Raw genomic sequence first — 54,888 nt, 5'->3', positions numbered from 1 at the left:
AGGCCAGCGAAGCGCAGGTGGACGCCGCCGTACGCGCCGCCGACCATGCCTTCGACAGCTGGTCGCAGACCGCGCCGAAAGACCGCGCCATGCTCCTGCTGCGCCTGGCCGACCGCATCGAGGAGCACGCCGAGGAGCTGGCCCGGCTGGAATCGGACAACTGCGGCAAGCCCTACGCCGCCGCGCTGAACGACGAGATCCCGGCCATTGCCGACGTGTTCCGTTTCTTCGCCGGCGCCTGCCGTGTGCTGCCCGGCTCCGCCGCTGGCGAGTACCTGCCCGGTTTCACCTCGATGATCCGCCGCGATCCGGTGGGCGTGGTCGCCTCCATCGCCCCCTGGAACTACCCGCTGATGATGGCCGCGTGGAAACTCGGCCCAGCCCTGGCCGCCGGCAACTGCGTGGTGCTCAAGCCCTCGGAGCAGACGCCGCTGACCGCGCTGCGGGTCGCCGAATTCATCGCCGAGCTGTTCCCCGCCGGGGTGGTCAACCTGGTCTTCGGCCGTGGCCCGACCGTCGGCTCGCCGCTGGTGAGCCACGATCTGGTACGCATGGTGTCCCTCACCGGCTCGGTGGGCACCGGCAAGGCGATCATCCGCAGCGCCGCCGACAGCGTGAAGCGCCTGCACATGGAACTGGGCGGCAAGGCCCCGGTGATTGTGTTCGACGACGCGGACCTTGCGGACGTGGTGGCCGGCATCCGCACCTTCGGCTTCTACAACGCCGGCCAGGACTGCACCGCCGCCTGCCGCATCTATGCCGGCAAGAAGATCTACGACAACTTCGTCGCCGACCTGGCCAGCGCCGTCGGCAGCCTGAAGACGGGGATGCAGAACGACCCGAACACCGAACTCGGCCCACTGATCACCGCGGCGCAGCGCGAGCGCGTCTCCGGCTTCGTCGAACGGGCCAAGGCCAGCCCGCACATCCGCATCGCCACCGGCGGCAACATCGTCAGCGGCAAGGGCTTCTTCTACGAACCGACGGTGGTGGCCAATGCCGAGCAGGACGACGAGATCGTCCGCCGCGAGGTGTTCGGCCCGGTGGTCTCGGTGACGCCTTTCAGCGATGCGGACGAGGCGGTGCGCTGGGCCAACGACTCCGACTACGGCCTCGCCTCCTCGGTCTGGACCCGCGATGTCGGCCGCGCCTCACGGGTGGCCGCGCGCCTGCAGTACGGCTGCACCTGGGTGAACACCCACTTCATGCTGTGCAGCGAAATGCCCCACGGCGGCTTCAAGCAGTCCGGCTACGGCAAGGACCTGTCCATGTACGGCCTCGAGGACTACACCGTGGCGCGGCACATCATGATCAAGCATTGAGGAAGGCCGGCAGTTCCCTGTAGGAGCGCCCCATGGGCGCGATCGCGGGCATGGCCCGCTCCTACAAGAACAGGTTTGCTGCGGGAGCCCCGCGCTCAGCTTGCTCTTGAAGATTTCCAGAGAAATCTCCGAGCACTCCGAGCGCCTCTTCAGGAGGCCGAGTGGAATCGGAGTTTCAGGGGTTGAGCGGCATGGATGCCGCGAGAGCCGCGATGGGCCAAGGATGGCCCTTCGCGGCGTGCCCCTGAAACTTCGATGGAGCGAGGGGAGTCTCGCGAAGCGAGACCCGGATGATGGGGCAAGACCTTTTGGTTCCTTTTGTGTCGTTTGACAAAAGGGACTCGCCCGAGGGGCGAAACAAAATACATCCGAACATGCCGAAGCGGCGCAGAAACACCCAAGCCCAAAGAGCATCGCGGAGAAGCTCCGCTCCTACGAAGAGCACCACGCCCACCGTAGGAGCGGACTCCGTCCGCGATGCCGCGACGCGGCAGAAACTCAGACCAGCCCCGCCAACTTCAGCCAATGGCTGTAGAACCCTTCCGCCACCCGGTTCATCGCTGCCACTTTCTGCGGCAACTCGGCCAGCATCACTTCCGCGCTCTCCTGGCTCGGCTGGCTGGGGTCGAGGTATTCCGGCCAGCCGTTGATCCAGCCGCTCACCAGTTCCTCGGTCATCTCCGGGTGTCCCTGCAGGCCAAGGATGTAATCGCCGAAGCTGAACGCCTGGTTCTCGCACCAGGGGCTGGAAAGCAGGTGCGTCGCACCTTCGGGCAGGTCGAAGGTATCGCCGTGCCACTGGTAGATCGGGAATTCGTCCGGCAGGTGCGCCAGCCATGGGCTCTGCGATTCCAGGCGACGCATCGGCTGCCAGCCCATTTCGGTGTAGGGCAGACGACGGATGTCCGCGCCCAGCGCCTTGGCCAGCAATTGCCCGCCCAGGCAGTGGCCGATCATCGGTACGTCGCGCTCGATGAAACGGCGGATCGCCGCGATTTCCGTGCGCAGCCATGGCGTGTCGTCATTGACGCTCATCGGCCCGCCCATGATCGCGACCGCCCTAGGCCGCTCCAGGTCATAGCCCTGCAGCTCATCGAGGTCGGCGCGGCGCACCTCGAACGATAGGCCGCAACGGTCCAGCACCGTGGCCAGGTGGCCCGGCGGGCAGAAATCGACGTGGGTCAGAATCAGAATATCGGTCATGGTCACCTCCGCACGGCAGTCTGCCGTATCGAGAAGTCGCCATAAACCCCGGCGTACCCGCACGTAAACCGCGCCGTCACGGTGAGTGACGGCGCGTATGCGGTTGCGGGTAGACAATCACAGCCGTCGGTCGACGGCTCGGAACGCGTTGCTGCTAGGGACGCAGGGAACTCACTTCCTGGGTCACGCCCCAGCCGTCCAGAACACCTCCCAGCGGCGCCACGACTTCCTCCAGGTCGTGTTCGAAGGCGCCGATGCCCGCGTGGGTCGCGAACATCACCTTGCTGATCTGCAGGCTCCACCCACCATCGTCGCGGGCTTCGACCTGCGCTCTCAGCGACTCGCCGCGGAATTGCCGGGCGGCCTTACGGGCATTCTGTTCATCGGGAAAGATGGCGAAAAAATCGATGGGATGAATGCGAGCGAAATCGAAGCCACCCTCCTTCATCCGGCGCAACACGTTGACGCTGATATCCTCCGAGAGGGGCTTTTCCATGGTACGCACCTCCTTTCGAGACGTTCAGAGTTTATTTCCCGCCAACGAACGCCCCTTGCCGGCGGCAAGGATGCGTTCCGGGCACCTCTATGTGCCACAGGAAACGCCAAGTCAAACAACGTCCCCCCATTGGAAGCCAAATCCGCCGAACACGCTGAAAGGCACTATCCCTTGGCGGATTGTGAAGGCTACCTCACCAGCGTAGCGCCTCTGCCGGCGAGTTGCCGCTACTTCACCGTTTCAGCCCGGGCAGCGGCGACAGGCGGCAATTCGGCACGACCGGTACCCGGCACCAGCACGCCCAGCACAAGGTCGCAGCGCCGCGCAGGTTTCAGCCGAAGACCAACACCCACGGCTGAAACAGCCTGAAACACTATCCGCCCAGGGCCAGGCAGATGCCGGTCATCAGCACCCCGAGGGCGGTGAAGCCCAGCGAGGACTTCCACGGCGAGCCGCCGGCCCAGCGCGCCAAGCGCCACCCCAGGATGAACAGCATGGCCAGCCCGATCGACTGGGCGGCGCGCAAGGCCAACAGGTCGTCAGGGATCAGCAGCAACGGCAGGATGATCGGGAAGGTGGCGGCGAAGGTATGCGAGCCCAGCACCAGCCAGGCCAGCCAGTGCTCGCGCCCCAACCGTGGCGCAGCCCCCGTCCCGATCCGGGAGGCGAGCAGGTTGTGGCGCATGCGCTGCACTTCCTCGGGCAGCATGCCATCGACCACCACATCCGGAAGAAAGTCACGCAGCCCTTCGCGGAAACCCTGCTCCTGCTGCGCACCCCGCAAGGCATGCAGGCGCTCGTGGGCGTGATCCAGGCGCACACGGATGCCCACCAGGGTCATCATCGCGTCCACCACTCCCCAGGCCAGGTTGCAGCCCAGCGCGGCGATAATCAGGTCATGGCGGCCAGCGCCTTCGGCTGCGGCCGGGATGACCGAGATGATGGTCAGGGCCATGACCACGCCAAAAGCCCCTTCGCTGAGGCGATCGAAAGGGCTGGTGACATCGTTCCAGGCCTGTTGCCAGGCCGCTTTCCAGGAAAGGCGGGGGCGCTGCATGGAGCAGATTCCTTGAAGACCGTACGAACCGGCGCCGCATCCACGGCGCCGGCGTGGGAGTCTACGAGGCTCCGGCCGCCACGGGCAGCCCCGCGATGAAAATCGCGCAAAGCCCTGAGACAGAGCGTGCGCGTTTTCTCGCGGCGAATCTCAGGCGCGGCTGAGCCAGGCCATCACCCAGCGATTGAGCGCCGGCGGCGACAGTTGACCGGACCAGTACATCGCCCGGAACAGCGCGCCGATGGGCCGGTGCACCGCCCGGCTCTGCGCCTGGCGCCAGGCCGCTGCGGCGATGTCCTCGGCGCTCAGGGTTACGCCCAGGCGGCGCAGCACCGGTGGCTCGACCGCTTGGCTGGCGACCATCGGCGTGCGCACGAAGGGCGGCATCAGGTCGGCGACGCGAATGCCGTGCTCGCGCCACTCCAGCTCCAGCGCCTCGGTCAATCCGCGAATGGCGAACTTCGAGGCGGAATAGCTGGCCATCTGCGGCACGCCGTAAAGCCCCGAGGCCGAGCCCATGTTCAGCACCTGCGCGCCCGGCGTGCGCTTGAGGAACGGCAGCGCGGCATGGCAGCAATTGAACACGCCCTGCACATTGATCGCGATGATCAGGTTGTGCTCCGCCAGGCTGATGTCCTCGAAGCGGCCGAAACGCAGGATGCCCGCACAATTGAACAGCAGGCGCAGACCACCGTCGCAGGCCTCGGCGTATTCACGCACGGCTGCCGTCAACGCCTCGGCATCGGTGACATCCAGCGCCCGCTGCCAGGCATCGCCCAGTTCGGCGGCGAGCGCTGCCAGCGGCTCGGAATTCCGGTCGAGCAGGCCGACGCGCCAACCCCGTTGGTGAAACAGTCTTGCGGTGGCGGCACCGATCCCCGACGCGGCGCCACTGATGAGGATGTTGTTCATCCACGCACTCCCCGCAGATGTTGGGCGACAAACTTGGCCACGTCCTGCAACGCACGGTCAGCCACATTCAGTACCCCCGCGTGGGCCTGGAACACGTGCCAGCAGTTCGGGAAGCGCTGCAGCTTCACCACGGCGCCATGGCGTCGCGCGGCATCGGCGAAACGCAGGCTGTCGTTGCGCAGCACTTCATCTTCGCCAACCTGGATCAGCAGCGGCGGCAGGCCGGTGAGATCGGCGTACAGCGGCGACAGCTGCGCATCGCTCCGACTCACGCCCGGCGGGCAGAACATCGCCATGGCGCTGTCGATCCAGGCGCGGGTAATCAGGGGATCGCCCGCCGCCGGTGCGTGCAGGTGCTCGGAAGTCAGGTCGGTCACCGGCGAGAAGGTCACCAGCGCACCGGGCGCCGGCAGTCCGAGCGCCTTCGCTTGCAGCGCCAGTTGCAGGGTCAGGTGGCCGCCGGCGGAATCCCCGGCAATGGCGATGGCCGAAGACGGGATGCCCTTGTCCAGCAGCGCACGGTAGGCCGCCACCGCATCATCACGCTGGGCCGGGAACGGGTGCTCCGGCGCCAGGCGGTAATCCAGCGCCCAGACCTCCGCCTGGCAGAGCCGCGCCAGGTTGGCGGTGATGGCCCGGTGGGTGGCCGGCGAGCCGACCAGATAGGCGCCGCCGTGCAGGTAGAGGATCACCGTCCCCGCCCTACCCTCGCGGGGCCGCCAGACTTCGCAGGGCAGCCCGCCCAGAGTCGTCTGCTCGCGCTGCACGCCACGGGGCGTCAGGGTCGCGGCGGTCAGCCCGCGCAGCAGCGCGCGCTGCGCCTGCACCGGCAACTGCGGCCCCATCAGGCCGCGGAACAGCAGGTTGAGCAGGCCGCGCAAGGCGGCGGTGAGGATCTTCTGGCCAAGGGAGAGCGGCACCTGCGGTTCAACGGATGCAGTCATAGTCGGCGAACTCCGGCTGGCGGGTCTGTTGACGATAGCGGAAGGTGAAGCCCGGCCAGTTCACGGTATTGCGCCCGCTGGCGGTCTTGTACCAGCTGTTGCAGCCGCGTTCCCAGATGGTATGGCGCAACTCGTGCTGCAGGTGCTGGTTGAAACGCTGCTGCACCTGGGGTTTCACGTCCAGGTACTTCAGGCCCTCGCGGCGGATCCGCTGCAGGCAGCCGAGCACGTAGGGGAACTGGCTCTCCAGCATGTAGATGATCGAGTTGTGCCCCAGGTTGGTGTTCGGCCCGTAGAGGATGAACAGGTTGGGGAAGCCGCTGACGCTGATGCCCTTGTAGGCCTCGGCGCCCTCTTTCCACGCCTGGTTCAACTCGCGCCCACCCAACCCCTGGACGCGCATCGGCGCGAGGAACTCGGTGGCGGCGAAACCGGTGCCGTAGATGATGGTATCCACAGGATGGCGCTGGCCGTCGCGGGTGACGATGGCGTCCTCGGTGACTTCACGGATGCCGGTATCCACCAGCTTCACATTGCTGCGCGCCAGTGCCGGGTAGTAGTCGTTGCTGATCAGGATGCGCTTGCAGCCCAGCGGGTAATCCGGCTCCAGCCGCGCGCGCAGGCCGGCATCGGGAATGCCCCGCTGCAGGTGACGGTGGAAGCTCAGGCGCATCATCTTCATCAGCGGCGGGAACACGGTGAAGGCCAGTGCACGCGCCTCGTGCTGGATGTACTTGAGCCCCCGATCGAGCCGTTGCAGCCACGGCAGGCGCGCCTTCAGGTTGCGCTCCCAGGCGGCATAGGGACGGTCCGGCTTGGGAATCACATAGGCCGCACTGCGCTGGAACAGCAGCAGCTCGGCGGCCTTCGGCGCGATCTGCGGGACGAACTGGATGGCGCTGGCGCCTGTGCCGATCACCGCCACGCGGCCGCCTTCCAGCTTCGCCTGGTCATCCCACTGCGCGGAGTGGAAGGCCTTGCCCTGGAAACGCTCGATGCCAGGCAGATGCGGAATCAGTGGCCGGCTCAACTGGCCGAGGGCACAGACCAGCGACTGGGCGCGCAGCACCTCGCCATTGGCGCAGGTCACCCGCCACTCCCCGGCCGCCTCGTCGAAGCTCGCCGCGCTGACTTCGCAGTGGAAGCGGATGCGTTCGCGCAGGCCGTACTTGTCCGCGCAGTGCCGGGCGTAGTCGAGGATTTCCGCCTGCGGGGCGAACTTGCGCGACCAGTCGGCCTTGGGCTCGAAGGAAAAGGAATACAGGTGCGAAGGCACGTCGCAGGCGGCGCCCGGATAGCGGTTCTCGCGCCAGCAGCCGCCGACGTCGCCGGCCTTTTCGAGGATCAGGAAATCCTCGATGCCCGCCTGCTTCAGACGGATCGCCAGGCCCAGGCCGGCGAAGCCGGCGCCGATGATCAGCACGCGCACGGCAGCCGATCCGGGGGAAGTGTTTGTCATTGTTATGCTCCCGGTGATGTTCCCGCCCGATGGCGGATGGGAACATCCTAGGGCTTCATTCGTCCTCGGATTATGGCATAGTCGGACATAAAATTGTGACTTTCGGTCAGATTGTCCGACGAGGATTCCGATGCCTGCCACTCCCCACTGGTCGCCGCGCCGCAGCGCCGTCAGCGTGCAACTGCTGACGCAGTTCGGCCTGGACCATGGCTTGAACCTGGAACAATGCCTGGGTGATACCGGCCTGGACATCGGCGTGCTCGCCGATCCCGGCGCGGAAGTTGACGCCGAGCAGGAGCTACGCCTGGTACGCAATCTGACCCGGCACCTGGGGCATATCCCCGGGATCGGCCTCGAGGCCGGGCTGCGCTACCACCTCAACACCTATGGCATCTGGGGCTTCGCCCTGCTCAGCAGCGCCACCTTCCTCAGCGCCGCGCGCCTGGGGCTGCGCTACCTCGACCTGACCTACGCCTTCCACCGCATGCGCCTGGAGGAGCACGACGGCGAGGCGCACCTGGTGCTGGACGACGAGGCCATCCCGGAGGACCTGCGCGACTTCCTGATCGAGCGCGACGGCGGCGGCGTGCTGCGCATCCAGCGCGACCTGACCAACCAGCCGGCACCGGTGCGTCACGTCAGCTTCCGCCGCGAAGCGCCCGGCGACGTGCAGCCCTACATCGACGAACTGGGGGTACGGCCGCTGTTCGGCCAGGCGGAGAACCGCATCATCTTCGACAGCCGCATCCTCGAACTGCCGCTGCCCGGCGCCAACCCGGAAGTGGCGTTGCGCTGCGAGGAACAGTGCCGCGCCCTGCTCGCCCGGCGCCAGGTGCGCACCGGGCTGTCCGGGCAGATCCGCGACCGCCTGCTGGCCACGCCCGGACGGCTGCCGGACATGGAGCAGATGGCCGAGGCGATGCACATGACCTCGCGCACCCTGCGCCGCCGCCTGGACGCCGAAGGCAGCAGCTTCCGCGCGCTGGTGGACGAGGTGCGCCAGGCCCTGGCCGAGGAGTTGCTGGCCACGGGCGTGATTCGTCTGGAGGAGATCGCCGAGCGGCTCGGCTATGGGGAGGTGTCGAACTTCATTCACGCCTTCCGCCGCTGGAAAGGCGTGACGCCGGGGCGTTTCCGCCGGGGCTAGCAAACCTGTTGACGAGCTTGCGAGCTAGAGCCGTAGTAGGCGGAGAGCGCCCGAAGAGCGGAGTTTACGCCCTGTAAATGAGCACCTGAGGGCGCTGTCCAACGCCCTACGGCCGACGCGGATCGTAGAGAGGTTTCAGAAGACCAGCTTGTAGCCGATCGACGCCAGCATCACCGCCAGGCAGGGACGCAGCACGCCGTCCGGAACGCGGCCGGCCAGGTGGCTGCCGATGTAGATGCCCGGCAGCGAGCCGATCAGCAGGTAGCCGAGCAGGCCCCAGTCCATGTTGCCCATGCTGGCGTGGCCGAGGCCGGCGACCAGGGTGAGCGGTACGGCGTGGGCGATCTCGGTGCCTACCAGACGGCGGGTGGCAAGGAAGGGATAGAGCACGAACAGCGCCACGGTGCCCAGCGCGCCGGCGCCGATGGAGGTCAGCGCGACCATGGCACCGAGGACGGCGCCGGTGACGACGGTCAGGCTGTTCAACTTGGGGCCGCTGAAGTGGAAGCTGTCGCCGGCGTGGCGCTGTGCGAAGGCCAGCGCCTGCTTCTTGAACAGCACGGCCAGAGCGGTGAGCAGCAGGACGACGCCCAGGGCATGCTTGATGATGCTGTTCATCGCCGCCGTATCGGCGTTCAGGTTGTGCAGGAACAGCAGGGTCAGCGCCGCTGCCGGCACGCTGCCCAGGGCGAGCCAGCCGGTGATGCGCCAGTCGATGTTGTCGTTCTTGCGATGAACCAGGACACCGCCGGACTTGGTGATGGCGGCATACAGCAGGTCGGTGCCTACCGCGGCGGCAGGGTTGATACCGAACCAGAGGAGGATGGGGGTCATCAGCGAACCGCCGCCGACACCGGTCATACCAACGATAAAGCCAACGACAAGACCCGCGATCACGAAACCGATATTGCCAACTTCCATCTACGCGTCCTGACTGGCGAAACTGATCACCTCGTGGTGTGGGCGGCAGGATAGCGACTTTTCTTATAATGCATTAGACCGATGTGGTCTTACTTTATAACTTGTTTTCACCTGAAGCCCGGTTGTGCTTTTCCGCGCCGAGCCCTCTGGATGCCGCTCGGAACTTGACTGCAGGAGCGGACTCCGTCCGCGATGGCCCCACGCGGAAGCTGATCGCGGACGAAGTCCGCTCCTACGGGGGAATCGGAGCGCTTTCCGCACTCGCACCCGGCCCCAAAGAAAAAGGGGCCCGAAGGCCCCTTTTGCGCTTACCTGGCGATCACTTCGCGTCAGGCTTGCCGCCCACCACACCGGCGGTGTTGTCCAGCAGGCTCTTGGTCGCGGTCTGGATGAAGGACTCCAGACGCACGCGCAGGTCTTCCTGGTCCGGCGCGTTTTCCACACGGGTCACGCCGAAGTCCTTGCCGACCTTGTAGTCGTAGACGCGGATGTCGCCTTCCTTGGGTTTGATCAGGATGCGGTTGCCGTTGATGATCGCCACCACCTGCTCGCTGCCGGAGGGCTTGATCACGCCGATGCCCTTGTCGCCTTCGGGCAGGTTCAGCAGGTCGCGGCCCCAGCACTGGTGGCGGGTCTCGCCGCCCAGGCGGCCCATGATGGTCGGCACGATGTCGATCTGGGTGCCGACGGTGTCGCGGGTGGCGCCGAACTTCTCCTGGATGCCCGGAGCGATCATCAGGAAGGGCACGTTGAAGCGGAACAGGTCCATTTCAGTCAGCTGCTCGGGCGCGCCGAAGCCGTGGTCACCCACCACGATGAACAGGGTGTCCTTGTAGTACGGCGACTTCTTGGCCTTCTCGAAGAACTGGCCCAGCGCCCAGTCGGAATAGCGCATGGCGGTCAGGTGCTCGTCGAGGCTGCCGTGGCCGGTCACGCGCTCCACCGGCAGGTCCTTCGGCAGTGCGTAGGGCACGTGGTTCGACAGACTCTGCAGCAGGGCATAGAACGGCTTGCCGGTGGCATCGAGCTTGTCCAGTTCCTCGTTGCCGCGGGCGAACATGTCTTGGTCGGACACGCCCCAGGTCGGGTCGGAGAACACCGGGTTCACGTAGTCGTTGCGGCCGATGAAGGAGGTCATGCCCTGGTTGGCGAAGAAGCCGGACTGGTTGTCCCAGGCGAAGTCACCGTTGTAGACGTAGACGTCCTCGAACTTGCGCGCCGACAGCAGTTGCGGCAGGCCGGAGAACTTGTGGCCACCCTCGGGCGTCTGCATCAGGTATTCGAAGCCCGGCAGGTTCGGGAAGCACGCCATGGTGGCGAACATGCCCTGGTGGGTGTGGGTGCCGTTGGAGAAGAACTGGGTGAACAGCAGGCCTTCCTTCGACAGCTTGTCGAAGTACGGCGTGATGTTGCCCTCCCCGCCCAGCGCGCCGACGAAGTGGCCGGCGAAGCTTTCCAGCAGGATCACCACCACGTTCTTGATCGGCAGGGTGCCGTCGGCCGGCGGGGTGTAGTCGCGGCGGACCGCCGCTTCGTCGGCATCGACCAGCTTGTCGGACGGCATTACCAGCATCTTGCGCACGGTCTCGCGGGCCTGCTCATCGGGCAGCGTGGCCTTCCAGATATTGTCGCGGTCCTCGGAGAAGCGGCTTTCGGCGGCCTTGATCAGGGTCAGGGTACCGTTCAGGCCCAGCTGGTTGGCGAACATCGAGTCGGTGGTGAAGGCATCGCCCCAGCGCAGCGGCGGGCCCTGGCGCAGGGTGCCACGGGCGGCGACGACGCAGACCGCCACGACCGCCAGCATGACCACGGCGCGAACGTACCAGGCGGCAATCGCCGGGCCGGAGGCGCTCGGACGGGTCGCGCGGTCGATGCCACGGAACAGCATGTACAGCAGCCAGGTGGCGAAGGCCCAGGCCAGCAGGTAACGGACCACCGGATAGCCGTACCAGATCATGCTCATGACCGTCTTGGGATCTTCGGCCATGTACTGGAACACCAGGCTGTTCAGGCGCTGGTGGAATTCGCGGTAGAAGTCCATCTCCAGCACGCCGAGAAACAGCGTCAGGCTCGCGGTTGCGGTCAGCCAGGCCTTCCACAGCCAGCGCCAGCCCATGGCACGGGCGCTGGCGGTAGCGAAGACCACAGGCGCGATGATGTAGACCACCACGCGGATGTCGAAACGCATGCCGGTGATGAAGGCCTCGACGAAGGTGGAGGCCGGCGTGCTGCCCACCAGCTCGCGGTTGTAGATGAACAGCGCAAGGCGCAGCAGGGAGAACATCGCCATCAGCGCAAGGACGCTGAGCGCAGTGAACGCCAGATGGCTGGAGACGGTGGGCCGCGTGAGGCTCGCACCGTTCTGGCGATTGGTCAGGACTTCTGGTTGGCCCATTTCTAGGTTCCGTTGTGAACGTGTGGGTTCGAAGGAGCGCCGCCCGTGCGGGGCCCTGCGTGAGCGCGAAAACTGCGGCATTACAGCGTAAAAGCAGTGGCCGCGCATTCTATTCGGCACCGCTGCAGCCGACATTAAGCCGATGCGGACAATCGTTTCGGAATGATACGAGCACCAGGCGACAGGGCTACGACCGCCAGACGGCGGACACAGTGCCGCACGGCGGGTGAAGAAACTGTCATGACTGACCGTTGGTCACCGGATCGGCGCCGCTCCCCGAATCGGGAAGCGGCGCCGGGTCGCACGCGGGCGATGGCGAAGCGGGTGTCAGTCGTTGGCCGGCTTGCCGATGGCCTGCAGCACGTACTGCGGCAGGGCGAAGGCGCCCTGATGGATGGCCGGGTTGTAGTAGCGGGTCTGGATGCCGCTGGCGGCGAAGCGCTGGGCCAGGGTGGCCGCGTCGACCTTGCGCAGCGCCGGGTTGGTCGAGCCCCAGGCGAAGGTCATCGAGCCGCCGATGTAGGTCGGCACGGCCGCCTGGTAGAAGTGCCAGTCGGCAAACAGGCCGTTCATGCGGCCGGCGGTATTGCGCACCGTATCCAGTTGCATGAAGGGCGTGCCGTTCTGGGTCACCAGCACGCCGCCTTCGTTCAGGCAGCGGTGGCAGGCCTGGTAGAAGTTTTCCGAGAACAGCACCTCGCCCGGACCGATGGGGTCGGTGGAGTCGGAGATGATCACGTCGAACTTCTCCGTGGTGGTGGCGACGAAGCGCATGCCGTCGTCGATCACCAGGTTCAGGCGCGGATCGTCGAAGGCACCCTGGGAGTGGTTCGGCAGGAATTCCTTGCACATGTCGACCACGGTGCCGTCGATCTCGACCATGGTGATGTGCTCGACGCTGGCGTGCTTGGACACCTCGCGCAGCATGCCGCCGTCGCCGCCGCCGATGATCAGCACGCGCTTGGCCGCGCCGTGGGCGAGGATCGGCACATGGGTGAGCATCTCGTGGTAGATGAACTCGTCGGCTTCGGTGGTCTGGATCACGCCGTCCAGCGCCATCACCCGGCCCATGCGGGCATTCTCGAAGATCACCAGGTGCTGGTGTTCGGTGCGCACCTCGTGGAGCATCCTGTCGACGCTGAAACGCTGGCCATAGCCGTCGTAGAGGGTTTCCTGGTAATCGTGCATGGGCTGGGCTCCCGTCGGGACAAGACAATAGGAGGGGACGGCCGGGCCGCCCCGAAAGAGGCGCGCATTCTACGTGGCTGACGATGACAGGTCGAACCCCGTTGTCGTCCGTGGTCATTGCCGGGCAATTTGAAAGTCAGCGCCGGGACGACAGCCGCCCCCGCATACAGGTAAGGTCGCTCCATGAAAACCGCATCCCCGACACCCCGGATCATCCGCCTGCCCTACCGCGCGCCGTGGGACTGGCAGCAGTTCCACGGCCACTTCGCCTTGCGCAGCCTGGCTGGCGTGGAATGCCTGTCGCCCCAGCGCTACGCCCGCAGCGTGCGCATTGGCGGCGAGGCCGGCTGGTTCAGCGTGCGTCCGCTGACGGATCGCGCCGAACTGGAACTGGAAATCCATCTCGCCCCGCAGCATGCCAACGCGCTGGCGGCGCAGGTGCGCAAGATGTTCGACCTGGACAGCGACCCTGGCCACATCGCCGAACATCTGGGCAGCGACCCGCTGCTCGGCCCGCTCATCCTGCAGGCGCCAGGGCTGCGGCTGCCCACCGCGTTCGATCCGTTCGAACAGGCAGTGCGTGCCATCGTCGGCCAACAGGTCACGGTGAAAGCCGCGGTGACCATCGTCGGGCGGCTGGTGCAACGCCTAGGCGAAACGCTGGACGGTGACATGGAAGGCCAACCGACCCGCCTGTTCCCCACGCCCGAAGCGCTGGCCGAGGCCGACCTCGCGGGTATCGGCATGCCCGGCAAGCGGGTGGAAACCCTGCAGCGCTTCGCCGCCGCCTGTGCCAGCGGCGCCCTGGCACTGCACGTGGAGGATGGTGCCGAGGACCTGGTGAAACGCCTCTGCGCCCTCCCCGGCATCGGCCCCTGGACCGCCGAGTACGTCGCCCTGCGCGCCTTCGGCGATCCGGACGCCTTCCCCACCGCCGACCTGGGCCTGCTCAAGTCGCCGGTCTGGGGCGCCGAGGGCATCACCGCGCGCGACCTGCAGCGCCGCGCCGAAGCCTGGCGGCCGTGGCGCGCCTACGCCGCCGTCTATCTGTGGCACGCCTACTCCCAGGGCGGCCGCACCGGAGGATGATCATGCACTACCGCTACCACGACAGCCCCACCGGCCGCCTGCTGCTGGCCGGCGACGAAAGCGGCCTGAGAATGCTCTACATGGACCTGGAAACCCGCCACTACCCGGAGCCGGACTGGCAACAGGGCAGCCCGCTGCTGGACGAGGTGGCCCGACAGCTTGACCAGTACTTCGCCGGCAAGCGCCAGCGCTTCGAGGTTCGCCTGAACACCGGCGGCACCGCGTTCCAGCGCCAGGTCTGGCAGGCGCTGCTGGAGATTCCCTACGGCTATACCACCGTCTATGCGGAACTGGCGCGACGCATCGGCCGGCCCAAGGCGATCCGCGCGGTGGGCGCGGCCAACGGCGCCAATCCCATCAGCATCATCGTGCCCTGCCACCGGGTGATCGGCAGCAACGGCAGCCTCACCGGCTACGCCGGCGGCCTGCCGCGCAAGGAATTGCTGCTGCGCCTGGAGGGCGCCATCGAGAAAGGCTAGAAATCGAAGGCGGCCTGTGCCGCCTGCGGGTCCTCGAAGCCTTCCAGCGCGAGCATGCGCATCTTCGAGGTGCTACCGCCCGGCGCGGAAAAACCACCGGTCTTGCCGCCGCTGGCGAGCACGCGGTGGCACGGGATGATCAACGGAATCGGATTGCTGCCCATCGCCTGCCCTACCGCGCGGGCCAAGCCGACGTCGCCCAGGCGGCGGGCGATCTCGCCGTAGGTCGTGGTCTCACCGCGACCGAGTTGAAGAATGTCGTCATAGACGCGGCGGTGGAAATCACTCACCGCCGACAGGTCCAGCGGCAGGTTTTCGAAGGACACCGCTTCGCCCCGCGCGTAGCCCAGGATCAACTGGCGCGCTTCGTCGATGAACGCCGGCCAGTGGGCGGTTTCGGTACCGAGCTTGTCGAAGCGTTCGCGCAGGGAGTGCACGGAGTCACCCGGCAGATAGGTGCGCACGATCCCTTGCGGGCTCCAGGCGAGCCCGAACCAGCCGAGTTCTGTTTCGATCAGGCAGTAATGCATCGGTCGAGTCTCCGCCGCCACGCCCTATCCCGCAAGCCTTTCGCCGGCCAGCATGACCTCGCACCAACGGCGCAACTCGGCGCCAATGGCGCTGGCGGGGTCGCCCTTGCGCTCGAAGGCCCACCACAACTGCGCGCCCTGCCACTGGCTGGCCATCAGCCGGCCGAGTATCGGCTGCCTCTGCGGGTCATCGCTCAGTCGCCGCCCCAGCGCGTCGGCCAGCGCCGCGCCCCACTGCGCGCCGCGCTCGCGCAGCAGCGGATCGTGCATGTCCTCGCGCAGGATCAGCAGGCCTTCCGCGTAATCGGTCTCGCCCTCGCCCACCGGGAACATCGCCACCAGCATCTGCACCGCGCCTTCCGGGCTCAGCTCGGCAGTCTCGTCGAGCTGAGCGGTCTGCGCATCGAGCTGGTCCCACGCCCGCAGCAACACCGCACGCAGGAACTCGGCCTTGGTGGCGTGGCGCTGCACCAGAGTCGCGGCGGACAGCCCGACTTCGCGTCCCACGGCAGCGAATGTCACCGCCTCCGGGCCTTCGCGCACCATCAGCGCCATGGCGGCGTCGAGTATCGCTTCGTCGCTGACTGTCTTGGTTCGTGCCATGCAAGCCCCTTTTATAAATGAACATTCATTTATATATTTGGGCGAATCTTATCGGAGGAGATTCATCATGGCCAGGATTCTCGGCTACATCGCCAGCAGTCTCGACGGCTACATTGCCACCCCGGAGCACGGGCTGGACTGGTTGTTCAAGCACGACAAGCTGGAACTGGGCGAGCACCACTACGACCTGTTCATCCAACGCATCCGCACTCTGGTCATGGGGCGCGGCACCTATGACTTTCTCGAAGCCGACCCCAGCCCCTGGGCTTATGGGGAACAGCGGGTGCTGGTAGTGACCTCACGCCCCATCGAGAACCCGAAAGGCCCCCTGGAAACCCGCAGCGATATCGACGCGCTGGTGGCGGAACTGCGGGCGCTGGACGATGGCGACGTGTGGATGCTCGGCGGCGGCCAGTTGCAGATGGCCTTCATGGAGCGCGGGGCGCTGGATGAGCTGGAAATCTACGTGATGCCGGAGATTATCGGCGGCGGTGTGCCGCTCTTCCCTGCCACGGGGTTGCGGGTGTCGCCGACGCTGGTCTCGGCGAAGACCATCGAGCCCGGGTGCGTGCGGTTGCATTATCGGTTTGGTTGAGGGGGTAGCCGGTTGTTACGGAGTGGGTGGAGGGATTTCGCGGACAAGGGCTAGGCGCCCCCGTCTCTCCTACGGGGAATGCCGTGCCGTGCGGTTCGCGAGCAAGCTCGCTCCTACGAAGAGCCCATATCTCCGGCTTTGGGTTTTGCTCTGAAGACTTCCAGTGAAACATCCGCGCACTCCGAGCGCCCCTTCAGGAGGCCGAGTGGAATCGGAGTTTCAGGGGTTGAGCGGCATGGATGCCGCGAGAGCCGCGATGGGCCAGGGATGGCCCTTCGACGGGGGGACGCCTAGTTCGGGCCCCTGAAACTTCGATGGAGCGAGGGCATTTTTCGCCTAAGCGAAAAACCGGATGACAGGGGCAAGACCTTTGCCCACTTTGGGTGGGGCGGCCATCCGTCGTTTGCCAAAGTGGGTCGCCCGAGGGGGCGAAACAAAAACCTTCAGCACACGCCGAAGCGGCGCAGAAACACCCAACCCCCAAACGACGGATAAAGTCTTAGGCGTTATTCACCCTACGAAGAGCCAGAGCATCGCGGGCATGGCCCGCTCCTACGGGGAGCGCGGCATTTGCATGTCCGCGCGCCCGAACAAACAAGTGAAACTCAGCTCCGTGCCTGGCTCCGCGGCCCGGCGAACGCCCAGACGATCAACCCCAGCACCGGCAGCACGGCGACCACCAGAATCCAGATGATCTTCTTCGGAATCTCAGCATTGCTTCGCGCCACATTGAGAATGGCCCAGATGTCCACGACGAAGATGACCAGGGCGATCAGGTCGCGCAGGAAGCCCATATTCAAGATCCCTCTATGAGAAAGTTGGTCCGAATATGATAGCGTCCCGCGCCCCCGCAGCGCGAGAGCCGGTTCAGGCTCGCGCAGGGTCGATCAGCGCGAAACTCGCCACTGTTTCATGGCCTTCCAGCACACCACCCTCGCGGGCCAGGCCGGTGGTCTGCATGCCCGCCTGCTGCGCGGCATCCAGCTCCTGCACCACGTCGGAGAGGAAGAGGATTTCCTCGCCCGGCAGGCCGATGGCGGCGGCGATGCGGCGGTAGGACTCGGCCTCGCGCTTGGGCCCGCTGGTGGTGTCGAAGTAGCCGGAGAACAGCGGCGTCAGGTCGCCCGCTTCGGAGCAGCCGAAGATCAGCTTCTGCGCCTGGATCGAGCCGGAGGAATAGACGTACAGCTGGTAGCCCTCGGCGTGCCAGCGGCGCAGCGCGTCCACGGCGTCCGGGTAGACGTGGCCCTTGAGCTGGCCGGCGCGGTAGCCCTGCTCCCAGACCATGCCCTGCAACGCCTTGAGCGGCGTGGCCTTGCGGTCTTCGGCGATCCAGCCCAGGAGGATTTCGATGCAGCGCTCGGTGTCGGCGCTCGCCTCGCCGCTGTCGACGCGTACGGCGGCCAGTTGCTCGGCCACGGAGGGCTCGCTGGCGTGCTCGCGGACGAAGTCCGGCAGATGCGCGGCGGCATAGGGGAAGAGCACGTCGAAGACGAAGCTGACCGCGCTGGTGGTGCCTTCGATGTCGGTGAGGATGGCTTTGATCATGGAAACTCCAAAGACCCGCCGCTGCTACAAGCGGACGGTGTGATCCTGTAGGAGCGAGCTTGCTCGCGAAGGGACCCCGCTGCGGAATCTGTTCGCGAGCAAGCTCGCTCCTACGAAGAGCAAGGGACGCCCTGCAATGCAGTGACTAACGCGTTTAGTCTTCCAGCAACGGAAACCGCTTGGCGATCTCGTCGCCGGTGAACTTCGCGACCCAGCCCTCGGCATTGTTGAACAGGCGGATGGCCACGAAGTGCGGCCGCTCACCCATGTCGAACCAGTGGCGGGTACCGGCGGGCACCGAGATCAGGTCGTTCTTCTCGCACAGCACGGCGTAGACATGGTCCTCGATGTGCAGGGTGAACAGGCCGCGCCCGGCGACGAAGAAGCGAACTTCGTCCTCGCCATGGCGGTGTTCGTCGAGGAACTTGGCGCGCAGTTCGTCCTTCTGCGGGTGATCGGCATTCAGGCTGACCACGTCCACGGTGACGTAGCCCTCCTCGTCCTGCAGCCGACGAATCTCGTGCTGGTAGGCGGCGATCACCTCTTCCTGGCTGGCGCCGGGGGCGATGGGCGCGTTGGCCGCCCAGCGCTGGAAGCGCACGCCAACGTCGATCAGGGTCGAGGCGATATCCTCGGCATGGGTCAGCAGCTTCAGTGGCTGCTCGGGATTGGATTCGTGGTAGACGGTCAGGCTGCTCATGGTCGCTTCCTCAGGTCGTCGGATTCGCTCAGCGCGTGCCGCCGCGAAGGCTCAGTACTTTCAGTTCGCATTCGAAGAGGAATTCGAAGGCTTCGATCTGGCGCAGGGCATCGGCCATGCGTGGCCCCCAAGTGTACAGGCCGTGGCCGCGGATCAGGTAACCGGGGCAGTCCGGATGGGCATCCAGCCAGGGCTGCACCTTGGCGGCCAGGCGGGCGATGTCCTGGTCGTTGTCGAAGATCGGCACCGTCACACGGCCTTCGTGGGTGGTGACGCCGGCGAAGGCTTTCTGCAGCTCATAGTCTTCCAGCTCCAGGCGGTCGCCGACGGTCAGGCGCGACAGCACGGTGGCGTTGACCGAATGGGTGTGCAGCACCGCGCCGATCTCCGCGCGCCAGGCGTAGAGCTGGGTGTGCAGCAGGGTTTCTGCCGAAGGCTTCTTGCCCGGCTCCAGGCTGTTGCCGGCCAGATCGGTTTCCAGCACGTCATCGACGCCCAACTGGCCCTTGTGCTTGCCGGAAACGGTGAGCAGCGCGCGGTCGGCAGCCAGGCGCGCCGAGTAGTTGCTGCTGGTGGCCGGCGACCAGCCGCGGCCATAGAGGAAGCGCCCGGCTTCGATGATCTGCAGGGTCAATTGTTCGCGGGTGTCGTTCATGCGGGTCCTCGTTCAAAGCCTGTTAACGATCTGCTGCGCGTCGGCAGAGCTGCGTTAAAAACAAGCTCAAAATGCTCATTTACCAACTGTAAACTGCGCTTTCTCGCCTGTTTTTGCCTTGCTCTGCTCTAGCTCGCGAGATCCTGAACAGGCTTTCAGACGGGTCCAGATGATGAAGGCGGCGGCCAGCGCGGCCACGCTCGCAATGGCGAAAGTCCAGGCCGGGCCAAGGCTACCCCAGCTGTAGCCGGAGTAAAGCGCGCCGAGCGCGCCGCCGGTGCCGGCCAGAGCAGCATAGAGCGCCTGGCCCTGCCCCTGCTGGCGCGCCTGGAAGCTGCGCTGGACGAAATGAATTGCGGCGGCGTGGAAGCTGCCGAAGGTGGCGGCGTGCAACAACTGGGCGAACAGCAGCACCGGCAGATGCCCGGCCAGCGTGCCCAGCAGCAGCCAGCGCAAGCCCGCCAGCAGGAAACTCGCCGCCAGCACCTGGCGCAGGGAAAAGCGCTGGAGCAGGCGCGGCATGACCAGGAACAGCAGCACCTCGGCCACCACGCCGAGCGCCCAGAGCTGGCCGATCAGCCCGCGCGCGTAACCGAGCGCTTCCAGGTGCAGGGTCAGGAAGGTGTAGTACGGGCCATGGGACAACTGCATCAGGCACACGCATAGATAGAAGGCGAGCACACCGGGCTTGAGCAGTTGCTGGAGAAAACCGCCGGCGCTGGCCTCGTCGTGGCGCGCCGGGGGTTGAGCATTCGGCACCCAGCAACTCGCGCCAATGATGCCGAGCATGATCGCCAGCAGCGCCAGCGGGTAGGTATCCAGGCTGGCGCGCTCGAACAGCCAGCCCAGGCCGACCACGGTGCAGATGAAGCCGATGGAGCCCCACAAGCGGATGCGGCTGTAGCTTTCGGTGCGCCCGCTCAGGTGCACCAGGGTGATCACTTCGAACTGCGGCAGCACCGCATGCCAGAAGAACGCATGCCCGGCCATCACCAGTGCCAGCCAGGCGTAGCTGTGGCCGAGGAAGATGCCGGCGAAACACAGCGCCGTGCAAACCGCGCCGAAGCGCACGATGGCCAGCCGCTGGCCGCTGCGGTCGCCCAGCCAGCCCCACAGGTTCGGCGCCACGCAGCGCATCAGCATGGGAATGGCGACCAGCTCGCCGATGCGCGCGCTGGAGAAGCCCAGGTGATGGAAATACAGCGCGAGGAACGGCGCCGTCCCGCCCAGCAGGCAGAAGTAGAAGAAGTAGAAACTGGACAGCCGCCAGTAGGGAACCTGCGTCATCGGCGGCGCGACGAGCCTTCCGCGAGCCGGCCGGCGCGCGGAAGGTTCAGGTCGGTCAAAGCTGGCCGAGGACCGGGGTGCCAACCTTCACGTCGGCGTTCTGCGCACGGTGACGCAGCAGGTGGTCGAGCAGCACGATGGCCATCATCGCCTCGGCGATGGGGGTGGCGCGGATGCCCACGCATGGGTCGTGGCGGCCCTTGGTGATCACGTCCACCGGGTTGCCGTCGACGTCGATGGAACGGCCGGGAGTGGTGATGCTGGAGGTCGGCTTGAGCGCCAGGTGGGCGATGATCGGCTGGCCGCTGGAAATGCCGCCAAGGATGCCGCCGGCATTGTTGGACAGGAAGCCTTCCGGGGTCAGCTCGTCGCGGTGCTCGGTGCCGCGCTGGGCGACACTGGCGAAGCCGGCGCCGATTTCCACGCCCTTCACCGCGTTGATGCTCATCAGCGCGTGGGCCAGTTCGGCGTCCAGGCGGTCGAAGATCGGCTCGCCCAGGCCCGGCGGCACGCCTTCGGCGACCACGGTGATCTTCGCGCCGACCGAGTCCTGGTCGCGGCGCAGCTGGTCCATGTAGGCCTCCAGCTCCGGCACCTTGTCCGGGTCGGGGCTGAAGAAGGCATTGTCTTCGACGCTGTCCCAGGTCTTGAAGGGGATTTCGATCGGGCCGAGCTGGCTCATGTAGCCGCGCACCGTGATACCCATGCCTGCCAGCACCTTTTTGGCGATGGCGCCGGCGGCCACGCGCATGGCGGTCTCGCGCGCAGAGGAACGGCCGCCGCCACGGTAGTCACGGATGCCGTACTTGTGGTGGTAGGTGTAGTCGGCGTGGGCCGGGCGGAACAGGTCCTTGATCGCCGAGTAGTCCTTGGACTTCTGGTCGGTGTTGCGGATCAGCAGGCCGATCGGGGTGCCGGTGGTCTTGCCCTCGAACACGCCGGAGAGGATTTCCACCTCGTCGGCTTCCTGGCGCTGGGTGGTGTGGCGGCTGGTGCCGGGCTTGCGGCGGTCCAGGTCGCGCTGCAGGTCTTCCAGGGAAATCTCCAGGCCGGGCGGGCAGCCGTCGACGATGGCGACCAGCGCCGGGCCGTGGCTTTCGCCAGCGGTGGTGACGGTGAACAGCTTGCCGTAGGTGTTGCCGGACATGCGAGGCTCCGCGGAAGACAGGGGATCGAAAAGGCCGAGCAGTATACCTGCGTCAATCCGCCCTGCGAACCTTCCGCAACAGGGAGAGTCAAAGCGCCATCACCCCCGCCTGAAGTCTTCGATGCGCCGTCTCGCCCTCCTCTGTCTCTGCCTGTTCGCCGGCCTCCTCGGTTCGACCGTCCACGCCGCACCCAGCAGCATCCTGCAGCGTCCCTATGACCTGGACACCGGCCACGGCGTGCTGCGCGGCACCCTGCTGTTGCCGCAGAGCGCCACCCCGCCGCCGGTCGCCCTGCTGATCGCCGGCTCCGGCCCCACCGACCGCGACGGCAACAACCCCGAGGGCGGCCAGAACGCCTACCTGCGCAAGCTGGCCGAGGCGCTGGCGGAAAACGGCATCGCCAGCGTGCGCTACGACAAGCGCGGCGTGGCCCGCAGCTTGCCGGCGGCGCCACGGGAGGAAGAACTCAGCGTCGAAGGCTACGTCGCCGACGTGGTCGCCTGGAGCGACAGGCTGGCGCGCGACCCGCGCTTCGGCCGCCAGGTACTGATCGGCCACAGCGAAGGCGCGTTGATCGCCAGCCTCGCGGCCCCGGCGTCCCATGCCGACGAACTGGTGTCGATTTCCGGCAGTTCCCGCCCCATCGGCGAGGTGCTGCGCGAGCAGTTGCAGGGTCGCCTGCCGCCACCCCTGCTGGCCCAGGCCAGCCAGCTGATCGACGGTCTCAACGCCGGCCAGTTGCAACCGCGGGTGCCGCAGCCGTTGCTCGCGCTGTTCCGCCCCAGCGTGCAGCCCTACCTGATTTCGCTGTTCCGCCAGGACCCGGCCCGCGCCTTCGCCGCGCTGAAGATGCCGACGCTGATCCTCCAGGGCCGCCACGACATCCAGGTCGGCGAGGAAGACGCCCTGGCGCTCAAGCAGGCCAAGCCCGACAGCCAGCTGTACCTGATCGACGGCATGAACCACATACTGCGCATCGTCCCGGCCAGCGGCCCACAGCAACTGGCCTCCTACAACAACCCCAACCTGCCCTTGGCGCGGGAACTGGTGCAGCGCATCGTCGCCTTCGTGAAGACCACCCGCACCCTCCCCGACGCCACCCTCGCATCATCTGGAGCGGACGTCTCAAGAAACGCCGCGATCCGTCGATAACTCTCGGTACAGCCCGGCCACGCCCTCCGGGCTCGAGGATCGCCCCATGAGCCAAGCCGAACCCACTTCCGTCGACGAAAGTGCCGCCCAGAGCGCTGCCCGCCATCATCCGTGGGCGGAACTGGGCCCGGAGCACTACCGCCTGCTGCGCCTGGCGCCGCTGCCTACCGACCGCACTACCGGCGCGCGCCCGCTGCGTTTCGTCCAGCTCGGACGGGTCGAACGCCACAACGCCGAGCAGAGCCTGCTGCGCCTGACCGTGCAAGTGCCCGGCCAGGTGCTGCGCAAGGAAGTGAACCTGCTGGAGGTCTGGGCGGACCACCGCAACAAGGAAATCCGCTTCGGTGCCGACTCAGGCTTCGCCACCGAACCGATGAACCGGGGCCTGGGCCGCTTCCTGCTGGCCCAGGGCGTGGCCTGGGCAAAGAAGAAATGGGCGCACTACCGGGTCGAGGGTGGCGCGCTGGCGATGAAGGACGCCATGAACGAAGAGGCCCGCCAGCGCCGCGACCACTTCCTCCGCGCCCAGGGCTTCGACGTGATCTACGAGGATTCGCGACTGCTCAAGGCGCGCTATCACGCAGGGCGGGTCAGCGAGCTGTACGACGATTGGCACAAGGAGAAGGTGCAGATCCTGCCGCTGCTGGATGCCGCCGCGACGCTCGAACAGGCCGACCAGAACCTCGCCACCCAGGCCAACGAAATCCGTCGCCTGGAGCAGCGCATCGAAACCTTCCGCCGCGACGACACCAGCCTGCGCTTCACCATCGGCTGCCTGACGGTGTTCGCGGTGTTCCAGGCGGGGTTGTTGATCTGGATTGCCACGCACTGAGGCGTAGCATGCCGCAACCGTGCCCCGGCTACGTCCGAGGTGGCGTCGAGCGATCGCGGACGTAGTCCGCTCCTACCCAAAGCTCACCCTCGCGTAGGAGCGGACTTCGTCCGCGATTGGCTGAAGCCCGCTCGGACTCAGGCTTTGACGCGGGACTTGAATAGCGCCTGATGCTCCCGGCACTGCTGCGCCGACAACAGGAACACTCCATGCCCGCCGTACTCGAACTCAAGCCAGGTGAAGTCCACCTCCGGATAGAGCGCCGCCACGTGGACCTGGCTGTTGCCCACCTCGACGATCAGGCTGCCGCGTTCGGTCAGGTGGTCCGCCGCCTCGGCCAGCATGCGCCGTACCAGGTCCAGGCCATCGTCGCCGCAGGCCAGGCCCAGCGCCGGCTCGTGGTGGTATTCGGCCGGCATGTCGGCGAAGTCTTCGGCATCGACATAGGGCGGATTGGACACGATCAGGTCGAAGCGCTGCCCCGGCAGGCCGGAGAAGCCGTCGCCCTGCACGGTGTAGACGCGCTCACCCAGCTCGTGGCGCTCGATATTGATGTTGGCCACTTCCAGGGCATCGAAGGACAGGTCGCCCAGCACCACCTCGGCATCGGGGAAGGCGCTGGCGCAGGCGATGCCGATGCAGCCCGAACCGGTGCAGAGGTCGAGGATGCGCGCCGGATCATCCGCCAGCCAGGGCTCGAAGCGGCGCTCGATCAGTTCGGCGATGGGTGAGCGCGGCACCAGCACGCGCTCGTCGATCACGAACGGCAGCCCGCAGAACCAGGCCTCGCCCAGCAGGTAGGCGGTGGGTACGCGCTCTTCGATGCGCCGGCGCAGCAGGTGCATCAGGTACTCGCGTTCCTCGTCCTCCAGGCGGCAATCCAGGTAGGCATCGGCCACTTCCCATGGCAGATGCAGCGCGCCCAGCACGAGTTGACGTGCCTCGTCCCAGGCGTTGTCGGTGCCATGCCCGAAGAACAGCTCCTCGGCGTGGAAACGGCTGACCGCCCAGCGGATGTGGTCACGCAGGGTCAGCAAACGGGATTCTGTCACGGCGCAGTCCTCGCAGCTCGCAAAAAGGGGCGCATTCTACCGGAACAGCGACCCGCTGGGGCGCCCTGACCAGCTATCGTTGTTCTTGCCAATACCACTTTGGAGCGAGTTCGCAAAGATTCACAGGGGGCGCGTTACAGCCCACAATGGTGGCACGTGGAAATTCAGGAGTTGAGACATGTCCCATCCGCTCAGCATGCTGCAGATCAGTGGACGCGGGTATCCGCCGGCCGCGCTGCGCCAGAGCACCCTGTTGATCATCGATGCCCAGGAAGAGTACCGCAGCGGCGTGCTGGCCCTGCCGGACCTGGATGCGGCGGTGGCGCAGATCCGCCTGCTGCTGGAGACGGCCCGGGCCATGGGCACCCCGATCGTCCATGTGCATCACCTGGGCGTGCGCGGTGGCGTACTCGACCCGCAAGGCCCGCGTGGCCAGTTCCTCCCCGAGCTCGCCCCGCTGCCGGGCGAAGTGGTGGTGGACAAGCGCCTGCCGAACGCCTTCGCCGGCACCGATCTGCATGACCGCCTGCAGGCCAACGGCCGTCTCGACGTGATCGTCTGCGGCTTCATGACCCACTCGAGCATCAGCACCACCGTGCGCGCCGCCAAGGACTACGGTTACCGCTGCACCCTGGTGGACGCCGCCTGCGCCACCCGCGACATCCCCACCCCGGAAGGCGGTGTGCTGGCCGCCCGCGACCTGCATCGCGCCGAGATCGCCGCCCTGGGCGACAACTTCGCGGCGGTGGTGTCGCAGGCCCAGGCTCTGGTCTGACACCGTCCGTCCCGACGGGCGGCAGCGACAACCGCCAGCGGTTAGGCTCAGCTAAGGCGCAGAGCCCGTGGTTCGGCGGGAGCCGGGCCCGCCGCGCTTCCCGACCCCGGGGTTGGAACCCCTCCAACCCTGACCGGTCATAGCCTCGTTCAGCAGATGAGGAAGTCGGGATGAAGTTGTCCGATAGTTTCAATTCGCGCTCCCTGCGTCCCAAACGCCCGGGACGCTGGCGCTGGCGCTTCGCCGCCGCCCTGGCCGCGGTGATCGCCACCCTGGGCATTCTTTCGACGATGGCCGGCGTCGCCGCGCTGTTGCGTCGCCAGCCCGCCGTGGGCGTGCTGCACATCGAGCCGGGCGCCGGCGCCGTCCTGCTGGTCATCGGCCTGCTCGGCCTGTGGCTGGGCGTGATGTTCTGGCGCGCCGCCCGCCGTCGGGCACGCGGCCGCGAGGGCCTGAGCCTGTCGCCACGGCTGATGAAGAAGCGCGACTGACCACCCGCGCAGCGGCGCTGCGAAGTTCCGTAGGACGGACCCGATCCGCTACACTGCGCGGCTCTTCGAGGAGGTGCGCATGCAAGACGACGACTTTTCCCAATTCGCCCGCGAGATGCGTGGCGTCAAGCGCATCACCGTGGACCAGGCCGATACCGGCAAGCCCAAGGCCGACCGCAAGCAACTCAAGGAACTGCGGCAGAACGCGACCGTGCGCGTCGAGAACATCCGCGTGGACGGCCTCTCCGACCAGTTCGTCATCGACGTCGGCCCCGAGGACGAACTCTACTGGGCCCGCGACGGCGTCCAGGAAGGCCAGATGCGCAAGCTCAAGGCCGGCCAGATCGGCTTCGAGGGCAGCCTCGACCTGCACGGCATGAAGATCGAAAAGGCCCGCGAGACCCTCTGGGACTTCATTGCCGAAGCCACCCGCTTCGAGGTCCGCTGCGTCCGCGTCACCCATGGCAAGGCCGCGCGCATCGACGGCAAGAGCCCGATGATGAAGAGCCACGTGAATACCTGGCTGCGGCAGCACCCGCAGGTGCTCGGCTTCGCCTCCTGCCTGCCGCGCCACGGCGGCACCGGCGCCATCTACGTGATGCTGCGGCGCACCATGCTCGAAGGCCGCGACGAGTAATCCGGCCGGGCAGCGATGGGCGCCAGCCGGGCAGGCATAACGCGCCAACCGGCACTCCACCCTTGCCAGCCAAGGCCGCGCGCCCTACCCTGCGCCACGGTTCTCATATTTGTCATTGCCACAGGTAGATCCATGTCCCTGGAACAAAACTACTCCGCGATCCTCAGCCAGCTCGGTGAGGACGTCACCCGCGAAGGTCTGGTCGATACGCCCAAGCGTGCCGCCAAAGCCATGCAGTATCTCTGCCGTGGCTACCAGCAGACGCTGGAGGAGATCGTCAACGGCGCCCTGTTCAGCTCCGACAACAGCGAAATGGTGCTGGTCAAGGACATCGAGCTCTACTCGCTGTGCGAACACCACCTGCTGCCCTTCATCGGCAAGGCCCACGTCGCCTACATCCCCAACGGCAAGGTGCTGGGCCTGTCCAAGGTCGCGCGCATCGTCGACATGTACGCCCGTCGCCTGCAGATCCAGGAAAACATGTCGCGGCAGATCGCCGAGGCCGTGCAGCAGGTCACCGGCGCGCTGGGCGTGGCCGTGGTGATCGAGGCCAAGCACATGTGCATGATGATGCGCGGCGTGGAGAAGCAGAACTCCTCGATGGTCACCTCGGTGATGCTCGGCGAGTTCCGCGAGAACGCCGCCACCCGCAGCGAGTTCCTCAGCCTGATCCGCTGAGGCGAAGCGCCGCCATGAAAAAACCGGCCCTCGGGCCGGTTTTTTGTGCGAATCGATCAGCGGGTGTAGTAACCCACCGCAACCATGTAGTGGCCGACCTTGCGCAGGAAGGCGTGCTTGTGCTCCACCTGGGTGGTCACCGGGTTGCGCCACTGGTATTCGAATTCCCCCTCCCCCTTGACCTTCGCCAGATCCAGCATGGCGGGGCCGACCGGGTTGCCGCCCGGGTCCTTCAGCGAGGCGAAGTCGGTGCCGACCATGCGGCTGTTGAAGCCGTGGGCGACGAACTTCGAGGTATCGAGATCGACGGCGAACACGTAGAGATCGTCCTCGATGAAGCTGCTATCGAGCGCGTTGATCTTGCGGAAGGTACCCTCAGGATCAGCCTCGATGGCTTTCACCGCCTTGTCCAGCATCGCCACCGCCCGCTCCGGTGTGGCGCGCGGCAGGTAGTAGCCAGTGGCGATGAAACGGTCACCCACCCGCTCGTAGTACACATGCTTGCGCTCGACGCGGCCATCGGCCCAGTTCTTCCAGCGGTAGTCCGCCTGCTGCACCTTGCCGGTCGCCGGCTGGGCGAGCGTTTTGGCGAACTGTTCGCGCAGGGCGGGATCGAGCGTCGTCGATACGTCGCGGCCGATCAGCACCACCGAGGGCCCGCCGCTGGCGAGCATGGTGCCCTTGCTGTCCACCACGAAGACGTAGAGATCACCATCGACGAACTCGCCCTGGCGGCTGAACGCCGCAAAGGCCTTGTCTCCTTCCTTCTTGTAGTAGTTCACCGCCTTGGCCAGCAAGGCCTGGGCGCGCTTGGCCTCGCTCGGAGCGGTGGCCTGGGCGGCGAACAGGGAGAAGGAAGACGTCAACAGGGAAACCAGCAAAAGCGATTTCAACAGCGTTTTCATACCGATGAACCCCCAATGGCCTATCTCGTCGTTATGTAGCACTGAGCATAGATAGCCTTTGGGGGTTCGCGTCGCGAATAGGCCGATATCCCTGATGATTCAGCCGAAGAAGCGCTTCATCGAACGCGACAGCCAGCCTCCCTGGCCCTGGTCGCGGGTCAGTTCCTGCATGCTGGACTTCACCGACTCCACGTAGTTGGCGTCGTCGCTGCGGATGTGATTGAACAGCCAGCGGCCCAGCAGCCCCTTGAGTTCATCGGCCACATCCTCGCCGGACTCGAAGCGCATGCGGTAATCGGAGACCCGCTTGATGAACAGCTCGTGCACCTTCTTGTGGGCGCGGGTGAACAGGTAGCCGGAATCCTCCAGCAGGGTCTCCTCGAAGGCGAAATGCGACAGGGTGTAGTCGACCAGCTCCTCGATCACGCTACCCAGCAGCGCCCGGTCGTGCTGGGCCTGTGCGTCGTGCAGCTGGTTGATCATTTCGACGATGCGCTTGTGCTGCGTATCGATTACCTGAATCCCGGTATCGAGATCGTCCTGCCAGACCAGATAGGCCATCTTTCCCCCTCAACCGCCGGGCGACGACACTGCCTGCCACTCGCACCCGGCCACATCAGATCGACCGCATGCAGCCGGGCAAGGTTAGAGAGGGCGAAGCGAAGCCATCATGATGCGGGTCAAGTGAAATTGGCCTAAGGCCATGATATTTGGCGCTTTTTAGACGAAAGCCGCATGAAGCCCATCCCTGTAGGAGCGGGCCATGCCCGCGATCGCGCCCATGGGGCGCTCCTACAGGGGGCATGTCGACATGAACAAAAACGCCGCTTCACGGGAAGCGGCGTTTTCAGGAGCGGGACGCTCAGCCCTGCATGGTCACATGCCGGGGATGGTCGGCCACCCGCGCCAGCCATGCGTTGATCGCCGGGAAGTCCGACAGATCGAAACCGCCCTGGTGCGCCACGTGGGTGTAGGCGTACAGGGTGATGTCGGCAATGGAGTAGCTGTCGCCCACCAGGTACGGCGTCTGCTCCAATTGCTTCTCCATCACCTTCAGCGCCTTGTAGCCGCCCTTGTGGCACGCGACGTACTCCTCGCGGCGCTCCTCGGGCAGGCCCAGGTAGAACTCGATGAAGCGCGCCACCGCCACGTACGGCTCGTGGCTGTACTGCTCGAAGAACTGCCATTGCAGCACCTGGGTGCGCAGGCGCGGCTCGCTGGGCAGCAGCTCGCTGCCGTCGGCGAGGAAGTTGAGGATGGCGTTGGACTCCCACAGGCAGGTGCCGTCTTCCAGCTCCAGCACCGGCACCTTGCCGTTGGGGTTCTTCGCCAGGAATTCGGGGGTCTGGGTCTCGCCCTTGAGGATATCGATGTCGCGCCACTGGTAAGGCAGGCCGAGCAGGTGCAGGGCCAGCTTGACCTTGTAGCAGTTGCCGGAGAGTCGATCGCCGTAGACGGTATACATGCTCGCTCCTTAGTTGGCCTTGGCCGCTTGCGCGTCGCGGATCACCGCGGCCAGGCGGCGCAGGCCCTCGCCCGCGCGCTCCGGCGCCACGTGGCTGAAGTTCAGCCGCAGGTAACCGGGGTTGGCATCCGGCTGAGTGAAGAAAGGTTCGCCGGGCATGAAGGCTACGTTCTGCGCCAGGGCCGCGTCGAGCAGCGTGCGGGTATCCAGCGGCTGCTTGAGCTTCAGCCAGAAGAACAGGCCGCCCTGCGGCACGTTCCACTCGGCCAGCCCGGCGAAATGCTCTTCCAGCAGCGCCTGCATGGCGTCGCGGCGGATGCGGTAGAAGTCGCGCAGCTCGGCCAGGTGGCCACGGTAGGCCTCAGTGCCGAACCACTGCAGCGCCTGCCACTGGCCGACGCGGTTGGTGTGCAGGTCGGCGGACTGCTTCAGCCGCAGCAGGTGCGGGAACAGGTCCGGGGTGGCGATCAGGAAACCGACGCGCAGGCCCGGCAGCAGCGTCTTGGAGACGGTGCCGGTGTAGATCCAGCTGGCCTTCTTCAGGCGACTGACCAGCGGGGTCGCGGCGCCATCGTCGAACACCAGCTCGCGGTAGGGTTCGTCCTCGATCAGGGTCACGCCGAACTCGTCGAGCAGGGCGGCGACCTCATCGCGGCGCTGCTCGCTATAGCGCACGCCGGACGGATTCTGGAAAGTCGGGATCAGGTAGGCGAAGGATGGCTTGCTGATCTCCAGGCGCTGGCGCAGGGCCACGACGTCCGGACCTTCGGCGCCCAGCGGCACGGTCAGGCAGTTGGCACCGAACAGCTGGAAGGCCTGCAGCGCGGCCAGGTAGGTCGGCGCTTCGAGCAGCACTTCGGTGCCCGGATCGATGAACAGCTTGCTGGCCAGGTCGAGCGTCTGCTGCGAACCGCTGACGATCAGCACCTGGCTCGCCTCGCAGGGCACGCCCAGGGCGCGCGCCTCGGCGGCAATCGCCTCGCGCAGAGCCGGCTCGCCCTCGCTCATGCCGTACTGGCCCATGCTCCTGGGCATCTCGGCCCATTCGACCTTCGGCAGCATCGGCTCGGCGGGCAGGCCGCCGGCGAAGGACATCACTTCCGGACGCTGCGCCGCAGCCAGGATTTCACGGATCAGGGAGCTTTTCAGACGGGCAATGCGTTCGGAGAAGGCCATGGGGGTCACCGGTAGCGGGAGCACGGAAAAATAAGTCAAACTGCTTGACCGAAGCTACGACGCCCACGACGGATACGTCAATATGCCTGACCTAATAAAAAGCGAACTTCAACTCCAGGCCATCGAAGCCTTCTTCTACAGCTACCGAGCCTTCACCGCGAAGCCCGACGAGATGCTCGCCCGCCGTGGGCTGAGCCGCGTCCACCACCGCATCCTGTTCTTCATCGCGCGCAATCCGGGCCTGAGCGTCAGCCAGCTGCTGGCCGCCCTGGGCGTGACCAAGCAGGCGCTGAACACGCCGCTGCGGCAACTGCTGGAAATGAGCCTGATCCGCAGCGAAGCGGCCGACAGCGACAAGCGCAAGCGCCTGCTGGAGCTGACCGCCGAAGGCAGCAAACTGGAAAAGGCCCTGCGCCGCGAACAGGACCGCCTGCTGCAGCGCGCCTTCAGCGAGGCCGGCGAGGATGCGGTGAAAGGCTGGATGGCAGTGAACCAGGCCATCGCCCATCCGCAGGAGCACGATTAACCCGACGCGCTCTCCAGCTCCCGCGCACCCCGCAGGAACATCAGCGCCAGCGGGACGGTGCTGGCCATCGCCAGCAGGGTGCCGGGCACGAACAGGATGACCGTCGCCAGGCACCCGCCGACCACCACGTCGAACCAGCCCATCACCTTCACCGTGGGATACGGCAGCGGGATCTTCAGCACGCGGATGCCGTACCACAGCTGGGCGATGCCACTGGGCAGGAACATCAGCAGGAACGCCAGCGTCGCGGCACTGTGCACCTCGTTGAACTCGACGTCGAACACCATGCTGTGGACCTGCATCAGCACCGCCATGGTGATCGAGATCGCCATTGGCCAGCGCAAGCCACGAGCAGCGAAGCGATCCTCGAGGAAGCGGGTGCAGCGCCAGGTCAGGAAGCAGCCGAGCAATACGCTCAGCACACTCATCCACACCTCCAGCTGGACGACGGCCGAGGCACCCGGCAGGCGATTGACGACCGACAGCCCCAGCAGGGCCAGCTCGGTCAGCAGCATGGCCAGGCTCAACCCCGCGAGCAGCCGCAAACCGCCGGCGCTCCAGCGCCCATGCAGGAAAGGCTCCGGCGCACGCGCGTCCACCAGCTCCACCTTCGGCGCGGCGTAAGGGTTCTCGTCCAAGGGACATTGGCTCCAGGCTGAGGTTGCAGAAGCAACATACTTCGCCGGAGCGCTGCTTGCCCAGCGCGACTGTACGGCCCACTCGGCCACTGGCTGTTACGGGACAGCCCCCACCACCGGCAGTAGTCTGCAAGCACAGTCAGCCCACAGAAGAACAAGACCGGTACTGAGCCATGCCCATCGAACTCCTCGGCGCCTTCGTGCTGTTCGCCTTCGTCACCTCCATCACCCCCGGCCCCAACAACATGATGCTGCTGGCCTCGGGCGTGAACTTCGGCGTGCGCCGCACCATTCCGCACATGCTCGGCATCAGCATCGGCTTCCTGCTGCTGGTGGTCGCCGTCGGCCTGGGCCTGCACCAGCTGTTCGAGCGTTTCCCGGCCACCTATACCGCGCTGCGCTATGCCGGCGGCGCCTATCTGCTGTACCTGGCGTGGAAGATCGCCCGCTCCGGCGCGCCCGAGGCGAAGGGGGAGCACAGCGCCAGGCCGATGACCTTCTTCCAGGCCGCCGCCTTCCAGTGGGTCAACCCCAAGGCCTGGGTGATGGCCGTGGGCGCCATCGCCACCTACCTGCCGGCCAACAGCTGGATCGGCAACGTGGTGCTGATCGCCACCCTGTTCGCTGTGGTCAACCTGCCCAGCGTGGGCATCTGGACGGTGCTCGGCAGCCTGCTGCGGCGCTGGCTCGAAGACCCGCTGCGACTTCGCCTGTTCAACGTCGGCATGGCGGCCCTGCTGGTCGCTTCGCTCTACCCTCTGTTCACCCGCACCTGATGGAAGTTCGTGCATGACTGACACCACTCCCGCCTCCCCGCCGCTGCGCCCGCTGGCAGACTCCTCCCCCGCCGCCATCGTCGCCGGGTTCGTCGCCATGCTCACCGGCTACACCAGCTCGCTGGTGCTGATGTTCCAGGCCGGCCAGGCAGCGGGGCTGACCACCGCGCAGATTTCCTCGTGGATCTGGGCGCTGTCCATCGGCATGGCGCTGACCACCATCGGCCTGACCCTGCGCTACCGCACGCCCATCGTCATCGCCTGGTCCACCCCCGGCGCCGCGCTGCTGATCAGCAGTCTGCCCGGCGTGCCCTATGGCGAAGCCATCGGCGCCTTCATCGTCTGCGCCGGGTTGATCACCCTGTGCGGTGTCACCGGCAGCTTCGACCGCCTGATGCGCCAGGTGCCCGGCTCGCTGGCCGCCGCCCTGCTGGCCGGCGTGCTGTTCCGCATCTGCGTGGAAATCCTCCACGCCGCCGAACAGCAAACCCTGCTGGTGGTGGCGATGTTCCTCAGCTACCTGGTGGCCAAGCGCCTGTCGCCACGCTACGCGGTATTCGCCGCGCTGCTGGTGGGCGTCGCCCTCGCCGGCTTCCTCGGGCTGCTCGACTTCAGCCACTTCCAGCTGGAAATCGCCCGCCCGGTATGGACCACGCCGAGCTTCTCGCTGGCCGCCACCATCAGCATCGGCATCCCACTATTCATCGTGGCAATGGCCTCGCAGAACATGCCGGGGCTGGCCGTGCTGCGCGCCGACGGCTACCAGGTGCCCGCCTCGCCGCTGATCTCGGTGACTGGCATCGCCTCGCTGCTGCTCGCCCCCTTCGGCTCCCACGGCATCAACCTGGCGGCCATCAGCGCGGCCATCTGTACCGGCCCGGAAGCCCACGAGAATCCGCACAAGCGCTATACCGCCGCGCTCTGGTGCGGGCTGTTCTACGGCGTCGCCGGCATCTTCGGCGCTACCCTGGCGGCGCTGTTCACCGCGTTGCCCAAGGCGCTGGTGCTGTCCATCGCGGCACTGGCCCTGCTCGGATCGATCACCAACGGCCTGACCAATGCCATGGCCGACGCGCGCCAGCGCGAAGCGGCGATGGTCACCTTCCTGGTCACCGCCTCGGGCTTCACCCTGTTCTCAGTCGGTTCGGCCTTCTGGGGGCTGGTTGCGGGGCTGCTGACCCAACTGGTGCTGAACTGGCGCCGCGCGCCCTGACCGGGCGCGTCGCCCGGCGGCGTGCTCTTCGTAGGAGCGAGCTTGCTCGCGAACAGAGCCTCCCGGCGACTCTGGAGTTGGGCGGGTTCGCGAGCAAGAACGATGGCGTCCCCCTCGCTCCTACAGGTGTTTATCCTGCAACGCGGGTGCAACGGGGAGCCTTCGCGGACATGGATCGGCAACGTGGGGCGGTCGTACGCAGATACACCGCACTGCGCTGCGACTCCATTGCCCCGTACGACTCGCCCCGTGGGAGCGGACTCCATCCGCGATAAGCCAGCAGCGCTGAAGCCACAGGCCTGCGCTCAAGCCTCCGGGGCGACTCCGGCAGTGCTGGCCATCAAGCGCTGCTGCAACCGCCAGAGGAAGGCCGTTTCATAGGCAATCCGCTGGCAGCCTCCCTCCTGCTTGTCGCGTCCGATGAACAGAGCGATCCACAGGCTGGACTTATGGTGTTCGCAGAACCAGCGTTCGACACGCTGAACGGCGTCGTCCATGGCGCCCTGGCAGTCTTCCGGCCAGTCCAGGCTCACGCCGGGCTGGCCGTCAGCGGACGGCACGTTGGCCCAGAAGGCCTGGGAAGTTTCGGGTAAATTACGATCCATTGACGGACTCCTTGTCTGCCACGCCCGACCGGCGCGGCCACTGAATGACCGGAATGCCAAACGATCGCCGGGCAAACGGCGCCCGGCGATCTGCCGCATGCCTCAGGCGGGCGCGAGCGCCGCTGGGGGCCGGCGAGCAGGACTGCCGAGTAGAAGGATGTCGAGGGAGGTTCGCGGGCGGAGCCCGGGGGTAAAAGCGGGGTAATGCCTGTTCATTTTGCACCTGTGTTGTGGTCGAGCACTCCGCACACTCTTCTTTCCACGGAAGAGAGGCGGAACCGTGCAAGGGTGGAAATACCGGTTACACAGACCCGGCCGGGCCGAAGCCCGCCTTGCACGGCCCACCATAGACTGCATGCAGTGGGCATATGAGTCGCCCCCTACGTTGCCATGGTGCTACCGCGCCTGTGTAAACATCACCGGGTTTCCACGCCCAGGTCACGACAACCGTCGCGACCCGGAAACCTTACCGGCGGCCTTGCAGGCGCAGCAATGCGCGATGCTACAGGCTCTTCCGATGCTTGTGCAGGACGCTTCCCGAGTACCTTGTCGCATTTGCGTAGGATGGGTGGCAGCGATACCCATCGATCCCGGACACCCAAAGCATGGGTAGCGCAGGCGCCTTGCCGGCGCCATTCGCGGACAAGGTCCGCTCCTACAGGTAAAGCACCGCTTCCTGGCATGTCGTAGGAGCGGACCCTGTCCGCGAAGTCCGGCGCGGAGGAATCCGCACTCACAGGAAAACACCGAAGCACAGGGCCCATCTGCAGGAGCGCCCCATGGGCGCGATCGCGGGCATGGGCCAGGCGCCCCGCCCGTCCTACAGGTAACTCCTGGCCTCAGGCCGTCGCCTCTTCCGGCACAGTCGTGACCACGCCACGGCTCACCCACCAGCCGAAGGCCGCGGCGGTGAAGAACATCAGCACGCCGTAGATCGCCGCCGGGATCGCCATGGTCTTGTTGTTCAGCAGCATGGGGCTGAGCGCCAGGGCGATGGCCAGGGTGCCGTTGTGGATGCCGATCTCCATGCCGATGGCCACCGCCTGCGGCTTGGGCAGCTTGAGCAGGCGCGGCACCCAGTAGCCGACGGCGAGGCTGAGCAGGTTGAAGCACAGTGCCGCCGCACCGACGATGGGCGCATAGGTGACGAAGGTCTGCCAGTCCTTGGCCACCGCCAGGACGATGATCAGCAGCAGCAACAGCGCGGACAGTATCTTCACCGGCTTCTGCAGCGCCGCCGCCACGCGCGGCAGCTGGCGGCGAATGAGCATGCCGATGGCCACCGGGCCGAGGACGATGATGAACACCTGCACCACCTTGCCGAACTGCAGTGGGATGGTCTGGCCGTCATTCATGAAGTACAGCAGCGACAGGTTGACGATCAGCGGCATGGTGAGGATGGCGATCACCGAGTTCACCGCGGTCAGCGTGATGTTCAGCGCCACGTCGCCGTGGGCCAGGTGGCTGTAGAGGTTGGCGGTGGTGCCGCCGGGCGCCGCGGCAAGCAGCATCATGCCCACGGCCAGCGCGGCCTCCAGGGCGAAGCCCAGGGTGATGAGGAAGCAGGCCAGCGGCAGCAGGATGATCTGGCAGACCAGCCCGATGACGACCGGTTTGGGATAGCGCACGACGCGAACGAAGTCGGCGATGGTCAGGGACAGACCGAGACCGAGCATGATGATGCCCAGGGAAATGGGCAAGAAGAGGGTCAGCAAGGGGGTGTCGGTCATTGTCGTTATTCTCCAACTGATGTCGGCCGATTCCTTCGGCCGTTACTGCGTTTTTAGCCGACCTTGAGGGGTGTAACCATTTCTTCCTGTAACAGAATGCGGAGATTTGTGACGAACGGGGCGGAAGCAGGTCGTGGCGTTTGCTGGGCGCGGCGGATGCTGCCCGAGTGTAGGGCGCATAACGCTCCGCGTTATACGCCGTTTCAGCGTGGTCTCCTCGCACGCCAGGCTCGACCGGCGAGCCTGCGGTGAATCGGCGTACAACCGCGAACGGTTGTACGCCCTACGCCAAGACGCCGCCGGCATCAGATCGCCGTCGCCCCGCCATCCACCGGCAGCGCGATACCGGTGGTGAAGCCCGCGTTGTCGCTGCACAGGTAGAGCACGGCGGAGGCGATCTCCTCGACACGGCCAACCCGGCCCACCGGGTGCATGGCAGCGGCGAACTCGGCCTTCTTCGGATCGGCCTCGTAGGCGCGGCGGAACATGTCGGTGTCGATCACCGCCGGGCATACGGCATTGATGCGCACCTTCTTCTTCGCATACTCAATGGCGGCGGACTTGGTCAGACCGATCACCGCGTGCTTGGAGGCGGCGTAGATGCTCATCTTCGGCGCGGCACCGAGGCCGGCCACCGAGGCGGTGTTGACGATGGCGCCTCCGCCCTGGGCAAGCATCACCGGAATCTGGTGCTTCATGCACAGCCAGACGCCCTTCACGTTGACGCCCATGATGGCGTCAAACTCGCTTTCCTCGCCCTCGGCCAGCCGGCCCTTCTCGATCTCGATGCCGGCGTTGTTGAAGGCGTAGTCCAGGCGCCCGTAGGCAGCCACGGTGCCCTCGACCAGTGCCTTGACCTCGGCATCTCGGGTCACGTCGCAGCGGATGAAGGTGGCTTCGCCGCCCGCCGCGCGGATCAGCTCGACGGTGGCCTCACCGCCCTTGGCGTCGACGTCGGAAACCACGACCTTCACGCCCTCCTGGGCGAATGCCTGGGCGGTGGCACGGCCAATGCCGTTGCCGGCGCCGGTGACCAGGGCGACCTGGCCGGAAAGCAGCTGACTCATGAGCGAACCTCGATGCGAAATGGGGAGAACCGTCGCAGTCTAGTCAGCCGCCCGCAGAGGCGAAGCACTATCAGGCGGGACGACGTCATTGCATCCATCGCGATGATGGTTGCTACGAGCGAGGATCACTGTCACCGATGGATGGGTATTCCCCCGGCGGACGAAACTTGCCGCCACCCGCCCCGCGGACTATCACCTAAGACTTTCCCCTTCATGAGTTCACTGCCATGACCGCCCAGATCAACCGCCAGTTCCAGCTCGCCCAGCGCCCGGTCGGCGCCGCCACCCGCGACACCTTCGCCTACGTGGAAACCCCGGTCGGCGAGCCCGGCCCGGGGCAGATCCTGGTGCAGAACCAGTACCTGTCGCTGGACCCGGCCATGCGCGGCTGGATGAACGACGCCAAGTCCTACATCGCCCCGGTGGCCATCGGCGATGTGATGCGGGCCCTGGGCGTGGGCAAGGTGATCGCCTCGCAGCACCCGGACTTCAAGGTTGGCGACGAAGTGAACGGCGCCCTCGGCGTGCAGGATTACTTCCTCGGCGAGCCCAAGGGCTTCTACAAGGTCGACAGCCAGCGCGCGCCGCTGCCGCTGTACCTCTCGGCGCTGGGCATGACCGGCATGACCGCCTACTTCGGCTTCCTCGACGTCGGCCTGCCGCAGGCCGGTGACACCGTGGTGGTCTCCGGCGCTGCCGGCGCGGTGGGCAGCGTGGTCGGACAGATCGCGAAGATCAAAGGCTGCCGCGTGGTCGGCATCGCCGGTGGCGCGGACAAGTGCCGCTACCTGGTGGACGAACTGGGCTTCGACGGCGCCATCGACTACAAGGCCGAGGACGTCAACGCCGGGCTCAAGCGCGAGTGCCCGAAAGGCGTGAACGTGTTCTTCGACAACGTCGGCGGCGACATCCTCGACGCCGTGCTGGCCCGCCTGGCGCCCAAGGCGCGGGTGGTGATCTGCGGCGCGATCAGCCAGTACAACAACAAGGAAGCGGTGCGTGGCCCGGCCAACTACCTGTCGCTGCTGGTCAACCGCGCGCGCATGGAAGGCATGGTGGTGATGGACTACGCCAGTCGCTTCCCGGAAGGCTTCAAGGACATGGCCGGGTGGATCGCCGAGGGCAAGCTGAAGTCCAGGGAAGACATCGTCGAAGGACTGGAAACCTTCCCCGAGACCCTGGCGAAGCTGTTCAGCGGGGAGAACTTCGGCAAGCTGGTGCTGAAGGTCTGACAGGCTGATCGCGAACCATCAATCCGACACCGCGATACCAGGGGCGTAGGGCGTATAACGTTCGCCGTTATACGCCGATTCACCTTGGTTTCACGGCGCTCCGGATTCGATCGCGAAGCCGGTGCCGAGGCCCGGCATGTCGGCGTACAACCGCGAACGGTTGTACGCCCTGCGACACGCCCGATCCCTCTATCTCACTGATTTTCGACAAGCCTGGCGTCCCCATTGCATCTAAGATTGCTCCTTGGTCGCACCCAAGGAAGATTCACCGATGCCCCTCGCCCAATGGCTGCCCGGTCTGAACAGCCTGTTGCACTACCGCCGTGACTGGCTGACCCGCGATGTCCAGGCCGGCCTCTCGGTCGCCGCGGTGCAGATCCCCACCGCCATCGCCTACGCGCAGATCATCGGCTTCCCCGCCCAGGTCGGGCTCTACGCCTGCATCCTGCCAATGCTGATCTACGCCCTGGTGGGCAGCTCGCGGCAGCTGATGGTCGGCCCGGACGCCGCCACCGCCGCCATGGTGGCCGCCGCGATCACCCCGCTGGCGGCCGGCGACCCGCAACGCCTGCTGCAGTTGTCGATGATCGTCGCGGTGATGGTCGGCGCGCTGTCCATCGCCGCCGGTTTCGCCCGTGCCGGCTTCGTCGCCAGCTTCCTTTCGCGGCCAACCCTGGTGGGTTATCTCAACGGCATCGGCCTGAGCCTGATCGCCGGACAACTCGGCAAGCTGCTGGGCTACCACAGCGAGACCAGCGGCTTTCTGCGGGGCCTGATCGCCCTGCTGCGCAACCTGGAGTCCACCCACCTGCCGACACTGGCGCTGGGCAGCGCCACGCTGCTGCTGATGATCGTCCTGCCGCGCTTCTACCCGAAGATCCCCGGCGCCCTGGTCGGCGTGCTGTTCGCCACCCTGGCGGCGGCGCTGCTGGGGCTCGACCAGTACGGCATCAAGCTGCTCGGCGAAGTGCCCCAGGGCCTGCCCACGCTGAGCCTGCCGCACACCACCATCGAGGAGATGGGCAGCCTGTTCCGCGATGCCATGGGCATTACCATCATCAGTTTCTGCAGCGCCATGCTCACCGCCCGCAGCTTCGCCGCCCGCCACGGCTACAGCGTCGACGCCAACCACGAGTTCATGGCGCTGGGCATGGCCAATATCGGCGCCGGGATTTCCCAGGGCTTCGTGATCAGCGGCGCCGACTCGCGCACCGCGGTGAACGACATGGTCGGCGGCAAGAGCCAGATGGTCGGGGTAGTTGCCGCCCTAGTGATCGGCGTGATCCTGCTGCTGTTCAGCAAGCCGCTGGGCTGGGTGCCGGTGCCGGCGCTGGGCGCGGTGCTGCTGATGGCCGGCTGGGGGCTGATCGACTTCACGGCCCTGCGCGGCTTCTGGAACCTGAGCCGGTTCGAATTCGCTCTCTGCGTACTGACCACCGTGGGCGTACTGAGCGTCGGCGTGCTGCCGGGCATCTTCGTCGCCATCATGCTCGCCCTGCTGCGCCTGCTCTACCTCACCTACCGCCCGCACGACGCGGTGCTGGGCTGGGTGCACGGCATCGACGGCCAGGTGGAGCTGGAGCAGTACCCCAATGCGCACACCCTGCCGGGTCTGGTGATCTATCGCTTCGATGCGCCGCTGCTGTTCTTCAATGCCGACTACTTCAAGCAGCGCCTCCTCGAAGTCGTCGCCCAGTCCACGCACCCGCGCGCGGTGCTGCTCAATGCCGAGGGCATTCTCAACCTGGACATCAGCGGCCTGACGACGCTGCGCGAAGTGCAGCAGACGCTCGACGCCCAGGGCGTGCACCTGTCCCTGGCGCGGGTCACCGGCGAAACCCTAGCGATGCTCAAGCGCTCCGGCGCCTTGGGCGAGGTGAAGCCGCCGCTGGTGTTCAGCTCGGTGCGGGCGGGCGTCAAGGCCTACCGGCGCTGGCACCAGCAGCGCAAGCGCGAGCAGGCCGCCGCCGAGCGGGCGGCGGCCGAGGCATCACAGCCGGAACTGCCCGACCAGGCCCTGTAGCTCGCGGCTGAGCTGCGCCAGCTCGACGCTGGAGGACGCGGTGGACTCCATGGCCTGAGCCGATTCGTCGGCGATGCCGCGGATGCTGGTGACGCTGCGGCTGATCTCCTCGGCCACCGCGCTCTGCTGTTCGGACGCAGCGGCGATCTGCTGGTTCATCTGGTGGATCACCGCCACGGCCGAGGCGATGGTGCCCAGCGCCGCCTCGGTCTGCACCGCATCGCCCACGGTCATTTCCACCAGCGCGTGGCTGCGCTGCATGCGCTGCACCGAGGTGGCGGCGTCGCTCTGCAGGGACGTGATCAGGCTTTCGATCTCGGACGTGGACTGCTGGGTACGCCGCGCCAGGGCGCGCACTTCATCGGCGACCACGGCGAAACCGCGCCCCTGCTCCCCTGCCCGCGCCGCCTCGATGGCAGCGTTGAGGGCCAGCAGGTTGGTCTGCTCGGCGACACTCTTGATCACGTCGAGCACGCTGCCGATGCTCTGGCTCTCGCGGCCGAGCTGCTCGATGCTCTGGGTGGCGGTACGCACCGCCTCGGCCAGTTGCTCGATGCGGCCGAGGGTCTGGCGTACCACCTCCTGCCCGCTGGCCACCTTGCCGTCGGCCTGCTCGGCGGAGCTGGCGGCCTCTTCGGCATTGCGCGCCACGTCGTGCACGGTGGCGGCCATCTGGTTCATCGCGGTGGCCACCTGGTCGGTCTCGGCCTTCTGCGTGTTCACCCCGAGCTGGGTGCGTTCGGTGACGCCGGACAGTGCCTGCGCCGACGCGGTGATCTGCCCGACGCCATCGCGCAGACGGCTGACGATGCCGCGCAGGCTGTCGGCCATGCTCGCCACGGCCAGCATCAGTTGTCCCACTTCGTCCTTGCGCCGCACCTCGATGCTGGCGCTCAGGTCGCCCTCGGCGATGCGGCTGGCCATGGCTATCACCTGGCGCAACGGTCGCACGATCATCCAGGTGATCAGCAGCGCCGCCAGCGCCCCCACCAGCAGCGCCAGCGCCGCCGAACCGAGGATCAGCCCGGCGTTGGTGCGCAGCCCGGCGAGCATGGCCGATTGCTGCGCGGCGTAGGCGTCATCCACCCGCTGCATGATCTGCTCCGAGCGTTCGCGCATCTGCGCGTGTACCTGTTTTTCCTGCTGCAGGGCGGCGGTGTATTCGTCGAGCTTCTCGACGAAGGCGTTGATATTGGTGACCACGTCCTTGAGCACCGAGACATAGGTCGGATCGGTGATGCTCGCCTGCAGTTTGCTGGACAGCTCCAGCGCCTCGGCGGCGGACTTGATACGGCCGTCGGCGGGCTTCTCCTCGCCACCGGCTTCCAGGCGCGAGCGGGCTTCGTTGAGCCCCTGCAGTACCAGGCGGGACAGCTGGCTGACCTGCCCGGCCTGCTGCAACAGCTCCTCGCCCTTCTGCCCCTGGGACTCCTTCAGCTCGTACGCGCCGTCGTCGGCGAGGCTCGATTGCAGGATGTCCAGGCTGTTGGATGCGCCGCTCACCGACCAGCTCGCGGCGTCCAGCGACAGGCGCCGGCTCTTGCTGGACTGCTCGAAGCGGTCGAAGGCGGCCAGGTAGTCGGCGATGCCCTGCTCCACCTGGGTCATGGTCGCCGCCTGTTCGGGCAGCGCCTTGAGCCGTGCCACTCGCTCGCCCAGTTGCGCGGCATGCTTGCGCAGGTCCTCCGCGGCCTTGGGGTCGCCATCGAGCACGAAGTCCTTTTCGCGCAGGCGCATCTCCAGTACCGAGCGGTTGATCGCCGACAGGTCGTTGAGCAGTTCGAAGCGCTGCGAAATCGAACGCAGCGAAGCGACGCCGATCGCCGCCACCAGCGCCGTCAACAACAGCACCAGGCCGAATCCGATGGCCAGTTTCTTCGCCGTTCCCATGTCGGCCAGACGTCGTTGCACGAACGCAACCATGGCATCTCCCCCGCGTGCAGGTGATCCTTCGATGCGAAGGTCTCCTGTTCGTTGTCGTCGTTTTTTCGAGGAACATTAGGAGCGCCGTCGGATGCTGGATAGAGTCCGGGGCGGTGATGGCACCGTGATGCTGCGGAAAGATACGTGCAGGTCGTATCCAGAACACTGACAGGAGATTTCAGACACAACCTGCAGACGACGCTGACAGCGTCGCACTGGGGCCCAGGGGCAAATTCCCACACCTCTGACTTGAAACGGGGTGTGCGAATGAGGGCCTGCTATCGACTCATCCTGCAGCGTCCGCTTGCCGGATTCGCCGCCGAGCTGCAACTGCCGGAGCTGTACCGCGAACAGCAACGGATCGACCCCTTGCTGAAACAACGGATGATGCCGCCGATTGCGCACTTCCTCTGTCCGTTCGACTGCGATGACGACAAGGGTGAGCTGCTCGACTGCTGGTTCGACGCCGACAGCGGTTGGCGTCTGGTTCAGTCCCTGCTCGGGCTGATCCAGGACCGGGCGCTGGCGTTCGCCAACCGCCCTGCCCTGCTGCAGGAACTGTTCGCCCTGGGCGAACGGCTGGACGCGGCGAGGTTCAGCGGCAACCGCTGGCACCTCGGCCTTGCGCTGGAGTTCGTCTGACGGAAAGGGACTACTTGGGGCGAGCCATGCTGAAGGTGTCGCGGGTGTAGCTGTACTGGGCTCCGCCCAGACGCCCCACCAGGTCCAGCTTCGCCGGATCGACATGGCGCTCGTCGCGCATCACGCCGTCGTCGACATGCGCCAGCAGCACGCGGGCGAAGATCAGGTAGGCGCTGGGGTTGTCCGCCGGATAGGGAATGATCTCGGCCAGTTGGCACTCGAAGGCCACTGGCGCTGCGGCCACGCGCGGCGCTTTCACGCGCTCGCTGGGCAGCGTGGCAATGCCGGCGTGCTCGATCTCGCTGACACCGTGGGGCAGCCACGCGGCAGTGGCGTTCATCGCCTCGGCCTGGGCGGCACTGACCAGGTGGATGACCAGTTCGCCGGTTTCACGAACGTTGCGCAGGGTGTCCTTCACGCTGCCGTCGTCACGCACGCTGGTGTTGACCATCAGGGTCGGCGGCTCGTCGCTGATGACCTGGAAGAAACTGAACGGCGCGAGGTTGCTCTTGCCCTCGGCGGACAATGTGGAAACCCAGGCGATCGGACGCGGAGTGACGGTGGAAGCCAGCCAACGGTAGGCGTCGGCGGGCGCGAGGGTGGTGAAGTCGAGTTGCATGCAAGGTTCCCCTGACTGCCGGGCGGATCGATGCGTCCGTCCGCCCGGCGATTATGCCCGTGCCAGGGCCTCCAGGCACCCGACACTAACGTCCGGCGCGAGATTCCTTGATGTAGTAACGCGCCTTGCTGGCCTTGTCGAGGCAGCCACCGTAGGACTCGACCTGTTGCTCGGTCTTGGCGGCGGTGATCAGGGTGAACGCCTTGGAGTAACTCACGGTGCCGGCAAAGCCCTCGGCCTTGGCCAGGTCCAACTCCTTCCAGGCCGCGTTCAGTTCGGTGGCGCAGCTTTCGCGATTGACCGTGGTGCCCGAGCAGCCGACCAGCAGCAGGCTGGCGGCGAGTACAGCGTACAGAGCCTTCATGACGACCTCCTTGGTTGTGCAGGCGCCTTCCAGCTTAGACGGCCCCGGCCGCTCGCGCCGGACTACACTGCCTGTTCGTCCATTCCACGAGGAGCATGATCATGCTGTATCACGGAAGCTGCCACTGCGGCGGCATCGCCTTCGACGTCGAAGGCGAGATCGGCGAAGTCACCCAGTGCAACTGTTCGATCTGCAGCCGGCGGGGCTCGCTGCTGTGGTTCGTGCCGCGGGACAAGCTGCGCCTGACCACGCCGGAAAGCGCCATGAGCACCTATACCTTCAACACCCACCGCATCCAGCACCACTTCTGCCCCACCTGCGGCTGCGCGCCGCTGGCGTATGGGGCGATGCCCGACGGTACTCCGATTGCCGCGATCAATGTGCGGTGCCTGCCGGACGTGGATGTGAGTGGGCTGAAGGTTCGGGAATACGATGGCAGGAGTGTGTAGCGGGCAGGACATGAGGAGCGCCTTGCAGGCGCTTATCGCGGAGAAGCTCCGCTCCTGCGAGAGCAGAGCCAGCTCGGGCCCCTGCATTTGTTTTGCTCTTGAAGACTTCCAGAGAAATGTCCGCACGCGCCGGAACGCCCCTTCAGGAGGCCGAGTGGAATCGGAGTTTCAGGGGTTGAGCGGCATGGATGCCGCGAGAGCGTCGTTGGGCCATGGATGGCCCGTCGACGCGTGCCCCTGAAACTTCGATGGAGCGAGGGAAACGAAGCGAAGCGTAGTAACAGCCGAAGGCTGGCCCGAAGGGTGAGCGAAGCGAATCAGTCCCGCGAAGCGGGACCCGGATGATGGGGCAAAGACCTTTGGTTACTTTCTGTCGTTTGAGAAAGTAACTCGCCCGAGGGGGCGAAACAGAAGACATCCGAACACGCAGAAGCGGCGCAGAAACACCGAACAACAAGATGGCGGATAACGCTTGAGGCGTTATGCGCCCTACGGAAAGAAAGAGCATCGCGGACGGAGTCCGCTCCTACGGTTTACCGGTTAGCACCGAGGCGGCTCTCGTAGGAGCGGATCTTATCCGCGATCACGGGCGCCAGCCCGTCGGCCCTCAGGCCGAGACATCAGCCACAAAAAAGCCACTCCGAAGAGTGGCTTTTTCACCTCAGCGATGACGGATCACTCCGGCATCTTGATCACCACACGGCCGCCGCCCGGGCAGGTTTCCATGTAGTAGTTGGCATCGCGGTACTGGGCGAAGTCGAACACCCGGTCGATGCTCGGCTTGAGCAGCTGGTCTGCGGTCATCTGGTTGATCGCGGTCAGCGCCCGTTGCACGGCTTCGTCGTTGCGGGTCAGGCCGATCTCCGGTTGCCCGGTGAAGTCCAACACACAGTGACGGTAGAACTGCAGGTGCTTCTTGAACGCCGCACAGGCCGGGAAGGCTGCGTCGTTGCCGCCGTTGATGCCGTAGAGGATCAGCTTGCCGCGCGGCGCGGCCACATCACCCAGCAGCTTCATCTGCGGGCCGGCGCACTGGTCGAGGACGATCTCGACGCCCTCGCCCTTGGTGAAGCGCTCGACTTCCAGCACCAGGTCCTGTTCCTCGGTGTAGATGATCTTGTCCGCACCCAGCGCCTTGAGGAACGCACGGCTATCCTCGTGGCTGGTGGTGGCGATCACCTGGGCGCCGAGTGCCTTGGCCAGTTGCACGGCCTGCGGAGCCAGGCAGTGACCGGCCTCGGTGATCAGCACGCGCTGGCCGGGCTTGATCTGCGCCAGTTCCACCAGCGCGAAGTAGGAATACAGCAGGCCGGTGTAGTGCACGGCGGCTTCGACCGGGCTGAGCACCTCGGGGTAGCGGGTCAGCGACGTGCGCGGCAGAACGACATGGTCGCCCCAGGCCGGGTACTGGTTCGGCGAGTTGGCCGGGAAGCTGGCCACCGGGGTGCCGGGTTCGAGGTCATCGACCCCTTCGCCCACGGCTTCGACGATGCCGGAGAGTTCATAACCGATGCCCGCCGGCAGCTTGGCCTGATCCGGGGCGAGGTTCTGCCGCCAGAGCACGTCGCGCCAACTGACGCCCAGTGCCTGGGTACGAATCAGCACTTCACCCGGCCCCGGTTGCGGGGTCGGCATTTCCTCGATCTTCAGGACCGAGGCGTCACCGAACTGGTGGAAACGGATCATGCGGGACATCACATACCTCGCCTTTTAATGTCTCTATAGCCACGGACTCTATCCGGGCTTTGGGGGCGATACCACCGTTCACCGTTGATAATGGACATAAACAGCGATGATTCGGCACCGGCGCCAACGCAGGCCCACCGCGGCCCGGAGGCTCTGCGACGGGTGTTTGCCTGGACACGCCGGGCATTGTTGCGGCTCGATCGGGAGTACCGGAGCGGTGTACGATTCTCGGTAAAAAAGTGGAAATTGATCAAGGACTTATCTGTCAGACTTGACGCAGGCCGCGTCGGGCTTCACTTTTCAGCCATTGCCAGGGAGCCTTCATGAATCGCAACGACCTCCGCAAGGTTGACCTCAACCTGTTGATCGTTTTCGAGACGCTGATGCACGAACGCAGCGTGACTCGCGCCGCCGAGAAGCTGTTCCTCGGCCAGCCGGCGATCAGCGCGGCCCTGGCGCGCCTGCGCAGTCTGTTCGACGATCCGCTGTTCGTCCGCACCGGACGCAGCATGGAACCCACCGCGCGGGCGCAGGAAATCTTCGGCCACCTCTCCCCGGCGCTGGACTCCATCTCCACCGCCCTGAGTCGCGCCGCCGACTTCGATCCGGCCACCAGCAAGGCGGTGTTCCGTATCGGCCTGTCCGATGACGTGGAGTTCGGCCTGCTGCCGCCGCTGCTGCGCCGCCTGCGCTCCGAGGCGCCGGGCATCACCCTGGTGGTGCGCCGCGCCAACTACCTGCTGATGCCGCAACTTCTGGCCTCCGGGGAAATTTCCGTGGGCGTGAGCTACACCGACGAGCTGCCGGCCAACGCCAAGCGCAAGACCCTGCGCCGCAGCACCTGGAGGGTCCTGCGCGCCGACTCGATCCCCGGCGTCCTGACCCTCGACGATTATTGCGCGCGCCCGCACGCGCTGGTGTCCTATGCCGGCGACCTGGACGGCTTCGTCGACCAGACCCTGGCCGAGATGGACCGCAAGCGCCAGGTGGTGCTGGCGGTGCCGCAGTTTGTCGGCCTCGCGCAGTTGCTGGCCGGTACCGACATCCTCGCCACGGTGCCCGAGTACGTGGCGGCGGCGCTGACCGCCAGCGGCGGCCTGCGCGCGGACGAACCGCCCTTCCCCACCCGCCTGGCCGACCTGTCGATGGTCTGGCGCGGCGCCCAGGACAACGACCCGGCCGAACGCTGGCTGCGCTCGCGCATCACCATGTTCGTGGGTGATCCGGACAGTCTCTGACCGGCGACTTCAGATTCGACCTGTAGGAGCGCGCCATGCGCGCGATCGCGGGCATGGCCCGCTCCTACAACGGAAGCCGCGATCCCTCCGGGCAAATCCCGTGCCCGCTTCTTCTATCTATTCGTGCGCATAGTGCAAAGGCATTTATCACTCCACGTGATAATCAAAATTCGCTCGTTCGATTAGTTCCCAGACGCCCCCGAACGCAGACTCCGCTCCATCAGAAGTCCCAAAACCAATTAGAACGGTGGAGTCTTTTCCATGGAGCGAAATCTCAAAGCCTTGCGTGTCCCGTTGGCGCTCGCCGCCGCGCTGGTGCTCAGCGCCTGCGGCAAAGGCCAGGATGCGGCGCAGAACATGCCCGCACCCAAGGTCAGCGTGGCCGAAGTCATCGAACAGCCAATCAACGAATGGGATGAATTCACCGGCCGCCTGGAGGCTCCGGAGTCCGTCGAACTGCGTCCGCGCGTCTCCGGCTACATCGACCGCGTGGCCTTCCGCGAAGGCACGCTGGTGAAGAAAGGCGACCTGCTGTTCCAGATCGACCCGCGCCCCTTCGAGGCCGAGGTGCATCGCCTGGAAGCGCAGCTGCAACAGGCCCGCGCCAACCAGACCCGCACCGTCAACGAAGCCGCCCGTGGCGAGCGCCTGCGCGCCACCAACGCAATCTCAGCCGAGTTGGCCGACGCCCGCAGCGCCGCCGCCACCGAGGCGAAAGCCGTGGTCGCGGCGACCCAGGCGGAACTGGACAACGCCCGCCTGAACCTGTCGTTCACCCAGATCACCGCGCCCATCGACGGCCGCGTTTCCCGCGCCGAAGTGACCGCCGGCAACCTGGTGAACAGCGGCCAGACCCTGCTCACCACCCTGGTCTCCACCGACAAGGTCTACGCCTACTTCGACGCCGACGAGCGCGTCTACCTGAAATACATGGACCTGGCCCGCAAGGGCGGCCCCGACGCCCGTGGCAGCAGCCCGGTGTACCTGGGCCTGACCGGCGAGGACGGCTTCCCCCATGAAGGCAAGCTGGACTTCCTCGACAACCAGGTGAACCCCAAGACCGGCACCATCCGCGGCCGCGCCGTGTTCGACAACGACGGCAATCAGTTCACCCCCGGTCTGTATGCCCGCATCAAGCTGGTCGGCAGCGGCACCTACCCCGCCGCGCTGATCAAGGACGAGGCGGTCGGGACTGACCTGGGCAAGAAGTTCGTGCTGGTGATGGACAAGGACAGCAAGGTGCAATACCGCAGCATCGAGCTGGGTCCGAAGCTGGAAGGCCTGCGCATCGTCCGCAATGGCCTGGCCAAGGGTGACCGCATCGTGGTCAACGGCCTGCAGCGGGTCCGCCCCGGCGCCCAGGTGGATGCCCAGAGTGTCGAGATGGCCAGCCAGGCCACCCTCGCCACCCTCGCCCACCAGCGCCAGGCCCTGGCCCAGAGCGAGGCGCCGAAGGTCGCCGAGAAATCCGCCAAGCCGAGCGCACCGCGTGGCTGACCCCAACCCGTAATTTCTGAATCGATGTTCCAGGCCCTGTCCCACCAGGGCCTTGGGTGACCTTTGTCCCGGGTTTGGCGAACGATGCGTTCGCGACAGGAACCAGCCATGAACTTTTCGCAATTCTTCATCCAGCGGCCAATCTTCGCCGCCGTGCTTTCGCTGATCATCCTGATCGGCGGGGCCATCTCGCTGTTCCAGCTGCCGATCAGCGAATACCCCGAAGTAGTGCCGCCCACCGTGGTGGTGCGCGCCAACTTCCCCGGCGCCAACCCCAAGGTGATCGGCGAGACCGTCGCAGCGCCGCTGGAGCAAGCCATCACCGGCGTCGAGAACATGCTCTACATGTCCTCGCAGTCCACCGCCGACGGCAAGATGACCCTGACCATCACCTTCGCCCTGGGCACCGACCTGGACAACGCGCAGGTGCAGGTGCAGAACCGCGTGACCCGCACCGAGCCCAAGCTGCCGGAGGAAGTCACCCGCATCGGCATCACCGTCGACAAGGCCTCGCCCGACCTGACCATGGTCGTGCACCTGACCTCGCCGGATAACCGCTACGACATGCTCTACCTGTCCAACTACGCCATCCTCAACATCAAGGACGAGCTGGCGCGCCTGGACGGCGTGGGCGACGTGCAGCTGTTCGGCATGGGCGACTACTCCCTGCGCGTGTGGCTCGATCCGAACAAGATCGCCTCGCGCAACCTGACCGCCAGCGACGTGGTCACCGCCATCCGCGAGCAGAACCGCCAGGTCGCCGCCGGCTCCCTCGGCGCGCCGCCCGCGCCGAATGCCACCAGCTTCCAGCTGTCGATCAATACCCAGGGTCGCCTGGTCAGCGAGGAAGAGTTCGAGAACATCATCATCCGCAGCGGCCCGGACGGCGAGATCACCCGCCTGAAGGACATCGCCCGCGTCGAGCTCGGCTCCAGCCAGTACGCCCTGCGCTCGCTGCTGGACAACCAGCCGGCGGTCGCCATCCCGATCTTCCAGCGTCCCGGCTCCAACGCCATCGCCATCTCCAACGAGGTGCGCGAGAAGATGGCCGAGCTGAAGAAGAACTTCCCCCAGGGCGTGGACTACTCCATCGTCTATGACCCGACCATCTTCGTCCGCGGCTCCATCGAAGCGGTGGTGCACACCCTGTTCGAAGCCCTGATCCTGGTGGTGCTGGTGGTCGTGCTGTTCCTGCAGACCTGGCGCGCCTCGATCATTCCGCTGGCCGCCGTGCCGGTGTCGCTGATCGGCACCTTCGCGGTGATGCACTTCTTCGGTTTCTCGCTCAACGCGCTGTCGCTGTTCGGCCTGGTGCTGGCCATCGGCATCGTGGTGGACGACGCCATCGTGGTGGTGGAGAACGTCGAGCGGAACATCGGGCTGGGGCTCACGCCCATCGAGGCCACCAAGCGCGCCATGCGCGAGGTGACCGGGCCGATCATCGCCACCGCCCTGGTGCTGTGCGCCGTGTTCGTGCCGACCGCCTTCATCTCCGGCCTTACCGGGCAGTTCTACCGGCAGTTCGCGCTGACCATCGCCATTTCCACGGTGATCTCCGCGTTCAACTCGCTGACCCTGTCCCCGGCGCTGGCCGCCGTGCTGCTCAAGGGACACCACGAACCGAAGGACCGCTTCTCGGTGCTGCTCGACACCCTGCTGGGCAGCTGGCTGTTCCGTCCGTTCAACCGCTTCTTCGACCGCGCCAGCCACGGCTACGTCGGCACCGTCACCCGCGTGCTGCGTGGCAGCTCCATTGCGCTGATCCTCTACGCGGGGCTGATCGGCCTGACCTACCTGGGCTTCTCCAGCACCCCGAGCGGCTTCGTGCCGCAACAGGACAAGCAGTACCTGGTGGCCTTCGCCCAGTTGCCCGACGCGGCCACGCTGGACCGCACCGAAGCGGTGATCAAGCGCATGTCCGACATCGCCAACAAGCACCCGGGCATCGAGCACACCGTGTCTTTCCCGGGCCTGTCGATCAACGGCTTCACCAACAGCCCCAACAGCGGCATCGTCTTCACCCCGCTGAAGGATTTCGACCAGCGCAAGGGTCCGGGTATGTCCGCCAATGAGATCGCCGCCGAGCTGAACAAGCAGTTCGCCGACATCCAGGACGCCTACATCGCCATCTTCCCGCCGCCGCCGGTACAGGGGCTGGGCACCATCGGCGGCTTCCGCCTGCAGGTGGAGGACCGTGGCAACCTGGGTTACGAGGAGCTCTACAACCAGACCCAGAACATTCTCAACAAGGCCCGCGCGCTGCCGGAACTGAACCCGATGTCGGTGTTCACCAGCTACCAGGTGAACGTGCCGCAGGTGGATGCCGCCATCGACCGCGAGAAGGCCAAGACCCACGGCGTGGCGATCAGCGACATCTTCGACACCCTGCAGGTCTACCTGGGTTCGCTGTACACCAACGACTTCAACCGCTTCGGCCGCACCTACCAGGTCAACGTCCAGGCTGACCAGAAATTCCGCCTGGAGCCCGAGCAGATCGGCCAGCTGAAGGTGCGCAACAACCAGGGCGAGATGGTCCCGCTGGCCACCTTCATCAAGATCAGCGACACCGCCGGCCCCGACCGGGTGATGCACTACAACGGCTTCATCACCGCCGAGATCAACGGCGCCGCCGCACCGGGCTACAGCTCCGGCCAGGCGGAGGCGGCGATCGAGAAGCTGCTGAAACAGGAACTGCCCAATGGCATGACCTACGAGTGGACCGACCTGACCTACCAGCAGATCCTCGCCGGCAACACCGCGGTGTTCGTCTTCCCGCTCTGCGTGCTCCTCGCCTTCCTGGTGCTGGCCGCGCTGTACGAGAGCTGGGGCCTGCCGCTGGCGGTGATCCTGATCGTGCCGATGACCCTGCTGTCGGCCATCACCGGGGTGATCCTGTCCGGTGGTGACAACAACATCTTCACCCAGATCGGCCTGATCGTACTGGTGGGTCTGGCGTGCAAGAACGCGATCCTGATCGTCGAGTTCGCCAAGGACAAACAGGACGAAGGCATGGACCGCCTGAGCGCGGTACTGGAAGCCTGCCGCCTGCGTCTGCGGCCGATCCTGATGACCTCCATCGCCTTCATCATGGGCGTGGTGCCGCTGGTGCTGTCGTCCGGCGCCGGCGCCGAAATGCGCCATGCCATGGGTGTCGCGGTGTTCTCCGGGATGCTCGGCGTGACCTTCTTCGGCCTGCTGCTGACCCCGGTCTTCTATGTGCTGATCCGCCGCTTCATGGAAGCCCGCGAAGCGAAGAAACAACAGCGTCTGAGCCACCTGGCCAATAGCGAGGGCCACACAGCATGAACGTGAAACTCTTTGCCCCCGCCCTGCTCGCGCTGGCCCTCAGCGCCTGCATGGTCGGCCCCGACTACCAGAAGCCGGACACCGCGCCGGCTCGACTGGACAGCAACGCCCAGGTGAAGGACTACGACCGCACGCGTTACGAAGACGCCTGGTGGAAACAGTTCGACGACCCGGTGCTGAGCCAGCTGGTCGACCAGGCGCTGAAGGAAAACCGCGAGCTGCGCGTGGCCTATGCCCGCGTGCTGGCCTCGCGGGCGATCCGTGACGACGTGGCCAACGACCGTTTTCCCACCGTCACCAGCAGCGCCTCGGCGCAGATCGGCAAGGGCCAGATTCCCGGGCAGACCGATGACCGGGTCAACCAGGAGCGTTACGACCTGGGCCTGGACATGATCTGGGAAGTCGACCTGTTCGGCCGCGTGCGCCGCGAGCTGGAATCCACCGATGCCTTGAGCGAGGCGACCGTGGCCGACCTGCAGCAATTGCAGGTCAGCCTGATCGCCGAGCTGGCCGACGCCTACGGCCAGCTGCGTGGTGCGCAGCTGCGCGAAGGCATCGCCCGAAGCAACCTGGAGAACCAGCGCGAATCCCGCGACCTGACCATCCAGTTGCGCGACGCGGGCGTTGGCAACGAGCTGGACGTGCAGCGCGCCGAAGCGCGCCTGGCCGCCACCGAAGCCAGCGTGCCGCAGTTGCAGGCCGAAGAAGTCAGGCAGAAGAACCGCATCGCCACCCTCCTCGGCCAGCGCCCGGACGCGCTGACCGTGGACCTGTCGCCCAAGCAGCTGCCGGCCATCGCCAAGGCCCTGCCGATCGGCGATCCGGGTGAGTTGCTGCGCCGTCGGCCGGACGTTGCCGCCGCCGAGCGCCGCCTGGCCTCCGCCACCGCGGACGTGGGCGTGGCCACCGCCGACCTGTTCCCGAAAGTCAGCCTTGGCGGTTTCCTGGGCTTCACCGCCGGCCGTGGTTCGCAGATCGGCTCGTCCGCCGCCAATGCCTGGAGCGTCGCGCCGAGCATCACCTGGGCAGCCTTCGACCTGGGCAGCGTGCGCGCCCGCCTGCGCGCCTCCAAGGCCGACGCCGACGGCGCGCTGGCAACCTATGAGCAGCAGGTCCTGCTGGCCCTGGAAGAGTCGTCCAACGCCTTCAGCGACTACGGCAAGCGCCAGCAGCGCCTGGTCTCGCTGGTGCGCCAGTCCGAGGCCAGCCGCAACGCGGCGCAGCAGGCCGGCCAGCAGTACCGCGAAGGCACCGTGGACTTCCTCAACCTGCTGGACGCCGAGCGCGAGCAGCTGGCCGCCGAAGATGCCCAGGCGCTGGCGGAAGTGGATGTCTATCGCGGCATCGTCGCCATCTACAAGGCCCTGGGCGGCGGCTGGCAGCCTTCGGCCTGATCCTTCCTCTCCTGGTCGAGTCGACCTCGACCCTTCCTGCCCTGCGGTCTGCGCTCCTGACCGTGGGGCTTTTTTATGGGCGCTCCGCGCCGCTCCCACAAACAGAACATGATGGGGTTCTGGAATCTGTCAGATGCTGATGTGCTGATCAGTATTTTCCGATAGCAATAGGAAATGCACCGAGCTGCCCTTGGCCGCAGACTATTGGAAATGGAAACAGGGACAGGCCCCATGAGCCACGAACGAAGAGGCGGCAGAGGAAGCTCGTCCTCCCACTCAGACGCCGAGCTGCGCAAGGTGCTTGTCGGCGTACGCCGTGGCGCAGCGATCCATCCCGGCCTGAGTGACCTGCTCATCCACCTGGGCTATCTGGAACGACGCACCTGCGGCCTGCACCTGACGCTCAAGGCCTACCGGCTGGTCGGCAGGAGCGCCAAGCCGGCATGAACGGCATTGCGGCTTGGGCATTCGCCGCCAGGCAGCTATCATCCGCCCGCCCGGCCATTACGGATCACGCAAATTCGAGTGTCTGCTGGCCTAGACTTCATCTATCGGAATACTGCGACAAGGACACGCCATGGACTCCATCCTCGTCACCATCGCCATCATCGTCTTTGGCATGTTCATGCTGGGGATCGGCTTCACCATCCGCGAACGGGGCGTTGGCGTACTGCTGATGTGGATCGGCGTGCTGAGCATGCTGTCGGTCATCACCTACCGGATCTATCTCGCTACCTCGGTGTAGCTTGAGGCCGCGGACTTGGGCCCTGCTCCCCACCGTAGGAGCGGACTCCGTCCGCGATGCTTTTTGTACGGCGAATAACGCCTCTGGCGTTATTCGCCGTTGTGGTGTTTGGGTGTATATGCGCCGCTTCGGCGTGTGCTGAGAGATTTTGTTTCGCCCCCTCGGGCGACCTACTTTGCCAAACGACGCAAAGTAGGCAAAAGTCTCGTCCCGACATCCGGGTCCGGCTTCGCCGGGGTTCCCTCCTTCCATCGAAGTTTCAGGGGCCCGCCGCGAAGGGCCATCCCTGGCCCATCGCGGCTCTCGCGGCATCCATGCCGCTCAACCCCTGAAACTCCGATTCCACTCGGCCTCCTGAAGGGGCGCTCGGAGTG

54 protein-coding genes (1 of these 54 only partly in view) are annotated in these 54,888 nt (G+C 66.1%); 24 read left to right on the top strand and 30 right to left on the bottom strand.

Annotated features, from left to right (window positions below; translation table 11 throughout):
* Positions 1-1,322, top strand: the 3' portion of a protein-coding gene (locus J5M67_RS20460) for a gamma-aminobutyraldehyde dehydrogenase (RefSeq protein WP_207887150.1). The gene continues 103 nt to the left of window position 1, outside the view; the window shows 1,322 of its 1,425 coding nt (coding positions 104-1,425); its start codon lies beyond the left edge, outside the window; the stop codon is at positions 1,320-1,322.
* A 498-nt stretch (positions 1,323-1,820) separates the two neighbouring features.
* Here J5M67_RS20460 and J5M67_RS20455 read toward each other — a convergent pair whose 3' ends face one another.
* The 6 genes from J5M67_RS20455 to J5M67_RS20430 form a co-directional block, all read right to left on the bottom strand.
* A complete protein-coding gene (locus J5M67_RS20455) occupies positions 1,821-2,525 on the bottom strand; it encodes a type 1 glutamine amidotransferase (protein WP_207887149.1) in 705 nt (234 codons plus the stop codon).
* 154 nt (positions 2,526-2,679) lie between these two features.
* Positions 2,680-3,021, bottom strand: a complete 342-nt coding sequence (locus J5M67_RS20450) for a ribonuclease E inhibitor RraB (protein ID WP_207887148.1) — start codon at positions 3,019-3,021, stop codon at positions 2,680-2,682.
* A gap of 373 nt (positions 3,022-3,394) precedes the next feature.
* Entirely contained in the window at positions 3,395-4,078 is a 684-nt protein-coding gene (locus J5M67_RS20445) for a hypothetical protein (RefSeq protein ID WP_207887147.1), read from the bottom strand.
* Positions 4,079-4,228: 150 nt separating this feature from the next.
* Positions 4,229-4,990: an SDR family oxidoreductase gene (locus J5M67_RS20440; RefSeq protein ID WP_207887146.1), complete on the bottom strand. Its 762-nt coding sequence runs from the start codon at positions 4,988-4,990 to the stop codon at positions 4,229-4,231.
* Positions 4,987-5,934: an alpha/beta hydrolase gene (locus tag J5M67_RS20435; RefSeq protein WP_207887145.1), complete on the bottom strand. Its 948-nt coding sequence runs from the start codon at positions 5,932-5,934 to the stop codon at positions 4,987-4,989. Before J5M67_RS20435 ends, J5M67_RS20440 begins: the two co-directional genes overlap by 4 nt.
* On the bottom strand, positions 5,918-7,393 hold the full coding sequence (locus tag J5M67_RS20430; protein ID WP_207887144.1) for an NAD(P)/FAD-dependent oxidoreductase: 1,476 nt from the start codon (positions 7,391-7,393) through the stop codon (positions 5,918-5,920). The genes J5M67_RS20435 and J5M67_RS20430 overlap by 17 nt, the downstream gene beginning before the upstream one ends.
* A 130-nt stretch (positions 7,394-7,523) precedes the next feature.
* Here J5M67_RS20430 and J5M67_RS20425 point away from each other — a divergent pair, with 130 nt between their 5' ends.
* Complete coding sequence (locus tag J5M67_RS20425; protein ID WP_207887143.1) at positions 7,524-8,540, top strand: AraC family transcriptional regulator; 1,017 nt, start codon at positions 7,524-7,526, stop codon at positions 8,538-8,540.
* A 135-nt stretch (positions 8,541-8,675) separates the two neighbouring features.
* Here J5M67_RS20425 and J5M67_RS20420 read toward each other — a convergent pair whose 3' ends face one another.
* From J5M67_RS20420 to speE, 3 genes are all read right to left on the bottom strand, one after another.
* Complete coding sequence (locus J5M67_RS20420; RefSeq protein WP_207887142.1) at positions 8,676-9,461, bottom strand: sulfite exporter TauE/SafE family protein; 786 nt, start codon at positions 9,459-9,461, stop codon at positions 8,676-8,678.
* A gap of 319 nt (positions 9,462-9,780) precedes the next feature.
* Positions 9,781-11,856: an LTA synthase family protein gene (locus tag J5M67_RS20415; protein ID WP_207887141.1), complete on the bottom strand. Its 2,076-nt coding sequence runs from the start codon at positions 11,854-11,856 to the stop codon at positions 9,781-9,783.
* Between the two features lie 327 nt (positions 11,857-12,183).
* Positions 12,184-13,044 carry a polyamine aminopropyltransferase gene (gene speE / locus J5M67_RS20410; RefSeq protein ID WP_207887140.1) on the bottom strand — a complete coding sequence of 287 codons (861 nt, stop codon included), beginning with the start codon at positions 13,042-13,044 and terminating at the stop codon, positions 12,184-12,186.
* Positions 13,045-13,227: 183 nt separating this feature from the next.
* Here speE and J5M67_RS20405 point away from each other — a divergent pair, with 183 nt between their 5' ends.
* Together J5M67_RS20405 and J5M67_RS20400 are read left to right on the top strand one after the other, a co-directional pair.
* Positions 13,228-14,133, top strand: coding sequence for a DNA-3-methyladenine glycosylase (locus J5M67_RS20405; RefSeq protein ID WP_207887139.1), 906 nt, complete (start codon positions 13,228-13,230; stop codon positions 14,131-14,133).
* 2 nt (positions 14,134-14,135) lie between these two features.
* Positions 14,136-14,612, top strand: coding sequence for a methylated-DNA--[protein]-cysteine S-methyltransferase (locus J5M67_RS20400; protein ID WP_243434775.1), 477 nt, complete (start codon positions 14,136-14,138; stop codon positions 14,610-14,612).
* On the opposite strand, the gene J5M67_RS20395 is transcribed toward J5M67_RS20400, so the two are convergent.
* Together J5M67_RS20395 and J5M67_RS20390 are read right to left on the bottom strand one after the other, a co-directional pair.
* Positions 14,609-15,142, bottom strand: coding sequence for a methylated-DNA--[protein]-cysteine S-methyltransferase (locus J5M67_RS20395; RefSeq protein ID WP_207887138.1), 534 nt, complete (start codon positions 15,140-15,142; stop codon positions 14,609-14,611). The two genes, J5M67_RS20400 and J5M67_RS20395, sit on opposite strands and share 4 nt — an antisense overlap.
* Positions 15,143-15,166: 24 nt before the next feature.
* Positions 15,167-15,745, bottom strand: coding sequence for a helix-turn-helix domain-containing protein (locus tag J5M67_RS20390; protein ID WP_207887137.1), 579 nt, complete (start codon positions 15,743-15,745; stop codon positions 15,167-15,169).
* A 67-nt stretch (positions 15,746-15,812) separates the two neighbouring features.
* Between J5M67_RS20390 and J5M67_RS20385 the strand changes: the two genes are divergently transcribed.
* Complete coding sequence (locus tag J5M67_RS20385; RefSeq protein ID WP_207887136.1) at positions 15,813-16,340, top strand: dihydrofolate reductase family protein; 528 nt, start codon at positions 15,813-15,815, stop codon at positions 16,338-16,340.
* A gap of 605 nt (positions 16,341-16,945) precedes the next feature.
* Here J5M67_RS20385 and J5M67_RS20380 read toward each other — a convergent pair.
* The 6 genes from J5M67_RS20380 to aroC form a co-directional block, all read right to left on the bottom strand.
* A complete protein-coding gene (locus J5M67_RS20380; protein WP_207887189.1) occupies positions 16,946-17,134 on the bottom strand; it encodes a PLD nuclease N-terminal domain-containing protein in 189 nt (62 codons plus the stop codon).
* Between the two features lie 73 nt (positions 17,135-17,207).
* Positions 17,208-17,888, bottom strand: coding sequence for an acireductone synthase (gene mtnC, locus J5M67_RS20375; RefSeq protein WP_207887135.1), 681 nt, complete (start codon positions 17,886-17,888; stop codon positions 17,208-17,210).
* A gap of 154 nt (positions 17,889-18,042) precedes the next feature.
* Positions 18,043-18,588, bottom strand: coding sequence for an acireductone dioxygenase (locus J5M67_RS20370; protein WP_207887134.1), 546 nt, complete (start codon positions 18,586-18,588; stop codon positions 18,043-18,045).
* Positions 18,589-18,616: 28 nt separating this feature from the next.
* Complete coding sequence (locus J5M67_RS20365; protein WP_207887133.1) at positions 18,617-19,243, bottom strand: methylthioribulose 1-phosphate dehydratase; 627 nt, start codon at positions 19,241-19,243, stop codon at positions 18,617-18,619.
* 75 nt (positions 19,244-19,318) lie between these two features.
* Positions 19,319-20,530 carry an MFS transporter gene (locus tag J5M67_RS20360; protein ID WP_207887132.1) on the bottom strand — a complete coding sequence of 404 codons (1,212 nt, stop codon included), beginning with the start codon at positions 20,528-20,530 and terminating at the stop codon, positions 19,319-19,321.
* Between the two features lie 55 nt (positions 20,531-20,585).
* Entirely contained in the window at positions 20,586-21,677 is a 1,092-nt protein-coding gene (aroC, locus tag J5M67_RS20355; protein ID WP_207887131.1) for a chorismate synthase, read from the bottom strand.
* Between the two features lie 121 nt (positions 21,678-21,798).
* On the opposite strand from aroC, the gene J5M67_RS20350 reads away from it, so the two are divergent.
* Positions 21,799-22,830, top strand: coding sequence for an alpha/beta hydrolase (locus J5M67_RS20350; protein WP_207887130.1), 1,032 nt, complete (start codon positions 21,799-21,801; stop codon positions 22,828-22,830).
* Between the two features lie 46 nt (positions 22,831-22,876).
* Complete coding sequence (locus J5M67_RS20345) at positions 22,877-23,662, top strand: hypothetical protein (RefSeq protein ID WP_207887129.1); 786 nt, start codon at positions 22,877-22,879, stop codon at positions 23,660-23,662.
* 137 nt (positions 23,663-23,799) lie between these two features.
* Here J5M67_RS20345 and prmB read toward each other — a convergent pair whose 3' ends face one another.
* Positions 23,800-24,714, bottom strand: coding sequence for a 50S ribosomal protein L3 N(5)-glutamine methyltransferase (prmB, locus tag J5M67_RS20340; RefSeq protein WP_207887128.1), 915 nt, complete (start codon positions 24,712-24,714; stop codon positions 23,800-23,802).
* Between the two features lie 178 nt (positions 24,715-24,892).
* Here prmB and J5M67_RS20335 point away from each other — a divergent pair, with 178 nt between their 5' ends.
* The 4 genes from J5M67_RS20335 to folE all read left to right on the top strand — a co-directional run bounded on the left by J5M67_RS20335 (position 24,893) and on the right by folE (position 27,295).
* Entirely contained in the window at positions 24,893-25,489 is a 597-nt protein-coding gene (locus J5M67_RS20335; protein ID WP_207887127.1) for a cysteine hydrolase family protein, read from the top strand.
* 170 nt (positions 25,490-25,659) lie between these two features.
* Positions 25,660-25,980: a hypothetical protein gene (locus J5M67_RS20330; RefSeq protein WP_207887126.1), complete on the top strand. Its 321-nt coding sequence runs from the start codon at positions 25,660-25,662 to the stop codon at positions 25,978-25,980.
* Positions 25,981-26,059: 79 nt separating this feature from the next.
* Positions 26,060-26,617 (top strand): Smr/MutS family protein, encoded by a 558-nt coding sequence (locus tag J5M67_RS20325; protein WP_207887125.1) that lies wholly within the window; start codon positions 26,060-26,062, stop codon positions 26,615-26,617.
* Positions 26,618-26,749: 132 nt separating this feature from the next.
* A complete protein-coding gene (gene folE / locus J5M67_RS20320) occupies positions 26,750-27,295 on the top strand; it encodes a GTP cyclohydrolase I FolE (RefSeq protein WP_024765420.1) in 546 nt (181 codons plus the stop codon).
* 56 nt (positions 27,296-27,351) lie between these two features.
* Here the strand turns inward: folE and J5M67_RS20315 are convergent, their stop codons facing one another.
* The 4 genes from J5M67_RS20315 to J5M67_RS20300 form a co-directional block, all read right to left on the bottom strand.
* Positions 27,352-28,200 (bottom strand): cache domain-containing protein, encoded by an 849-nt coding sequence (locus J5M67_RS20315; RefSeq protein ID WP_207887124.1) that lies wholly within the window; start codon positions 28,198-28,200, stop codon positions 27,352-27,354.
* 99 nt (positions 28,201-28,299) lie between these two features.
* The gene (locus J5M67_RS20310; RefSeq protein WP_207887123.1) at positions 28,300-28,761 is read right to left on the bottom strand and encodes a bacteriohemerythrin; all 462 of its coding nucleotides are present in this window, start codon (positions 28,759-28,761) and stop codon (positions 28,300-28,302) included.
* Between the two features lie 301 nt (positions 28,762-29,062).
* On the bottom strand, positions 29,063-29,665 hold the full coding sequence (locus J5M67_RS20305; protein WP_207887122.1) for a glutathione S-transferase family protein: 603 nt from the start codon (positions 29,663-29,665) through the stop codon (positions 29,063-29,065).
* Between the two features lie 9 nt (positions 29,666-29,674).
* Entirely contained in the window at positions 29,675-30,841 is a 1,167-nt protein-coding gene (locus tag J5M67_RS20300) for a PLP-dependent aminotransferase family protein (RefSeq protein ID WP_207887121.1), read from the bottom strand.
* An 82-nt stretch (positions 30,842-30,923) separates the two neighbouring features.
* Between J5M67_RS20300 and J5M67_RS20295 the strand changes: the two genes are divergently transcribed.
* Entirely contained in the window at positions 30,924-31,367 is a 444-nt protein-coding gene (locus J5M67_RS20295) for a MarR family winged helix-turn-helix transcriptional regulator (RefSeq protein ID WP_207887120.1), read from the top strand.
* Here the strand turns inward: J5M67_RS20295 and J5M67_RS20290 are convergent.
* Positions 31,364-32,005, bottom strand: a complete 642-nt coding sequence (locus tag J5M67_RS20290; RefSeq protein ID WP_207887119.1) for a hypothetical protein — start codon at positions 32,003-32,005, stop codon at positions 31,364-31,366. The two genes, J5M67_RS20295 and J5M67_RS20290, sit on opposite strands and share 4 nt — an antisense overlap.
* A gap of 173 nt (positions 32,006-32,178) precedes the next feature.
* Between J5M67_RS20290 and J5M67_RS20285 the strand changes: the two genes are divergently transcribed.
* Both J5M67_RS20285 and J5M67_RS20280 read left to right on the top strand, forming a co-directional pair.
* Complete coding sequence (locus J5M67_RS20285) at positions 32,179-32,781, top strand: LysE family translocator (protein ID WP_207887118.1); 603 nt, start codon at positions 32,179-32,181, stop codon at positions 32,779-32,781.
* 13 nt (positions 32,782-32,794) lie between these two features.
* Positions 32,795-33,994, top strand: a complete 1,200-nt coding sequence (locus tag J5M67_RS20280) for a benzoate/H(+) symporter BenE family transporter (RefSeq protein WP_207887117.1) — start codon at positions 32,795-32,797, stop codon at positions 33,992-33,994.
* A 305-nt stretch (positions 33,995-34,299) separates the two neighbouring features.
* Here J5M67_RS20280 and J5M67_RS20275 read toward each other — a convergent pair whose 3' ends face one another.
* The 3 genes from J5M67_RS20275 to J5M67_RS20265 form a co-directional block, all read right to left on the bottom strand.
* Positions 34,300-34,599, bottom strand: coding sequence for a LasR-specific antiactivator QslA (locus tag J5M67_RS20275; protein WP_207887116.1), 300 nt, complete (start codon positions 34,597-34,599; stop codon positions 34,300-34,302).
* 839 nt (positions 34,600-35,438) lie between these two features.
* Entirely contained in the window at positions 35,439-36,329 is an 891-nt protein-coding gene (locus J5M67_RS20270) for a bile acid:sodium symporter family protein (protein ID WP_207887115.1), read from the bottom strand.
* A 305-nt stretch (positions 36,330-36,634) separates the two neighbouring features.
* Complete coding sequence (locus J5M67_RS20265) at positions 36,635-37,396, bottom strand: SDR family oxidoreductase (protein ID WP_207887114.1); 762 nt, start codon at positions 37,394-37,396, stop codon at positions 36,635-36,637.
* Between the two features lie 227 nt (positions 37,397-37,623).
* Here J5M67_RS20265 and J5M67_RS20260 point away from each other — a divergent pair, with 227 nt between their 5' ends.
* Both J5M67_RS20260 and J5M67_RS20255 read left to right on the top strand, forming a co-directional pair.
* Complete coding sequence (locus J5M67_RS20260) at positions 37,624-38,628, top strand: NADP-dependent oxidoreductase (RefSeq protein ID WP_207887113.1); 1,005 nt, start codon at positions 37,624-37,626, stop codon at positions 38,626-38,628.
* A gap of 271 nt (positions 38,629-38,899) precedes the next feature.
* A complete protein-coding gene (locus J5M67_RS20255; RefSeq protein ID WP_207887112.1) occupies positions 38,900-40,651 on the top strand; it encodes a SulP family inorganic anion transporter in 1,752 nt (583 codons plus the stop codon).
* Here J5M67_RS20255 and J5M67_RS20250 read toward each other — a convergent pair.
* Positions 40,619-42,574: a methyl-accepting chemotaxis protein gene (locus J5M67_RS20250; RefSeq protein WP_207887111.1), complete on the bottom strand. Its 1,956-nt coding sequence runs from the start codon at positions 42,572-42,574 to the stop codon at positions 40,619-40,621. The genes J5M67_RS20255 and J5M67_RS20250 overlap by 33 nt on opposite strands.
* Before the next feature lie 267 nt (positions 42,575-42,841).
* Here J5M67_RS20250 and J5M67_RS20245 point away from each other — a divergent pair, with 267 nt between their 5' ends.
* Positions 42,842-43,216 carry a hypothetical protein gene (locus J5M67_RS20245; RefSeq protein ID WP_207887110.1) on the top strand — a complete coding sequence of 125 codons (375 nt, stop codon included), beginning with the start codon at positions 42,842-42,844 and terminating at the stop codon, positions 43,214-43,216.
* A gap of 10 nt (positions 43,217-43,226) precedes the next feature.
* Here the strand turns inward: J5M67_RS20245 and J5M67_RS20240 are convergent, their stop codons facing one another.
* Positions 43,227-43,835, bottom strand: coding sequence for a flavin reductase family protein (locus tag J5M67_RS20240; protein WP_207887109.1), 609 nt, complete (start codon positions 43,833-43,835; stop codon positions 43,227-43,229).
* 85 nt (positions 43,836-43,920) lie between these two features.
* On the bottom strand, positions 43,921-44,199 hold the full coding sequence (locus J5M67_RS20235) for a hypothetical protein (protein ID WP_207887108.1): 279 nt from the start codon (positions 44,197-44,199) through the stop codon (positions 43,921-43,923).
* A 101-nt stretch (positions 44,200-44,300) separates the two neighbouring features.
* Between J5M67_RS20235 and J5M67_RS20230 the strand changes: the two genes are divergently transcribed.
* Positions 44,301-44,648, top strand: coding sequence for a GFA family protein (locus J5M67_RS20230; RefSeq protein ID WP_207887107.1), 348 nt, complete (start codon positions 44,301-44,303; stop codon positions 44,646-44,648).
* A 675-nt stretch (positions 44,649-45,323) separates the two neighbouring features.
* Here J5M67_RS20230 and J5M67_RS20225 read toward each other — a convergent pair.
* Entirely contained in the window at positions 45,324-46,343 is a 1,020-nt protein-coding gene (locus J5M67_RS20225) for a zinc-dependent alcohol dehydrogenase family protein (protein WP_207887106.1), read from the bottom strand.
* A 314-nt stretch (positions 46,344-46,657) separates the two neighbouring features.
* On the opposite strand from J5M67_RS20225, the gene J5M67_RS20220 reads away from it, so the two are divergent.
* From J5M67_RS20220 to J5M67_RS20195, 6 genes are all read left to right on the top strand, one after another.
* The gene (locus J5M67_RS20220; RefSeq protein WP_243434774.1) at positions 46,658-47,572 is read left to right on the top strand and encodes a LysR family transcriptional regulator; all 915 of its coding nucleotides are present in this window, start codon (positions 46,658-46,660) and stop codon (positions 47,570-47,572) included.
* A gap of 261 nt (positions 47,573-47,833) precedes the next feature.
* A complete protein-coding gene (gene mexE / locus J5M67_RS20215) occupies positions 47,834-49,069 on the top strand; it encodes a multidrug efflux RND transporter periplasmic adaptor subunit MexE (protein ID WP_207887105.1) in 1,236 nt (411 codons plus the stop codon).
* A gap of 108 nt (positions 49,070-49,177) precedes the next feature.
* Positions 49,178-52,375, top strand: coding sequence for an efflux RND transporter permease subunit (locus J5M67_RS20210; protein WP_207887104.1), 3,198 nt, complete (start codon positions 49,178-49,180; stop codon positions 52,373-52,375).
* Positions 52,372-53,769, top strand: a complete 1,398-nt coding sequence (locus J5M67_RS20205) for an efflux transporter outer membrane subunit (protein ID WP_207887103.1) — start codon at positions 52,372-52,374, stop codon at positions 53,767-53,769. The genes J5M67_RS20210 and J5M67_RS20205 overlap by 4 nt, the downstream gene beginning before the upstream one ends.
* A gap of 231 nt (positions 53,770-54,000) precedes the next feature.
* A complete protein-coding gene (locus tag J5M67_RS20200) occupies positions 54,001-54,216 on the top strand; it encodes a hypothetical protein (RefSeq protein WP_207887102.1) in 216 nt (71 codons plus the stop codon).
* A 130-nt stretch (positions 54,217-54,346) separates the two neighbouring features.
* On the top strand, positions 54,347-54,514 hold the full coding sequence (locus tag J5M67_RS20195; protein WP_178119515.1) for a hypothetical protein: 168 nt from the start codon (positions 54,347-54,349) through the stop codon (positions 54,512-54,514).
* The last annotated feature ends 374 nt before the right edge of the window (positions 54,515-54,888 follow it).

This window comes from Pseudomonas sp. 30_B (assembly GCF_017491605.1).
GTDB lineage: Bacteria > Pseudomonadota > Gammaproteobacteria > Pseudomonadales > Pseudomonadaceae > Pseudomonas.
This window is presented reverse-complemented; position numbering and strand designations above follow the sequence as displayed.

What these genes read in the sequence shown, in the direction of transcription:
- J5M67_RS20455 (WP_207887149.1), bottom strand. Translation starts at nt 2,525, where the DNA reads ATGACCGATATTCTGATTCTGACCCACGTCGATTTCTGCCCGCCGGGC.
- J5M67_RS20450 (WP_207887148.1), bottom strand. Translation starts at nt 3,021, where the DNA reads ATGGAAAAGCCCCTCTCGGAGGATATCAGCGTCAACGTGTTGCGCCGG.
- J5M67_RS20445 (WP_207887147.1), bottom strand. Translation starts at nt 4,078, where the DNA reads ATGCAGCGCCCCCGCCTTTCCTGGAAAGCGGCCTGGCAACAGGCCTGG.
- J5M67_RS20440 (WP_207887146.1), bottom strand. Translation starts at nt 4,990, where the DNA reads ATGAACAACATCCTCATCAGTGGCGCCGCGTCGGGGATCGGTGCCGCC.
- J5M67_RS20435 (WP_207887145.1), bottom strand. Translation starts at nt 5,934, where the DNA reads ATGACTGCATCCGTTGAACCGCAGGTGCCGCTCTCCCTTGGCCAGAAG.
- J5M67_RS20430 (WP_207887144.1), bottom strand. Translation starts at nt 7,393, where the DNA reads ATGACAAACACTTCCCCCGGATCGGCTGCCGTGCGCGTGCTGATCATC.
- J5M67_RS20425 (WP_207887143.1), top strand. Translation starts at nt 7,524, where the DNA reads ATGCCTGCCACTCCCCACTGGTCGCCGCGCCGCAGCGCCGTCAGCGTG.
- J5M67_RS20420 (WP_207887142.1), bottom strand. Translation starts at nt 9,461, where the DNA reads ATGGAAGTTGGCAATATCGGTTTCGTGATCGCGGGTCTTGTCGTTGGC.
- J5M67_RS20415 (WP_207887141.1), bottom strand. Translation starts at nt 11,856, where the DNA reads ATGGGCCAACCAGAAGTCCTGACCAATCGCCAGAACGGTGCGAGCCTC.
- speE (WP_207887140.1), bottom strand. Translation starts at nt 13,044, where the DNA reads ATGCACGATTACCAGGAAACCCTCTACGACGGCTATGGCCAGCGTTTC.
- J5M67_RS20405 (WP_207887139.1), top strand. Translation starts at nt 13,228, where the DNA reads ATGAAAACCGCATCCCCGACACCCCGGATCATCCGCCTGCCCTACCGC.
- J5M67_RS20400 (WP_243434775.1), top strand. Translation starts at nt 14,136, where the DNA reads ATGCACTACCGCTACCACGACAGCCCCACCGGCCGCCTGCTGCTGGCC.
- J5M67_RS20395 (WP_207887138.1), bottom strand. Translation starts at nt 15,142, where the DNA reads ATGCATTACTGCCTGATCGAAACAGAACTCGGCTGGTTCGGGCTCGCC.
- J5M67_RS20390 (WP_207887137.1), bottom strand. Translation starts at nt 15,745, where the DNA reads ATGGCACGAACCAAGACAGTCAGCGACGAAGCGATACTCGACGCCGCC.
- J5M67_RS20385 (WP_207887136.1), top strand. Translation starts at nt 15,813, where the DNA reads ATGGCCAGGATTCTCGGCTACATCGCCAGCAGTCTCGACGGCTACATT.
- J5M67_RS20380 (WP_207887189.1), bottom strand. Translation starts at nt 17,134, where the DNA reads ATGGGCTTCCTGCGCGACCTGATCGCCCTGGTCATCTTCGTCGTGGAC.
- mtnC (WP_207887135.1), bottom strand. Translation starts at nt 17,888, where the DNA reads ATGATCAAAGCCATCCTCACCGACATCGAAGGCACCACCAGCGCGGTC.
- J5M67_RS20370 (WP_207887134.1), bottom strand. Translation starts at nt 18,588, where the DNA reads ATGAGCAGCCTGACCGTCTACCACGAATCCAATCCCGAGCAGCCACTG.
- J5M67_RS20365 (WP_207887133.1), bottom strand. Translation starts at nt 19,243, where the DNA reads ATGAACGACACCCGCGAACAATTGACCCTGCAGATCATCGAAGCCGGG.
- J5M67_RS20360 (WP_207887132.1), bottom strand. Translation starts at nt 20,530, where the DNA reads ATGACGCAGGTTCCCTACTGGCGGCTGTCCAGTTTCTACTTCTTCTAC.
- aroC (WP_207887131.1), bottom strand. Translation starts at nt 21,677, where the DNA reads ATGTCCGGCAACACCTACGGCAAGCTGTTCACCGTCACCACCGCTGGC.
- J5M67_RS20350 (WP_207887130.1), top strand. Translation starts at nt 21,799, where the DNA reads ATGCGCCGTCTCGCCCTCCTCTGTCTCTGCCTGTTCGCCGGCCTCCTC.
- J5M67_RS20345 (WP_207887129.1), top strand. Translation starts at nt 22,877, where the DNA reads ATGAGCCAAGCCGAACCCACTTCCGTCGACGAAAGTGCCGCCCAGAGC.
- J5M67_RS20335 (WP_207887127.1), top strand. Translation starts at nt 24,893, where the DNA reads ATGTCCCATCCGCTCAGCATGCTGCAGATCAGTGGACGCGGGTATCCG.
- J5M67_RS20330 (WP_207887126.1), top strand. Translation starts at nt 25,660, where the DNA reads ATGAAGTTGTCCGATAGTTTCAATTCGCGCTCCCTGCGTCCCAAACGC.
- J5M67_RS20325 (WP_207887125.1), top strand. Translation starts at nt 26,060, where the DNA reads ATGCAAGACGACGACTTTTCCCAATTCGCCCGCGAGATGCGTGGCGTC.
- folE (WP_024765420.1), top strand. Translation starts at nt 26,750, where the DNA reads ATGTCCCTGGAACAAAACTACTCCGCGATCCTCAGCCAGCTCGGTGAG.
- J5M67_RS20315 (WP_207887124.1), bottom strand. Translation starts at nt 28,200, where the DNA reads ATGAAAACGCTGTTGAAATCGCTTTTGCTGGTTTCCCTGTTGACGTCT.
- J5M67_RS20310 (WP_207887123.1), bottom strand. Translation starts at nt 28,761, where the DNA reads ATGGCCTATCTGGTCTGGCAGGACGATCTCGATACCGGGATTCAGGTA.
- J5M67_RS20305 (WP_207887122.1), bottom strand. Translation starts at nt 29,665, where the DNA reads ATGTATACCGTCTACGGCGATCGACTCTCCGGCAACTGCTACAAGGTC.
- J5M67_RS20300 (WP_207887121.1), bottom strand. Translation starts at nt 30,841, where the DNA reads ATGGCCTTCTCCGAACGCATTGCCCGTCTGAAAAGCTCCCTGATCCGT.
- J5M67_RS20295 (WP_207887120.1), top strand. Translation starts at nt 30,924, where the DNA reads ATGCCTGACCTAATAAAAAGCGAACTTCAACTCCAGGCCATCGAAGCC.
- J5M67_RS20285 (WP_207887118.1), top strand. Translation starts at nt 32,179, where the DNA reads ATGCCCATCGAACTCCTCGGCGCCTTCGTGCTGTTCGCCTTCGTCACC.
- J5M67_RS20280 (WP_207887117.1), top strand. Translation starts at nt 32,795, where the DNA reads ATGACTGACACCACTCCCGCCTCCCCGCCGCTGCGCCCGCTGGCAGAC.
- J5M67_RS20275 (WP_207887116.1), bottom strand. Translation starts at nt 34,599, where the DNA reads ATGGATCGTAATTTACCCGAAACTTCCCAGGCCTTCTGGGCCAACGTG.
- J5M67_RS20270 (WP_207887115.1), bottom strand. Translation starts at nt 36,329, where the DNA reads ATGACCGACACCCCCTTGCTGACCCTCTTCTTGCCCATTTCCCTGGGC.
- J5M67_RS20265 (WP_207887114.1), bottom strand. Translation starts at nt 37,396, where the DNA reads ATGAGTCAGCTGCTTTCCGGCCAGGTCGCCCTGGTCACCGGCGCCGGC.
- J5M67_RS20260 (WP_207887113.1), top strand. Translation starts at nt 37,624, where the DNA reads ATGACCGCCCAGATCAACCGCCAGTTCCAGCTCGCCCAGCGCCCGGTC.
- J5M67_RS20255 (WP_207887112.1), top strand. Translation starts at nt 38,900, where the DNA reads ATGCCCCTCGCCCAATGGCTGCCCGGTCTGAACAGCCTGTTGCACTAC.
- J5M67_RS20250 (WP_207887111.1), bottom strand. Translation starts at nt 42,574, where the DNA reads ATGGTTGCGTTCGTGCAACGACGTCTGGCCGACATGGGAACGGCGAAG.
- J5M67_RS20245 (WP_207887110.1), top strand. Translation starts at nt 42,842, where the DNA reads ATGAGGGCCTGCTATCGACTCATCCTGCAGCGTCCGCTTGCCGGATTC.
- J5M67_RS20240 (WP_207887109.1), bottom strand. Translation starts at nt 43,835, where the DNA reads ATGCAACTCGACTTCACCACCCTCGCGCCCGCCGACGCCTACCGTTGG.
- J5M67_RS20235 (WP_207887108.1), bottom strand. Translation starts at nt 44,199, where the DNA reads ATGAAGGCTCTGTACGCTGTACTCGCCGCCAGCCTGCTGCTGGTCGGC.
- J5M67_RS20230 (WP_207887107.1), top strand. Translation starts at nt 44,301, where the DNA reads ATGCTGTATCACGGAAGCTGCCACTGCGGCGGCATCGCCTTCGACGTC.
- J5M67_RS20225 (WP_207887106.1), bottom strand. Translation starts at nt 46,343, where the DNA reads ATGTCCCGCATGATCCGTTTCCACCAGTTCGGTGACGCCTCGGTCCTG.
- J5M67_RS20220 (WP_243434774.1), top strand. Translation starts at nt 46,658, where the DNA reads ATGAATCGCAACGACCTCCGCAAGGTTGACCTCAACCTGTTGATCGTT.
- mexE (WP_207887105.1), top strand. Translation starts at nt 47,834, where the DNA reads ATGGAGCGAAATCTCAAAGCCTTGCGTGTCCCGTTGGCGCTCGCCGCC.
- J5M67_RS20210 (WP_207887104.1), top strand. Translation starts at nt 49,178, where the DNA reads ATGAACTTTTCGCAATTCTTCATCCAGCGGCCAATCTTCGCCGCCGTG.
- J5M67_RS20205 (WP_207887103.1), top strand. Translation starts at nt 52,372, where the DNA reads ATGAACGTGAAACTCTTTGCCCCCGCCCTGCTCGCGCTGGCCCTCAGC.
- J5M67_RS20200 (WP_207887102.1), top strand. Translation starts at nt 54,001, where the DNA reads ATGAGCCACGAACGAAGAGGCGGCAGAGGAAGCTCGTCCTCCCACTCA.
- J5M67_RS20195 (WP_178119515.1), top strand. Translation starts at nt 54,347, where the DNA reads ATGGACTCCATCCTCGTCACCATCGCCATCATCGTCTTTGGCATGTTC.